This is a genomic window from Haliea sp. E1-2-M8, from assembly GCF_030649675.1.
Taxonomy (GTDB): Bacteria; Pseudomonadota; Gammaproteobacteria; order Pseudomonadales; family Halieaceae; genus Haliea.
Window position 1 is genome coordinate 1 of sequence record NZ_JAUTDR010000011.1, and the last position, 57,139, is coordinate 57,139.

General features: G+C 64.0%; 48 protein-coding genes and 1 rRNA gene (1 of these 49 cut by a window edge). 20 read left to right on the top strand and 29 right to left on the bottom strand.

The window, feature by feature from the left end; all coding sequences use genetic code 11:
• Window positions 1-137: 137 nt before the first annotated feature.
• Together rrf and Q6D67_RS10600 are read left to right on the top strand one after the other, a co-directional pair.
• Window positions 138-253: ribosomal RNA gene (gene rrf / locus Q6D67_RS10595) — 5S ribosomal RNA — on the top strand.
• Window positions 254-444: 191 nt separating this feature from the next.
• On the top strand, window positions 445-2,574 hold the full coding sequence (locus Q6D67_RS10600; RefSeq protein ID WP_304705583.1) for an FAD-dependent oxidoreductase: 2,130 nt from the start codon (window positions 445-447) through the stop codon (window positions 2,572-2,574).
• Between the two features lie 132 nt (window positions 2,575-2,706).
• Here Q6D67_RS10600 and Q6D67_RS10605 read toward each other — a convergent pair whose 3' ends face one another.
• Genes Q6D67_RS10605 through Q6D67_RS10615 form a run of 3 tightly spaced genes read right to left on the bottom strand, consistent with a single transcriptional unit; the run spans window position 2,707 to window position 6,132 of the window.
• Complete coding sequence (locus tag Q6D67_RS10605) at window positions 2,707-4,311, bottom strand: AMP-binding protein (RefSeq protein WP_304705584.1); 1,605 nt, start codon at window positions 4,309-4,311, stop codon at window positions 2,707-2,709.
• A gap of 41 nt (window positions 4,312-4,352) precedes the next feature.
• Window positions 4,353-5,393 carry an acyl-CoA dehydrogenase family protein gene (locus tag Q6D67_RS10610; RefSeq protein WP_304705585.1) on the bottom strand — a complete coding sequence of 347 codons (1,041 nt, stop codon included), beginning with the start codon at window positions 5,391-5,393 and terminating at the stop codon, window positions 4,353-4,355.
• A 52-nt stretch (window positions 5,394-5,445) separates the two neighbouring features.
• Complete coding sequence (locus Q6D67_RS10615) at window positions 5,446-6,132, bottom strand: TetR/AcrR family transcriptional regulator (RefSeq protein ID WP_304705586.1); 687 nt, start codon at window positions 6,130-6,132, stop codon at window positions 5,446-5,448.
• Window positions 6,133-6,231: 99 nt separating this feature from the next.
• Here Q6D67_RS10615 and Q6D67_RS10620 point away from each other — a divergent pair, with 99 nt between their 5' ends.
• The 3 genes from Q6D67_RS10620 (at window position 6,232) to Q6D67_RS10630 (ending at window position 10,894) form a co-directional block, all read left to right on the top strand.
• On the top strand, window positions 6,232-7,404 hold the full coding sequence (locus Q6D67_RS10620) for an acyl-CoA dehydrogenase family protein (RefSeq protein WP_304705587.1): 1,173 nt from the start codon (window positions 6,232-6,234) through the stop codon (window positions 7,402-7,404).
• A 101-nt stretch (window positions 7,405-7,505) separates the two neighbouring features.
• On the top strand, window positions 7,506-8,138 hold the full coding sequence (locus Q6D67_RS10625) for a TetR/AcrR family transcriptional regulator (protein WP_304705588.1): 633 nt from the start codon (window positions 7,506-7,508) through the stop codon (window positions 8,136-8,138).
• Between the two features lie 239 nt (window positions 8,139-8,377).
• Window positions 8,378-10,894 carry a TonB-dependent receptor gene (locus tag Q6D67_RS10630; RefSeq protein WP_304705589.1) on the top strand — a complete coding sequence of 839 codons (2,517 nt, stop codon included), beginning with the start codon at window positions 8,378-8,380 and terminating at the stop codon, window positions 10,892-10,894.
• A gap of 63 nt (window positions 10,895-10,957) precedes the next feature.
• Here Q6D67_RS10630 and Q6D67_RS10635 read toward each other — a convergent pair whose 3' ends face one another.
• From Q6D67_RS10635 to Q6D67_RS10660, 6 genes are all read right to left on the bottom strand, one after another.
• Window positions 10,958-11,530, bottom strand: a complete 573-nt coding sequence (locus Q6D67_RS10635; RefSeq protein WP_304705590.1) for a peroxiredoxin — start codon at window positions 11,528-11,530, stop codon at window positions 10,958-10,960.
• A 137-nt stretch (window positions 11,531-11,667) separates the two neighbouring features.
• Window positions 11,668-13,956 carry an OmcA/MtrC family decaheme c-type cytochrome gene (locus tag Q6D67_RS10640; RefSeq protein WP_304705591.1) on the bottom strand — a complete coding sequence of 763 codons (2,289 nt, stop codon included), beginning with the start codon at window positions 13,954-13,956 and terminating at the stop codon, window positions 11,668-11,670.
• A gap of 20 nt (window positions 13,957-13,976) precedes the next feature.
• A complete protein-coding gene (locus Q6D67_RS10645) occupies window positions 13,977-16,250 on the bottom strand; it encodes an MtrB/PioB family decaheme-associated outer membrane protein (RefSeq protein ID WP_304705592.1) in 2,274 nt (757 codons plus the stop codon).
• The gene (locus Q6D67_RS10650; RefSeq protein WP_304705593.1) at window positions 16,247-17,119 is read right to left on the bottom strand and encodes a DmsE family decaheme c-type cytochrome; all 873 of its coding nucleotides are present in this window, start codon (window positions 17,117-17,119) and stop codon (window positions 16,247-16,249) included. Before Q6D67_RS10650 ends, Q6D67_RS10645 begins: the two co-directional genes overlap by 4 nt.
• 5 nt (window positions 17,120-17,124) lie before the next feature.
• Window positions 17,125-18,681, bottom strand: coding sequence for a cytochrome c3 family protein (locus tag Q6D67_RS10655; protein ID WP_304705594.1), 1,557 nt, complete (start codon window positions 18,679-18,681; stop codon window positions 17,125-17,127).
• Between the two features lie 26 nt (window positions 18,682-18,707).
• A complete protein-coding gene (locus Q6D67_RS10660) occupies window positions 18,708-19,298 on the bottom strand; it encodes a NapC/NirT family cytochrome c (protein WP_304705595.1) in 591 nt (196 codons plus the stop codon).
• A gap of 157 nt (window positions 19,299-19,455) precedes the next feature.
• Between Q6D67_RS10660 and Q6D67_RS10665 the strand changes: the two genes are divergently transcribed.
• Window positions 19,456-20,628 carry a pectin acetylesterase-family hydrolase gene (locus Q6D67_RS10665; protein WP_304705596.1) on the top strand — a complete coding sequence of 391 codons (1,173 nt, stop codon included), beginning with the start codon at window positions 19,456-19,458 and terminating at the stop codon, window positions 20,626-20,628.
• Window positions 20,629-20,675: 47 nt separating this feature from the next.
• Here Q6D67_RS10665 and Q6D67_RS10670 read toward each other — a convergent pair whose 3' ends face one another.
• Window positions 20,676-22,952 carry a hypothetical protein gene (locus tag Q6D67_RS10670; RefSeq protein WP_304705597.1) on the bottom strand — a complete coding sequence of 759 codons (2,277 nt, stop codon included), beginning with the start codon at window positions 22,950-22,952 and terminating at the stop codon, window positions 20,676-20,678.
• A gap of 288 nt (window positions 22,953-23,240) precedes the next feature.
• Window positions 23,241-24,470, bottom strand: coding sequence for an Nramp family divalent metal transporter (locus Q6D67_RS10675; RefSeq protein WP_304705598.1), 1,230 nt, complete (start codon window positions 24,468-24,470; stop codon window positions 23,241-23,243).
• A gap of 86 nt (window positions 24,471-24,556) precedes the next feature.
• On the opposite strand from Q6D67_RS10675, the gene Q6D67_RS10680 reads away from it, so the two are divergent.
• From Q6D67_RS10680 to Q6D67_RS10695, 4 genes are read left to right on the top strand one after another with little or no spacing between them, the layout of a single operon-like run.
• The gene (locus Q6D67_RS10680; protein ID WP_304705599.1) at window positions 24,557-25,408 is read left to right on the top strand and encodes a glycosyltransferase family 2 protein; all 852 of its coding nucleotides are present in this window, start codon (window positions 24,557-24,559) and stop codon (window positions 25,406-25,408) included.
• Between the two features lie 52 nt (window positions 25,409-25,460).
• Complete coding sequence (locus Q6D67_RS10685; protein ID WP_304705600.1) at window positions 25,461-26,207, top strand: hypothetical protein; 747 nt, start codon at window positions 25,461-25,463, stop codon at window positions 26,205-26,207.
• A gap of 4 nt (window positions 26,208-26,211) precedes the next feature.
• A complete protein-coding gene (locus Q6D67_RS10690) occupies window positions 26,212-26,676 on the top strand; it encodes a GNAT family N-acetyltransferase (RefSeq protein WP_304705601.1) in 465 nt (154 codons plus the stop codon).
• 7 nt (window positions 26,677-26,683) lie between these two features.
• Window positions 26,684-27,094 (top strand): hypothetical protein, encoded by a 411-nt coding sequence (locus Q6D67_RS10695; RefSeq protein WP_304705602.1) that lies wholly within the window; start codon window positions 26,684-26,686, stop codon window positions 27,092-27,094.
• A gap of 12 nt (window positions 27,095-27,106) precedes the next feature.
• On the opposite strand, the gene Q6D67_RS10700 is transcribed toward Q6D67_RS10695, so the two are convergent.
• From Q6D67_RS10700 to metG, 7 genes are all read right to left on the bottom strand, one after another.
• Window positions 27,107-27,820, bottom strand: a complete 714-nt coding sequence (locus Q6D67_RS10700; RefSeq protein WP_304705603.1) for an electron transport complex subunit E — start codon at window positions 27,818-27,820, stop codon at window positions 27,107-27,109.
• Window positions 27,817-28,461, bottom strand: coding sequence for an electron transport complex subunit RsxG (gene rsxG / locus Q6D67_RS10705; protein WP_304705604.1), 645 nt, complete (start codon window positions 28,459-28,461; stop codon window positions 27,817-27,819). The genes Q6D67_RS10700 and rsxG overlap by 4 nt, the downstream gene beginning before the upstream one ends.
• Window positions 28,461-29,489 (bottom strand): electron transport complex subunit RsxD, encoded by a 1,029-nt coding sequence (gene rsxD, locus Q6D67_RS10710; RefSeq protein WP_304705605.1) that lies wholly within the window; start codon window positions 29,487-29,489, stop codon window positions 28,461-28,463. The genes rsxG and rsxD overlap by 1 nt, the downstream gene beginning before the upstream one ends.
• Window positions 29,486-31,039, bottom strand: a complete 1,554-nt coding sequence (gene rsxC / locus Q6D67_RS10715; protein ID WP_304705606.1) for an electron transport complex subunit RsxC — start codon at window positions 31,037-31,039, stop codon at window positions 29,486-29,488. Before rsxC ends, rsxD begins: the two co-directional genes overlap by 4 nt.
• Window positions 31,036-31,650, bottom strand: a complete 615-nt coding sequence (gene rsxB, locus Q6D67_RS10720; protein ID WP_304705607.1) for an electron transport complex subunit RsxB — start codon at window positions 31,648-31,650, stop codon at window positions 31,036-31,038. The genes rsxC and rsxB overlap by 4 nt, the downstream gene beginning before the upstream one ends.
• Window positions 31,651-31,654: 4 nt before the next feature.
• Window positions 31,655-32,233: an electron transport complex subunit RsxA gene (gene rsxA, locus Q6D67_RS10725; protein WP_370551947.1), complete on the bottom strand. Its 579-nt coding sequence runs from the start codon at window positions 32,231-32,233 to the stop codon at window positions 31,655-31,657.
• A gap of 112 nt (window positions 32,234-32,345) precedes the next feature.
• Window positions 32,346-33,998, bottom strand: a complete 1,653-nt coding sequence (metG, locus tag Q6D67_RS10730) for a methionine--tRNA ligase (RefSeq protein WP_304705608.1) — start codon at window positions 33,996-33,998, stop codon at window positions 32,346-32,348.
• Window positions 33,999-34,182: 184 nt separating this feature from the next.
• On the opposite strand from metG, the gene apbC reads away from it, so the two are divergent.
• Both apbC and dcd read left to right on the top strand, forming a co-directional pair.
• Window positions 34,183-34,998, top strand: a complete 816-nt coding sequence (apbC, locus tag Q6D67_RS10735) for an iron-sulfur cluster carrier protein ApbC (RefSeq protein ID WP_304705609.1) — start codon at window positions 34,183-34,185, stop codon at window positions 34,996-34,998.
• A gap of 16 nt (window positions 34,999-35,014) precedes the next feature.
• Window positions 35,015-35,581: a dCTP deaminase gene (gene dcd / locus Q6D67_RS10740; protein ID WP_304705610.1), complete on the top strand. Its 567-nt coding sequence runs from the start codon at window positions 35,015-35,017 to the stop codon at window positions 35,579-35,581.
• 7 nt (window positions 35,582-35,588) lie between these two features.
• On the opposite strand, the gene Q6D67_RS10745 is transcribed toward dcd, so the two are convergent.
• Genes Q6D67_RS10745 through purM form a run of 3 tightly spaced genes read right to left on the bottom strand, consistent with a single transcriptional unit; the run spans window position 35,589 to window position 38,006 of the window.
• Entirely contained in the window at window positions 35,589-36,305 is a 717-nt protein-coding gene (locus Q6D67_RS10745) for a DUF3108 domain-containing protein (protein WP_304705611.1), read from the bottom strand.
• Window positions 36,268-36,969, bottom strand: coding sequence for a phosphoribosylglycinamide formyltransferase (gene purN / locus Q6D67_RS10750; RefSeq protein WP_304705612.1), 702 nt, complete (start codon window positions 36,967-36,969; stop codon window positions 36,268-36,270). Before purN ends, Q6D67_RS10745 begins: the two co-directional genes overlap by 38 nt.
• Window positions 36,969-38,006, bottom strand: coding sequence for a phosphoribosylformylglycinamidine cyclo-ligase (gene purM, locus Q6D67_RS10755; protein ID WP_304705613.1), 1,038 nt, complete (start codon window positions 38,004-38,006; stop codon window positions 36,969-36,971). Before purM ends, purN begins: the two co-directional genes overlap by 1 nt.
• 166 nt (window positions 38,007-38,172) lie before the next feature.
• Here purM and Q6D67_RS10760 point away from each other — a divergent pair, with 166 nt between their 5' ends.
• The 4 genes from Q6D67_RS10760 to Q6D67_RS10775 all read left to right on the top strand — a co-directional run bounded on the left by Q6D67_RS10760 (window position 38,173) and on the right by Q6D67_RS10775 (window position 42,189).
• Complete coding sequence (locus tag Q6D67_RS10760) at window positions 38,173-39,234, top strand: DUF2066 domain-containing protein (RefSeq protein ID WP_304705614.1); 1,062 nt, start codon at window positions 38,173-38,175, stop codon at window positions 39,232-39,234.
• The gene (locus Q6D67_RS10765) at window positions 39,222-40,310 is read left to right on the top strand and encodes an AI-2E family transporter (protein ID WP_304705615.1); all 1,089 of its coding nucleotides are present in this window, start codon (window positions 39,222-39,224) and stop codon (window positions 40,308-40,310) included. Before Q6D67_RS10760 ends, Q6D67_RS10765 begins: the two co-directional genes overlap by 13 nt.
• A gap of 4 nt (window positions 40,311-40,314) precedes the next feature.
• Window positions 40,315-41,016, top strand: a complete 702-nt coding sequence (gene hda, locus Q6D67_RS10770; RefSeq protein WP_304705616.1) for a DnaA regulatory inactivator Hda — start codon at window positions 40,315-40,317, stop codon at window positions 41,014-41,016.
• 144 nt (window positions 41,017-41,160) lie between these two features.
• Window positions 41,161-42,189 carry an OmpA family protein gene (locus Q6D67_RS10775; RefSeq protein WP_304705617.1) on the top strand — a complete coding sequence of 343 codons (1,029 nt, stop codon included), beginning with the start codon at window positions 41,161-41,163 and terminating at the stop codon, window positions 42,187-42,189.
• A 26-nt stretch (window positions 42,190-42,215) separates the two neighbouring features.
• Here the strand turns inward: Q6D67_RS10775 and Q6D67_RS10780 are convergent, their stop codons facing one another.
• The 3 genes from Q6D67_RS10780 to Q6D67_RS10790 are packed head-to-tail and all read right to left on the bottom strand — an operon-like array spanning window position 42,216 to window position 44,648.
• Complete coding sequence (locus Q6D67_RS10780; RefSeq protein WP_304705618.1) at window positions 42,216-42,986, bottom strand: amidohydrolase; 771 nt, start codon at window positions 42,984-42,986, stop codon at window positions 42,216-42,218.
• Entirely contained in the window at window positions 42,974-44,116 is a 1,143-nt protein-coding gene (locus tag Q6D67_RS10785; RefSeq protein WP_304705619.1) for a methionine aminotransferase, read from the bottom strand. Before Q6D67_RS10785 ends, Q6D67_RS10780 begins: the two co-directional genes overlap by 13 nt.
• A 55-nt stretch (window positions 44,117-44,171) precedes the next feature.
• Window positions 44,172-44,648, bottom strand: a complete 477-nt coding sequence (locus tag Q6D67_RS10790; protein WP_304705620.1) for an Lrp/AsnC family transcriptional regulator — start codon at window positions 44,646-44,648, stop codon at window positions 44,172-44,174.
• 123 nt (window positions 44,649-44,771) lie between these two features.
• On the opposite strand from Q6D67_RS10790, the gene Q6D67_RS10795 reads away from it, so the two are divergent.
• Window positions 44,772-48,272 (top strand): indolepyruvate ferredoxin oxidoreductase family protein, encoded by a 3,501-nt coding sequence (locus Q6D67_RS10795; RefSeq protein ID WP_304705621.1) that lies wholly within the window; start codon window positions 44,772-44,774, stop codon window positions 48,270-48,272.
• A 36-nt stretch (window positions 48,273-48,308) separates the two neighbouring features.
• On the top strand, window positions 48,309-49,382 hold the full coding sequence (locus tag Q6D67_RS10800; protein WP_304705622.1) for a Glu/Leu/Phe/Val dehydrogenase: 1,074 nt from the start codon (window positions 48,309-48,311) through the stop codon (window positions 49,380-49,382).
• Between the two features lie 11 nt (window positions 49,383-49,393).
• On the opposite strand, the gene Q6D67_RS10805 is transcribed toward Q6D67_RS10800, so the two are convergent.
• From Q6D67_RS10805 to Q6D67_RS10815, 3 genes are all read right to left on the bottom strand, one after another.
• A complete protein-coding gene (locus Q6D67_RS10805) occupies window positions 49,394-50,308 on the bottom strand; it encodes a sensor domain-containing diguanylate cyclase (protein WP_304705623.1) in 915 nt (304 codons plus the stop codon).
• Window positions 50,309-50,431: 123 nt separating this feature from the next.
• Entirely contained in the window at window positions 50,432-51,217 is a 786-nt protein-coding gene (locus Q6D67_RS10810; protein ID WP_304705624.1) for a queuosine precursor transporter, read from the bottom strand.
• Between the two features lies 1 nt (window position 51,218).
• The gene (locus Q6D67_RS10815) at window positions 51,219-51,920 is read right to left on the bottom strand and encodes an SDR family oxidoreductase (protein ID WP_304705625.1); all 702 of its coding nucleotides are present in this window, start codon (window positions 51,918-51,920) and stop codon (window positions 51,219-51,221) included.
• 210 nt (window positions 51,921-52,130) lie between these two features.
• Between Q6D67_RS10815 and Q6D67_RS10820 the strand changes: the two genes are divergently transcribed.
• On the top strand, window positions 52,131-52,613 hold the full coding sequence (locus Q6D67_RS10820; protein ID WP_304705626.1) for a 6-carboxytetrahydropterin synthase: 483 nt from the start codon (window positions 52,131-52,133) through the stop codon (window positions 52,611-52,613).
• Window positions 52,614-52,629: 16 nt separating this feature from the next.
• Here Q6D67_RS10820 and prlC read toward each other — a convergent pair whose 3' ends face one another.
• Complete coding sequence (gene prlC / locus Q6D67_RS10825) at window positions 52,630-54,660, bottom strand: oligopeptidase A (protein WP_304705627.1); 2,031 nt, start codon at window positions 54,658-54,660, stop codon at window positions 52,630-52,632.
• 61 nt (window positions 54,661-54,721) lie between these two features.
• On the opposite strand from prlC, the gene Q6D67_RS10830 reads away from it, so the two are divergent.
• The gene (locus Q6D67_RS10830) at window positions 54,722-56,773 is read left to right on the top strand and encodes a S9 family peptidase (RefSeq protein WP_304705628.1); all 2,052 of its coding nucleotides are present in this window, start codon (window positions 54,722-54,724) and stop codon (window positions 56,771-56,773) included.
• Window positions 56,774-56,789: 16 nt separating this feature from the next.
• Here Q6D67_RS10830 and Q6D67_RS10835 read toward each other — a convergent pair whose 3' ends face one another.
• A protein-coding gene (locus Q6D67_RS10835; RefSeq protein WP_304705629.1) for a DEAD/DEAH box helicase crosses the window boundary here: on the bottom strand, window positions 56,790-57,139 show its end. The gene runs 982 nt beyond the window's last position; 350 of the gene's 1,332 nt are visible here — the last part of the coding sequence; its start codon lies beyond the right edge, outside the window; the stop codon is at window positions 56,790-56,792.

The window sequence follows — 57,139 nt, forward strand, 5'->3', positions numbered from 1 at the left end:
GTTGTGACAAGTCATGGTGAGAAGTAGCAAGACAGTACAACGCGTGAACAGCGGTAGCAGCTTGATTTACCCCCTTATTTGACAAGACGACGGCGGCGCAAAGCGCGCGTAAGACCGGACTCGGTCAAGCCAGTTTGCCTGGCGACCATAGAGCGTTGGAACCACCTGACCCCATCCCGAACTCAGTAGTGAAACGACGTATCGCCGATGGTAGTGTGGGGTCTCCCCATGTGAGAGTAGGTCATCGCCAGGCTTTAATATCCGCGCCCCGATCAGTCATGGTCGGGGCGTTTTACTGTGACGCGAAAGATATCTACCGCACTACCGCTCACGATTACATAGTTAAACTCCGGTAAAGGTTTGTGCTCGATAAACCAAGGGTGTCCGCCACTGGGGCCGTGAACTGAACTACACTCTCCGGTGCTACTTTCCAGGAGCCCCACCATGGCGAATCCACTGACCACGCTTGCCAGCCCCTTCAAGCTGGGCTCAATGCAGCTCAAGAACCGGATGGCAGTCATGGCCATGGGCGTCAACCTTGCGGAGGAAGATGGCAGCTGCGGGGACCGTATTATTGCTTTTCACGAGCGCCAGGCCCAGGGTGGCGCGGGTCTGGTTATCCTGGGCTCCACCGGCGTCAGCTGGCCCGCCGGCGCCAACCAGCCCTGGCAGACGTCGGTCGCTTCTGATGAGATGATTCCCGGGCTGAAACGCATGGCGGAAGCCTGTCATGCGCACGGGGCCAAGGTTGCGGCACAGCTGCACCACGGCGGCCTGGTGTCCACTGAGGACCGTGTTGCGGGTCGGCCGGTAATGGCGCCATCCATTCCCGAGGAAAAAGCGCCGGGCTTCATCAACGCGTTTCTGCCGGATGAGTTGCGGATGATGTACCGCCCGTCTCCGGAAACCATCCTCCACCCCATGACCCACGAAGACATTGCCCTGCTGGTCGAGCACTTCGCCGCCGCAGGCCGGCGGGTGCGGGACGCCGGCCTCGACGGCATCGAGATCCACGGCGGTCACGGCTACATTCTGTCTTCCTTTCTGTCCCCGTTTTTCAACAACCGCGACGATGAATACGGCGGCAGTCTGGAGAATCGTGCCCGCCTGCTGCTCGAAGTCTTTGCTGCAGTACGCGCAGCGGTTGGGGCAGACTTCCCGGTATGGGTGAAAATTGACTCCGGTGAGTTCGGGCAGGCCGAAGGTATCACTCTGGAAGACGCCAGGACTACCGCTCGCATGCTGGAACAGGCGGGTGCCGACGGCATTACCGTCAGTGCCTATCACGACACCTCCAATGGCTCCAACCATTCCGAATCGAATATCCCGCATACCCCGGAACGGCTGGTCGGCAACGCCATCGCGATCCGACAAGCGGTGGGTATTCCAGTGCTGACATCGGGCCGCATTGAACCGGAGGCGGCCGACAAGCATATTGCGGCCGGGCATTTTGATCTGTTTGGCATGGGTCGCAAGATGCTGGCGGATCCCGATCTCCCCAACAAGGTCTGCAATGGCCAGCTGGACCAGATTCGCCCCTGCGTCTATTGCTATTGCTGTGTCAGCCAGATCTATATTCTGAAACCGGTGAAATGCGCGGTGAACCCCGAAACGGCGCACGAACGCCAGCACACGGTGCTTGCCACCGACAAGCCACGCTACTTTGCCGTGGTGGGCGGCGGGCCCGCAGGTATGGAGGTTGCGCGCAGGCTGGATGCGGCTGGACACCGGGTCACCCTGCTGGAAGCCGCTGATCGGCTGGGTGGCACGCTGCAGTTTGCCAGCATTGCCTATGAACCCAATGAGCGCTTGCTCGCCTGGTTGCGCCGGCAGATGGCATCCTCTGCGGTTGAGGTCCGCCTCAGCACGCTGGCGACCCCGGCACTGCTGAAATCGCTGGGTGTGGACGAAGTCATTGTTGCCACCGGCGCCAAGCGCCTGATGCCTGAATTGCCCGGCAGCGACCAGGATTTTGTATTCAGTGGCGATGAGATGCGGGCGCTGGTACTGGGCGAAAATGCACCGTCCCTGCGGCGCAAGACCAACGCGTTTACCCGGGGCATGACCCGTGTCGGCGCGCTGACCGGCGTCAATCGTCATCCCTGGATGTTGCGCCAGGCATCGCGGGCGTGGCTGCCGCTGGGCGAGCGCATCGTGGTGATCGGCGGTGAGCTGGTGGGGCTTGAGCTGGCGGAGTATCTCGCCCACCGGGGGCGTAAGGTAACGGTGGTTGATGAGTCGCCGCGATCCGGGGCCGGGCTTTACCTGGTGCGCCGGATGCGTTTGCTCGATGAGTTGCACGAGCTCAGCGTGACTCTGCAGAACAAGGCTACCGAGATCAGTATCGGTGAGCACGCGGTCAGCTACCGCAATCAGCGGGGCCAGGTTCGCACCCTCGCCGCTGATCACGTGATTGTGGCCAAGGGTGCGACGGGAGATACCGCTCTCGCGGACCAGCTACGTAGCGAGGGCCTCAGTGTCCACACCATCGGTGATTGCAATGGTGTGGGTTATATCGAAGGCGCGATGGAATCGGCGGCGGACCTGGTGGCGGAGATTGGTCGGGCCGCGTAGGTCGGGCCGCGTAGGTCGGGCCGCGTAGGTCGGGCCGCGTAGGTCGGGCCGCGTAGGTCGCGCTGCGTAGGTCGGGCCGCGTAGGTCGCGCTGCGTAGGTCGGGCCGCGCCGGTCGGTCGCCCAAGGCTGAGCTAGCGCTCTGCCTTGAATCCGGCCTCGTTGGCGTCCCAGGTGTGGGGCCCCAGGCCCGCTTCCCGCAATTTGAACTTTTGTACCTTGTTGGTGGGCGTGTAGGGCAGGCTCTCCACGAGTTCGATATAGCGTGGTACGAAGAAATAGGGCGCGTTGTCATTGATGAAGCGCGCCAGTTCCTCCGGTTCCAGGTTCGCGTCGGGCTTCAGGATCACGTTCAGCTTGAGTTCGGTCTCTGAATCCAGAATGTCACTGGGCACGCCGAAGGCCGCGCAATCGGCAATTGCCGGGTGGCGCCGCGCCACCATTTCAACTTCAAAGGTAGAAATGTTGCGGCCCTTCAGGCGCACGGCGTCCTTTTTGCGGTCGGAGAAGAAGTAATAGCCGTCCGCGTTGCGCTTGACCATGTCGCCGGTCTTGTACCAGTCGCCGTCATGGGCGGCTGCAGTCGCCGCCGGGTCGTCAAAGTAGCCGTTGAAGATAACGAACGGCATTTTCGGACGCACCCACAGTTCGCCGGGCTCGCCATCGGCCACATCCTCGCCCTGCTCGTTGACCAGGCGCACGTCGAGGGCGGCAGTGGGCTTGCCGCAGCTGCCGCGGGGCAGTGAGGTCTCATCCGGTGTCACGATGATCAGCTGCATCACCTCACTCTGTCCCAGGCCCTGGGGCAGCAACTCCAGACCAAAGCGTTCGCTGAAAGGTCCGGCCACGTCCGCCGGCATGGGCACGGCCATCAGCTTGCGCAGGCTGTGTTCTGCGTCGTCGGGTTTTGCCGGGGCATTCCACAGGAACATGTGCATGGCGCCGAGGGTAAAGCTCTGGGTGGCGCCATAGTAGTCGACGCGTTCCCAAAAGCTTTTTACCGAGAATGCGCTGTCGATGGCCAGCGGGATTCCCACAATCAGCGCGCGGAGAATCGAGGTCACCCAGGCGGCGGAGTTGTACATGGGCAGAACACTGTAGATCACGTCACCGGGCCCGGTACCAAACAGTGCGTCCCCGGAGGCCACCGCGTTGAACCAGACGTTGTGACTCTGCATCACCCCCTTGGAGCGCCCGGTAGTCCCCGAGGTCCACAATATGGCACAGGTGTCGCCGTAGCTCTGGCCACTCATGTCCGGCTCCGGGGCGCCCGCGTGGTACAGGCTGTTGAAATCCGTGGCCCCGGGGAAGGCAGCAACGTCGCCAAGGATGACGAGTTCGCCGACGTCCAGGTCGTCCCTCACCTCCGCCAGTCGGGCAGCGTGGTCGGCATCTGTCACCACGATATTTGGCCGGCTGCGGTTGATGGTCTCGGATAGCCAGGTGCCTTTGTAGTCTGAGTTTATCGGTGTCCAGATAGCCCCCAGCTTGTTACTGGCCAGAGCCAGGAAAACAACTTCCGGCGCGCTGGTCATGAAAAACGCCACGCGATCCCCACGCCCCAGTCCGAGCGCGGCAAGACCGGCGGCCAGCTCATTTACCTTGCGATTGGCGTCGGCAAAGCTGTAATGCGTTTCCCCGAACATGATGAATGTCGCCTCCGGCTGCTCTGCGGCCTGCATGGCCAGGGCACGGCCCAGGTGGCGGTCTTCAATGTTCTCGAACTGCAATACATTCATGTGTCACTCCAGAATATTGTTATCAATGGTGGCGGCGCTGCTTACAGGGTGATGCCGGACTGGTCGTTGCTGGCCAGGTGTCGGCCCATCGCCGCCAGCTCGTGGGCGGCGCCGCCGAGATCGAACTCCAGTTGCTTTGACCAGAGGAAATAGCGGTGAATTGGATACTGGAGATCCGAGCCGATGCCGCCGTGCAGGTGCTGTGCGGTGTGACTGACCCGGTGCGAAGCTTCCGTCGCCCACCAGCGCGCCGCGCCGGACTGCAGGGTTGCGTCCAGACCCGCTTCCAGGCGCCACATGGCACTGTCGACCACGCCGCGCAGGGCTTCGATATCCATATAGCTGTCTGCAGCGCGATGGGCTACCGCCTGGAACGCCGCCAGGGGTTTGCCAAACTGCTTGCGCTCGCTGGTGTAGGCGGCGGTACGCTTGAGCGCTTCCTCGGCGACTCCCAGCTGCAGGGACGCGGTCATCACCTGTTGCCGTTGGTGCAGCCTGGCAATGGTGTCTGGCCCCCCGAGATCCAGAGCCTTTGCGCTCCGGACCAATACCTGGCAGGTGGGGCGGCCATTGCTGACGCGCTGTGGAATCAACTCCACGTCAGCCTCCGCCGGGGCGAACGCCACCAGGCGCTCCCCGGCCCGTGCCACCAGGTAAAGGGCGCCTTCCGCCCAGGGGACCATGCCGAGCTCACCCTGCAGCGTGTCGCCCTCCAGGCTCAGCCCCGCGCCAAGTGACAGGCTGAGCCAGGCGTCGCCGGCGGCGACCCCGGGCAGGCCTTCGCTGATGCCACCTGCCTCCAGTGCCTGAGCCGCCAGCAGGGTTTCCGGTAGTGGTATCTGTGCCAACACCGCGCCCTGGGCCTGCACCACAAGGCACTGGGCGATAAAGCCCATCGCCGAGCCGCCGTTTTGCTCCGCGAGGCCCAGCCCGGTGAGTCCCGCATCTGCCAGGGTTTGCCAGAGCTTGGTGTTGAAGCTGTCCTGGAACTCGGCCTGGGCGGTATCGTTCACCTGTTCACGAAAGATCTTTTCCGCCAGTTCGGCAATGGCGGCCTGGTCTTCGGTCAGGGAGTAGTCCATCAATGTGTCTCCAGTATGGCTGCCGCCTGGCGGCGTGCAGTCGGCTGTGGGTTCATCGTTTCAGTGACAGGAGTCTGGCGGCATGCTGCAGTTGCCCGCGGGGCGGGTTGCGGGCGAACAGCCCGCGGTAGAACAGCGCTGCCAGCCACTCGGCCAGTTCCGCCTCTGACAGTTGCAGCGCCAGCAGGTCCGGATTGCGCTCAATATAGCATTCCCGCAGCACGTCCTGGCCGATGCCGCTGAGGGCATGGACCATCAACCGCACCTCGTGCGGCTCCAGCTCGCTGCCCGGGAAGACGTAGGGGAAGACGTCCGCCAACAGCTGCAGGCGCCGGTTATAGGAGGCCTGCCAACGCGCACGGAAAGCCGGATCATCAGCGCAGAACTGGTTGATGCAGTTGAGAATGCCCGGGTGTTCGGCGTGGCTGCGCACCGCTACCTGATAGTGTGAGCGCAGGCGGTTAAACCAGTCGCCCTTGCTGACATCCCGTTCTATGTGCTCTGTCGCTTCGAATTTCGCGATATATTCGTCCAGGATTTCTTCCACCAGGGATTTGAGGTCGCTGTAGTAGTGGTGGAACAGGCCCGCCGCGACGCCGGCCTCGGCGGTCACGTCCTTGATTCGCAACTGGTGATAGCCGACCCGCTCCAGCACCGCGACCGCCGCAGCCTTCAGGCGCTCGCGGGCCAGCGCGCCCTTGGGGCGGCGGGCGCTGGCTTTGTCAGTGGCTGCAGGCATGGCGCAGGTTCCTCCTCATCGCTCGGGATTATTATTGAATTTGGATTCAAGATCAATAATAATCCGGACATCGCCAGCGTCCCCAGGAGATCAACCCAGGTGTATATCGACCACACAGCGGAACAACAGGCCTTGCGCAGTGAACTGCGCAGTTACTTCCAGTCCCTGATGACGCCAGAGTTGAAAGAGGCGACCCGCGGCAATGAAGGCGGCGATGCCTACAAGTCGGTTATCCGCCAGATCGGCAAGGACGGCTGGCTGGCACTGGGCTGGCCCCGCGAGTTCGGCGGCCACGGTCGCGGCCCGATGGACCAGATGATCTTCTTTGAGGAGGCGCAGTTGGCCAACGCGCCGCTGCCGTTCGTCACTATCTCCACCGTAGCGCCGGCGATCATGGCCCACGGATCCGAGGCCCACAAGGCGTTTTTCCTGCCGAAAATTGCCGCCGGGGAGCTGCACTTTGCCATTGGTTACACCGAGTCGGACGCGGGTTCCGACCTCGCTGCACTCAAGACCACCGCGGTACGGGAAGGTGACGACTGGGTGATCAACGGCACCAAGGTCTACACGTCCAGTGCCGAAGCGGCCGACTACATCTGGCTGGCCGCCCGCACCGACCCGGCAGCGGCGCGGCCCCACGCCGGTATCAGCATTTTCATGGTCGACGCCCACCAGCCGGGCTTCAGCTTTGCACCTATTCATACCGTGGGCGGTGTGCGCACCAATATGAGCTACTACAACGATGTCCGCTGCCCCGACGACATGATTTGCGGCGAGGTGAACGCCGGCTGGAAACTGATCACCTCCCAGCTCAACCACGAACGGGTGGGTCTGGCGGCAATCGGCATCTACGCCTATGGCCTGTACCAGGACGTCCTGGCCTGGGCGCGGGAGCCGGTGGCCGGTCAGCGCCCGATCGATGACCCCACCGTGCAGCACCTGCTGGCTGAATCCTACGCCCGCCTGGAAGCCATGCGCCTGATGACCTGGCGCATGGCCTGGAGCATGGAGCAGGGCGAGCCCGAAGTAGCCTATGCCTCGGCCATGAAAGCCTTCAGTACCGAAGGGCTGATCGCCGTGTACCGCCTGCTGATGGATGCCGTGGGACCCGCCAGCACCCTGCATCGCAGCAGCCCCGGTGCGGCCCTGCACGGCGAGTTGGAAGAGCAATACCGCAAGTGCCAGATCAACACCTTTGGCGGCGGCGTGGTGGAACTGATGCGGGACCTGGTGGCGGCGTTCGGCCTGAACATGCGCGCCTACAGCCGCTGATTCGGAAGTTGGCTTGATTATTCTGGACAAGATGGTGGAATTCGCTGCGCTTTCGCGGTAGATTAACGGTGTCAGTAAAATAATAGACACCGGTTAAAGTCATGAGAGCAGCGCCACAGTTGGAAGGTCGTCGGGAACGCAAGAAGCGCGAAACCCGCGAGCGGATCTTGCAGGTTGCGCTCCGCGAGTTTACCCGGCAGGGCTATGATGCCGTGACGGTAGAGGCCCTGGCCGAAGCCGCGGATATCTCCAAACCCACCCTGTTCAATTATTTCCCCAGCAAGATGGCCATCCTGCAGGCCCTGGTGCCCGGCGTGGATCAGCGTTTCGCCGCCGCAATTGAACGGTTCCGCGCTGAGGGTGGCACTGCGGAAGAGCAGTTGACCCGCTTTTTTGCCTACGGCGCCGAGATGACGCGCAAGACCCCGATGCTTACCCGGGCCCTGTTGATTCTGGCACTGCGTGCCTATGATGATCCTCTCTACAGTGCCGACCGGCACCGCTGGCCATCGCTGCATGACAGTTTCTGCGCCATGCTGCGCGATGGCGTCGCCCGGGGTGAGGTGCGCACCGATATCAGCGTCGAGCGCATGACCCACTACATCACCGGTATCTATGTCTACGGCCTGTTGAGCTGGCTCGCGGACCCCAAGTTCAGCGTGGATGTGGAACTGGCTGTTGCCGCAGCCTTCCTCGGTTCGGGCGTTTCCGTCACTGCCCAGGCCGGGCGCTAGACCTCTTTCTTCCCTGCCGGCGGCCCGCCGGCAGTATTCTTATTTACACCAGCCCTGCCTATTTTTGGGCCGCTTGCACTGGTCGTGGGAGCTGCGCCGGTGTAAAGTTGGCCCGCTGTATAAAACCTAACCGCAGAATAATTTTTGGGCCTGCTCCAGATCACGGCTCAGCCCATAAAACTCCGGTGTTGCCGGCTGGCAGCGCGGATATAAACGTCACAACCGCATGAGAGGACCCCATGATTAAACTCCCCAGGTTTGCCCCGCGCCCGCTGGCTCTGGCATTGTCGCCGTTCGTTGTTACCATGGGCATGGCGGCTCAGGCCCAGGTCGGTGCGCTGGAAGAGGTGATTGTTACCGCCCAGAAACGCGCCGAGACCACCCAGGAAACACCGATTTCCATCTCCGCGCTGTCCGAAACGGTACTGGAGCAGCGCGGGATCAACAGCACCAGCAGCCTGATTGGTGAAGTTCCCGGTGTCTTTGGCTTCGATGCCCCCGGTTCCCGCGGCGCCACCAGCCTGGCAATTCGCGGCTTTGGCGGCGGCAGCGGCGCCAACCTGTCCACGGATCCTGCCGTGGGCATCTACATGGACGGCGTCTACATCGGCAAAATGAACGGTTCGGGCATGGAAGTGGCCGAGTTGGAGCGGATCGAAGTGCTGCGGGGCCCCCAGGGCACCCTCTACGGTCGCAACTCCACGGCCGGCGCCGTCAACTTTATCTCCCGCCAGCCCACAGGTGAGTTCGGGTTCCGGGTCAAGGGCACGATTGGCAAATATGACGAGCGCGCCCTGCGCCTGAATGCCGACCTGCCGGCGGTTGGCGAAATCGGCGAAGGTCTCGGTCGGCTGTCGGCCAGCCTCGGTTACCAGACCCGCGAGCGCGACCCCCTGTATGACAACACCAGCGGTGGCGAAGGTTTCGACAGCATCGACCGCCAGGCCTGGCGCCTCGCCCTGAAGTGGGAGCTAGCCGATGCTCTTACGCTGGACTATTCCTACGATGAGAGCCGCCTGGACGAAAACGGTGCCCTGCAGCAAGTTGTAGGTTTCACCCCGGTCACCCTGGATGGCGGCACCCGGGTTGAAACCCTGGCCCAGCTGCGCAGCTTTCTGCCTCTGCTGCTGCAAAATCCTGCGGCCGACCCGCGCATTGCCAACCGCCTGACTCCCTCCATGGACCAGACCCTGGCCGTGTATGGCGAGCGCGAAGCATCCGGCCAGGGCCGCCGCAGCAGTGGCGCCGCTGACAACACCCCTGTTTCCGACAACGAAGTCAGTGGCCACGCCCTGACCCTGACCTGGGATGCAGGCGATTTTGGCGCGCTGGGCGACATTACTTTCAAGTCCATCACTGGCTACCGCGAGATGGAGACCTCCGTATTCGGCGATCTTGAAGACATCGACAGCAGCCTGGATGCCAACGGCGTTGGTGCCATGAACGACCTGATCCTGCTGCAACTGGGTTCCGCCTACTTCGCCGCCGGCGGCATGCCGAACCCCACCGCGGACTTCTTCTGGAGTGGTGTGGACTCCGTAGGTGGTTTCCACAGCCGGCAGGACACCGACTCTGCCTACGAGCAGTTCTCCCAGGAATTCAACATCATCGGGGCGACGGATCGCGTCGACTACGTACTGGGCCTGTACTACTTCGACGACGAGGCCAAGTATGACCGGCGCGCGGTTTTCCTGGCTCCCCTGGGTGGCACCAGCCTGCAAAAGTACGACTACACCACTGAGTCGCTCGCAGCCTTTGGTCAGGCGACCTGGCGCCCGCAGGTACTGGATGACCGTTTGTCACTGACTGCCGGCCTGCGCTACACCGAGGAAGACAAGGAAATCTTCTACGATTACCTGAACCGGCCCTTTGGCGCGCCTCCGTCCGGCATTCCCGCGCAAACCGAGTTGCAGGAGAACTTCTACAACGTGAGCGGTAATGTCACGGCTGCCTATCAGCTGACTGACGGCATCAACACCTTTGTTCGTTTCGCGACCGGCTACCGCAGTGGCGGCTTCAACGGCGAGGTATTTGCCAACCCCTTCGAGGAAGAAACCATCGAACAATGGGAAATTGGCATGAAGAGCGACTGGTGGGATAACCGCCTGCGCATCAACGGTTCGCTGTATACCTACGTCTACGACGACCTTCAGGTTTCCCAGATTGAAACCAAGGATGGCACCGCGACCAGCCTGATCGCCAACGCCGGCAAGGCCGATCGCTGGGGCGGTGAGCTGGAGATCCTCGCCGCACCGGCAGAGGATCTGATCGTCGGCCTGAGCTACGCCTATGTCAACGGTCACTATGAGGAGTTCCCGGATCTGTGCGGTACCAATGTGCCCCAGACCTGCATTGACACTACGGATGCCGCCAAGCGCGGTTCCGCACCCAGCAACCAGCTGTCTGCGTCCGCGGATTACGTCTTCGCCCGCACCGGTTTCGGCGATATCCGCGGCTATCTGCAGGCCAGTTGGCAGGACGCGTGGTACGAGTCAGCGCTCTGGACCGGCAGCTACAATGGGGAGCCCTACATCTATGACCATCAGATCATGGATGAGCGGACTCTGGTGAATGCCCGCTTCAGCCTGGAGAACGTGCAAGTCGGCGACGGCCTGCTGACGTTTGCGCTGTGGGGCAATAACCTGACCAACGATGACTATCCCACGTTCGGCATTAACTTCGGCAGCCTGGGCGTCATCACCGAGCAGTACGGTCCGCCACGCACCTATGGCCTGGATGTCACCTACGAGTATTGATCAAAAAAAGGGGGACAGGTCTCTTCGAGACCTGTCCCCCCAACAATATCCCGCAGCCGGCAATCAGCCGACAAAAGCCTTGCTCGGTGCGGCCACGCCCTCAGACTTGGTGCCCTTGAGGTAGGCCAGGATGGTGTCGGCGTCGGACACTTCGAAGGGGTCGGTGGGGCAGACATCGCCGAAGTCAGGCTCTACGAACAGCTTCTCGATTTTGCCGTCGTTGACCAGCATGGAGTAGCGCCAGGAGCGCATGCCGAAGCCCAGGTTGGACTTGTCGACCAGCATACCCATCTTGCGGGTGAACTCGCCATTACCGTCGGGCAGCATCTTCACGTTCTTGGCGCCGACGCTCTTGCCCCACTGGAACATGACAAACGCGTCGTTGACCGACAGGCAGTAGACATCGTCGATGCCCGCGGCCTTGAACTCATCGTACAGCTCCTCATAGCGGGGCAGGTGGTTGGAGGAACAGGTCGGAGTGAACGCTCCGGGCAGGGAGAACAGGACGACCTTCTTGCCGGCGAAGATATCGTCGGAGGCAGTGTCCTGCCAGCGATAGGGGTTTTCCCCGCCGACGGACTCGTCGCGGACGCGGGTCTTGAAGACAGTGTGGGGTACTTGGCCGGTAGCGATCATAATGACTCCTCATGTGTGTTGGCGGTTGGCGGCGGAGCTCGGTTGCACCGCCGGCGTGAATGTATAATAGTGCTTTAAAGAAATTCAGTATATTGGAATAATTAGAATCCTATATTCCATTTTAGTGAATGCTGCCTTCAGAAGCCCGGCAATCTCCGCAACCCGTGTACGCTGGAAACGTCCTGGGAACGCCCCTCGCCGTGGCAAACCGCACACTGTTCCACCACCTCGCCGCTGTCGATGGCCTGCTGGCTGGTGGCAAAGTCGGCGCCGTTGCTGCGCATATGCGCTTTGGCGACCGGGTCGTCGTGGCAGCCGGCGCAAGCGGTGGCCATGGGCGTAGCCACGATGTCGTCGCGAGGGTCCTCGCGATTGTCGCCGGTATCTACCGTCGTTGCCAGCACACCATCGGCCAACGGCAGTTTATAACCGTCATCAGTGTGGCAGGCCAGGCAGTTGTCCAGGCGCCCGGGGTAGTGCACCGCGTCTTCGTCGAAAACATACGTGGTGAACCCGCGGAAACCGACTATCTGCAGTGGATTGTCGCGAATTGAGGGCGCGTGGATGGCGTGGATCATGGACTTGAAGTCAATAGACTCCTCCTGCTTGCCGTCTGTTGGCGGGGATGCCGCGATGCCGCGCACGTCCCGATCCGTATTGCGCGGGTTGTGGCAACTGACGCAGCTGTCGATATTGTCGGCCCGGTTGCCGCCGTGGAGTACCAGTGAACCGTGACAGGCAAGGCACTTGTCCAGCTCTACGGACTGGCGGCGCTCTACGGGCATGCCATCGGCCTCGTCCATGGAAAAGAAGGCGTGGGCATCGCCCACGGGCACGCTGGTAAGGGTACCTTCACCTTCCAGGTCCACGGCTGCGCGCCCCTCCACGATCGCCACTCCACTGCCGCTGGCGGCGATCCCTGGCGGGACATTGCGGTCGGGGATGGGCAAGTCCATGGTAACGGTGTAGCTGCCGTCCCCGCTGGGCACGGCCCCCGCCAGGGCGCTGCTGGATATCGAACTGGCAGCCGGACTGTTGTTCCCCGTGTTGTGATAGTCCCGGGTGTCCCAGGCCAGGCGTATATTGAGAGCGCTGCCGGGTCGCTGCCAGATCGGATCATTGGCGAGATCGTAGTCGTCCCCGGTGAGCGGGTTGCGCAGGCGGAAACTGACCCGGGCCTGCTGTCCCGGGGCGCTGTTCTCCACCCCCAGCACAGTGGCCGCAAACGTCTGTCTGGCCTCGTTGAACAGAATACGGTGACTGTCGGCGATACTGCCGGCGCGGCCCCCGGCGGAGTGGCAGCTGGCGCAGCGGGAGTCGTCTTCCTGGCCCCCGGCGTGGCGGCTGAAGTCAAAGGTGTCGTGGCAGCTGCCGCAGGCGGCAATCGAGGGATACTCCGCCCAGTTGTCTCCCTGGCTGGTCAGGAACACGTCGGCCCGATCAGCGCCGGTTGCGGTGCCGGCATGGCAGTTGCCACAGAGGCGGATGTCCTGCGGATAGTGCAACCCGGAGTAGTCGTGCTTGCTGTCCCGGAAACCGTAGATGGCGTACTCGCCACCGGCCTGCACGCTGGGCAGCTCGGCGCCCATATGGATCTTGTGGATCATAACTTTCATGTCCACGGTGTTGCCACTGTTGGCATCGGTGGAACCGGGGTTGTGACAGGTTACACAGTAGTTTATCTCGACCCGGCCACCGCCGTGAAGCGCCAACTGGTCGTGGCAACTGTTGCAGCTTGCGGTGGTGGCGACCTGGCGTTGGAACAGGCCGTCAGTCGCACCCGTGGCCGGCACGAAGTCGTAGTCCGGGTTGGCCGGCACCTGGCCACCACCGAACTGGATGGCGACGCGATGAGTCAACGCCGGGTCGTAGCCGAGGTCCAGGCCCTCGCTGTCCGCCTGGGTCAGAATCTCCTCCGGCAGGGCGTCAATTGCGGTGGCGAAGCGGTAGCGGTAACTGCCGTCGCCATTGTTGCTGAGTTCACCGCTGGCTTCGGTGGTTGCCTGGAGCCGCGCCTGTGTACCCGGGCCAACCCCGGGTTGCTCAATTCTGTTGATGTAGGATTGCCAGTCGCCGGTGAGGTTGCCTTCGGCGGAGGGAGTGAGCTTGGCAATGATAAAGCGCACATTGTCCAGGGTCAGGTCGGTGATGGCGTTGTTGCTCCCGTCGCTCAACTGAAAGTCGACCAGCGGACGGCCGTCCCCGGGGACTGTCACATTGGTGATGAAGGGAAACAGTTCACGCGCCTCGGCATAGGGCGCCGGATTGGCTTCCGGGATCACGGGTGGGGGCGGGGTGACGCTCCCGCCCGGCGGGGTCGGGCCGGGTTCAACCCCGGGGGCGCGGTCGCCGCCGCCTCCGCCGCCGCAGGCGACCAGCAATGCCAGCAGGCCCGCCAGTACTGTCCTTGCACCAAAGATTTTCATGTCGGGTCTCTCCCGGAGCCTTAGTGCCAGCGATACAGCACTGACAGGCCCACATAATGCACGTTTTCGTTGGGATTGCGCTGGCCGAAGGTCAGCACCTTGTCGATGGTATTGGCCGATACTCCCTGCCAGGCCCAGTCGTCGGACTGGTAGCGGTAGTAGCGGTACTGAACGCGAAAGGACACGGCCTCCTGCCAGTGCCACAGGCCGCTGGCATCAAACTGGTGCAGGCGGGTATCCACGGTCGGCAGGTTGGCGGGGTTCAGATCGGCCGCCGCCACCGGGCTGAAATCCTGCCGCGCCCGGGTGTCGACAAAGCGGTAGTCCAGTTCGAATTCCAGCTCTTCCCGTGGTTGCCACTGCAGTTGACCGCCCAGCACCAGGCTGTCGTCGCGGTTGGCCAGGAACCAGTTGCGCGCAGGGTCGCTGGCCTGCGGCAGCGGGGCCTGGACGGCGAAGGCATTCTTCTCCTGGCCGCCGCGGAAGGCGCGGCTGCCCTGGTCCGCTTCGTAGCGGTCCAGGCCGGCGTGCAGGTTGAACTGCAGGCTGGCGTGGGGCAGGTAGCTGGCGGCGAGTTGCAGGCTCTGCAGCCGGGTCTCGGTAACCCCCAGCACGGACTTGTCGAAATCGTCCTCGCGCCACAGCAGGTTCAGGTTGAAGCTCCAGCGCGGGTCGGGCAGGTAATTCAAGTCCAGCTTTACCTGCTGCTGCTCGCGATTGGCGAGGTAGTACTGGCTCAGCAGTGGATGGTTGCTGTAGCGCTGGCTGTCGGGAGTCGCGTTGATCAGGGCGCTGTCCAGCAGCGCATACCAGGACTGGTCCCACTGGTACGTGTCGGCGCCGCGGTCGGCCCAGGTCAGGCCCAGTTTCGCACCCAGGGATTGCCAGGGCTGCACCCGGTACTCCAGGCTGTAGCGGTCCTCGACGGTGTCCTCGGTGGCGGCGTTGCGACGCTCGATTTCCTCCCAGGCATAGCCCAGGGTCAGCTGTCCGCGCAGGGGCAGCCGGTAGTTGGCTTCCAGCTCCAGGGTCTGGCTCAGCAGATCGTGGCTGCGGTTGTAGACAGTCAACTCGGGGCGGGACTGGTCGCCGCCATCACCGGGAATGTAGCGGTAGCCATCGCGAGGTGCGCTGTAGTCGCGGTCGCGCAGGCGGTAGCTCAGCTGGAAATCCAGCTTGGGATGGGCCTGCCATTGCAGCCTGGCCCGGCTGTGGGTGGTGGCGACCTCACCATCAAAGCTGTCCCGCGGCAGCGGTTGCAACACGCTCAGGGCTGGATTCCCGGAATAGGGCAGCAGGGCCTGGTCCTGTTCCGCGACGGCGTAACTGCCGTCAAAGTGCAGGCGCAGACGCGGCGTGAACAGGTAGTGGCCGCTAAGCCTGGCGCTGGCCTGGCTGTTGTCCGGGGCGAGCGCCAGGGCGCCCTCGCCAGTGGGATAGCGCACCCGGGGGCCAAAGCTGCCGTAGGGATTTTGCCAGCGCAAGGCGGCATCCCGGTTGTCGAAGTCGGACCAGGCCAGGCTGGCCTGCAGGTGCAGGCGGTCACCGCTGTAACCCAGGCTGGCGTCTGCCTCCAGGGTACGGTGGTCGATGGGGGCGGGCAGCAATACGCCATCGCCGGAAGCGGCGTCGATATAAATGGCCCCGCCTGTGTCGCCGGTACCCTCGCGGGTGCTGTAGCGCAAGCTGGAACCCAGCTGCCAGTTGGCGTTGAGCCGGCTATCCAGGGAGAGGTAATAGTTGTTGCGCTCCAACTCCCGGTCGAAGCGCTGCAGCGCACCGGGCAGTGCAGTCCAGCTGGCCGTGGTGAGGCCGCTGACCCAGTCCGCGGGCAGGGTCAGCACCGTATCGCCCTGAAACGGGGTCTTGCCACTGTTGTTGCGCACCTGCTGCTGGTGGTCGAAGCCGGCGCTTAAGCGCAGCTTGCCCGGAACCCCCCAGCGCAGTTCGCCCTCGCGGGTCGCCAGCCCGAGATCCGACAGCGATGCCTGCCAGTAGCTCTCGGCGCCGGCAAAGCGGCGCCAGTCCAGATTGCCCAGCAGCGTCCCGCCCTGTTCCTGCAGGCCGTTGTACTGCCCCGCCATGAAATTGTCCGCGCTGCTGTAGCCCAGCCCCAATTCCAGAGTGCCGCGATAGTCGGTCTGCCAGCGGGTGGCCAGCGGCCTTGTTTCCTCCAGCAGCCCGGCGAAACGGTCCTGGGCACTGGCCGTGGCCGCCGCCAGACAGGTGCATGCCAGCAGCGCCGAGCGCCATGTCGGCTGCCGGAGTCGCGCTGGGCAGGGCCGCCGCTTCATCGCGTCAACCTGGCGCCCGAGGGGTGATTGGAACCGTGGACCTGGCTGTGGCAGTTGAGGCAGTTCTTGCCCAGCACATTCTGGTTGCCGCTACCCCCGGCCAGACCCTCAGCGCCGTAAGGCAGGCTGGGGTGGAAGGCGGCCACATGGCATTGCTGGCACAGGGCGGGGCCGCGGGCGGTGAGCAGACGCTCGTGGATGGCACCGTGCGGGCGGTGGCAGAGGCTGCAATCCTCGGCTGCTGGCGGATGCTCCCAGAGGAATGGCCCGCGCTTTTCCTGGTGGCATTGCAGGCAGCTGTCGTTGACGGAGGCCTGGTGCAGGCTGGCCTCCCCGAGGCTGCCGTGGGGATTGTGGCAGTCGCCGCAGTTGGTTTTACCCTCGGCTATGGGGTGGCGGGAGGGCAGTAGCAGCTCTGCCTGTACCCGTGTGTGGCAGCTGAGGCAGGCCTGCTGTGCCTGGGTGTCCGTCAATGCGGGGTCCTGCTGCCGGTGGCTGTCGTGGCAACTGTCGCAAACCATGCCCTCGCGCTGGTGTTCACTGCCCGCCCAGTGCAAGGCGCCGCCCCCGCTGTGACAGCCGAGGCAGGCACCGGCCCGCTCCGCCGCGGCTGACTCCCGGCGCGGGCCGAAGCTGACTCCGGGCATCGCGGTCGGGTCGAGCGCATGTTCCTCGCTCGCCCCGTGACAGCTGACGCAGCTGCCGGAGCCGCCCCCGCCCAGGCCGCCGTGGACGGTCTGGAAAACGGCGTGTACCGCCACATCCGCTGTGAGGGTATGGCAGCCCAGACACTCGGGAACGCCCTCCTGTTCCGCCGCGGTGGCGATCGATGGCAGACACAGCGCCAGGGTGAGCAACAACCAGCGCATGGCCATCAATCCACCTTGAAATCAGTATTGATGCCGTCGGTGGCAAAGGTCAGGGGCAGGGAGATCCAGTGTTTGCCGCCGGGATTGTCGGCGCCGTGCAGGGCAATGCCCAGGGTCATCTCGCGCCCGGGCGCAAAGGCCAGACCTCCGGGCAAGGGCTTCAGGGGCCGACGCAGGGTGACCTGCCAGCGCCCGTTGTTGAAGCGCGCCGTGCCTTCTACCAGGCTGTCCTGATGCCAGTCGATGCCGGCCAGCAGAACGCCGCTCTCGACCGTGACCGGATCCTGCAGTTTGACCCGCCAGAGCTCGGCGAAATTGCCGGCCTCCCGCAGGGTAGTGAGGGCGGCTTCATCCCGGACCACGGGCGGGCGACCGATCTGGCGCTCCTGCAGCCGTGAAGCCAGCAGGTACTTGTCCAGTTGCTGGCCCCGGTCCCGGGTCATGCCGGGCATGTCACTGTGGCAGGCGGCGAAGCAGCCGGCGCGGGCCAGTTCGTCGTTGCCGTCATCGCCCCACATCACGGCCAGATCCTGCTCCGTGCCCGCGCCGCTCCAGTCGATAGTCAGCACCAGATTGCCGGCATCCGAGCCAACCCTGACGTTGATGTCCCGGGTAGCGGGGGCGAAATCGTCGTTGGCAAGTGCCGCGCCCATTGCCGCCTCGTCGCCACGGTGGCATTGCTGGCAGCTGCTGCCCTGGCGCAGGGGCTGGGAGCCCGGATGCTCGCTCAGCAGCCACTCGCTGTCGGACTGGCCGGGGTAGAACAGGGTCACCTTGCGGCTGCTGCTGGCCTCGGCGATCAGCGGCGCAACGCCCGCCGCGGCCACGTGGGCGATACCCACATGGCAGCCGAGGCAGGTCTTGTCAGTCTGCGCCATGACCTTGTGGTAGCTGGTGGCTTTGGCCGACACCGCGGGGTCAGCGGCCATGTCGACCAGGTTGTGGCAGCTGGCGCAGCCCTCGGAGCGATTGTCCAGCATGACCCCGTGGGGGCTCTTGCTGTCGTGGGGGCTGTGGCAGCTGCTGCAGGCAGGGTTGAAGTGGACTTTTTCGCTGAGACCGTGGATCCCGGATTTCTGCTCCTTGTGGCACAGGGTGCAGACTTCCGCCTGCCCCGGCGGTTGCAACACGCTGTCCCGGATGGTGTGGATATCGTGGCAGGTAACGCAGGCCAGCTCCTGCTGTTGGTGATGGGCGCCCTCCCAGTGGCGGGCGGTATCATCGCCATGGCAGGCAAGGCACTGGCCGTCCTGCCGGGCAACGGTGGTGGTCCAGCGCGGCCCGAAGCTGACCGCTGGCGGCACCTGGGTGGGGGCGCGGCTGTGGGCGGCGCTGGGGCCGTGGCACTCTTCGCAACCGCGCTCCGCCATCGGTGTGCCCTCGTGGTCGCTGGCACCGTGCGCTCCCTGCAGCAGGGGGTGAACCGGCGAGCTGTCGCCAAAGTCGTGGCAGCCAATGCAGGTCTCTGCACCCTTTTCGGCGTAGCCCGGCTCGGCGGCTGCCGCGCTCAGGGTCGCCAGGGCGCCGAACATCAGGGTGAGGAACAGTAGTCGGGCAGGCATGGGGTGAGGTCCTCCTGAGACGGCGTTCATTCGCGGCGCGCCACTGGCTGCCCGGAGTTGTCGGGATGGGCTATGCCTGTGTGGCAGTCAATACAGGTCTTGCCGTTGCTGGCCATGGCCCGGTGGTACTCCTGCGCCTTGGCCGACTGCAACTCAAGCTGCATCCGCTCTACCACGTGGCAGTTGCGGCATTCCTGGGAGTCGTTGGCGCGCAAACGGGCGATTTCCCGCGCTTTCATCGCCGGGGCATGGGCGGCATATTTTTCCGGGGTATCTATCAGCCCCATGAGACTCCACCACACCTCTCGGGAAGCCTCGATCTTGCGTGCCACCTTGGGAATGAATTCCTTGGGCTGGTGGCAGTCCGCGCAGGTGGCGTGGTTTCCGGTGGCATTGCTGTAATGGCTGGTTTTCTGCAACTGGGGCCAGGGGTTGTCGCGCATCTCGTGGCAGCTTAGGCAAAACTCCTCGGTGCTGGTGGCTTCCATGCCGTAATCCAGCGCTGCCCAGCCCACCAGCCCGATGGCCATGCCACCGACCAGCAGGGCCAGTACGGAATAGCGCTGTGTCGGCTGGCGCAGTGCCTGCCACCAGCCTCTCAAGCGTCCTTTCGCCATGTCCGCCCCTTGCCAATTCTTTGTTGTTCTTCCCAATTACCTTAGAGCAGAGGTTGGCGTCAGGCAAGGGAAGCACTTGTGCGAGATCAAGGGAGCGGGGAATATACGCTCTGCAGCTGACTATCGGGTTACTGCTGACCTATCTGGAGAATAAGGAATGACAAAATCCCGGACCCATAAACCTCTGGCGCCTCTGCGCCTCAGCCGCCGACCCCTGGCAATTGCCCTTGGTGGCCTTCTCCCAATCCTGACCGCCTGTACCGATGGTTCCGATAGCGGGCCGCTGGCTCCGGTTACGCCGCCACCAGAAGTGGTGGAGCCGGAGGCCGTCCCCTTTCAGGAACTGCTGGACCAGGGTATTGCGCGCTATCTCGGCGAGTACACGCCGATGCTGTCAGAGCAGGATGGCGATGTGGTCAATCACACATTCGGCGCCGGCGACGGCCCGCTGTGCCTGACCGGTGGCGAATACACCATGGCCACCCGCGATACCGGCTCCGAGGATCTGGTGATCTTTCTGCAGGGCGGTGGCGCCTGCTGGTCTGACCTGTGCCTCGCGACCGAGGCAGCGGCTCCCGGGATTCCACCCCTGGGCGTGCTCGACCCGGCCCGCGACGGCAACCCACTGGCTGGCATGAGCATGGCCTACCTGCCCTACTGCGACGGCTCCCTGCACGCCGGGGATCAGGACGTCGATACCGACGATGATGGCCAGACGGACCGCTTCCATCGCGGTCTGCACAACCTGTCCGCGTCCCTGGATGTGGCGGTGACCACCTTCCCCTCGCCGCGGCGCATCGTGCTGACCGGGGTCAGTGCCGGAGCGTTCGGTACAACCTATGCGCTGCCATTGGTGCGCCAGCTCTACCCCGACGTCCCCATTGATCTGATCAATGATTCGGGCATCGGCCTCGGCCGTATCGATGAGCCCGAATTCATCACCCAGCTCCTGACCGAGTGGAACGCCGCGGCCTTTTACCCGGAAAGCTGTGATACCTGCATCGGCGACGATGGCCATACCACCGACTACCACAAGTACCAGCTTGCGGAAGACGACAACCTCCGCCTGGGAATGATGAGCTACACCCGGGACACAGTCATCGCAGTGACCTTCGTGCAGGTGGGCGGCGAGGCCTTCGAAGCTGCGTTGCAGGAGGAACTGGATGACCTCGAGGCCGCGTATCCCGAGCGGGTGAAAACCTTCGTCGCTGCTGGCCCCGCCCATACCTTCCTGATTGGCGACCTGACGCAGACCGCCGGCGGCGTTACCGTGGCGGACTGGGTGACTTCAATGCTGGAAGGAGAGGGGTGGGAGACTACGCGGGATTAAGCGGGGAGATTGAGGCCAGCAACATGCTGGCCTCAACTGCTGTAGCGTCAGTCACAGCCCTCGGGCCGTGGTGAGAAATCACACTCGTCGGCAGGTGGCGATGAGCGGCAGGCAAATGTCTTGGCGAAAGGCGCGCCGCCTGTCGGAGTGAGGGTAACGTTGATGTTGCCGTCGCCACCCTCGCCGTCAGTTTCCAGCCGGAATCCAAAGGCACCCGGAGCGGCGCTGGCGGGGACGGTCACAGCACCTTCTGGGACCGCAACGGTACACTCACCCGTGGCTGACACGGAAATGCTTGAACCCGCAGGTGGCCGATTGTTGAATATATCCGATACATAAACGGTGAAGACATCCGACTCGTTGGTTCCGTCAACTACTCCACGCGTGCGGTTGTTTACCAGAATCATTTCCCAGTCGGGATCGGCGGACAGGATCAACACGGTCTGCGCACGAACGTTCACCAGCTCGCGGCTGCACCAGACACCGTCACCTTCCAGCGGGCACAAAAGGCCGTTGTAAACCGCGGGTCCTTCGTTGGTGAAGGAATTGGTGTCGTTGAAATTGAAGCGGCCGTCACTGTTAAAATCGACAAATGTCTCCTCGAAACCGGAGATGCAGGCGAGGCTGTTGCGGCTGTCGTCGCAATCCGTCACCGGATTGAAGCGGCCGTCTTCGTTGTGGTCGATGAAAGCCTCGGTGAGGTTCGCAAACAGGTTCCGCTCATCCCGGTCCATGATGCCGTTGCCATTGCGGTCGATGAAGGACTCCTCACCAACTGCGTAGACCAGCACCCTGGAGCGGCCGCCACGCACGGGGCCGAGGTCATCGGGGCAGGGGAAGCCACCGTTTCTGCCGTTCGGTCTGCCGTTGTGGCTGGGGCAGCTGCCATAGGTTTCCGGGTCGTTTATTCTGACGATGCGGTCTGCGCCCTCAAAGGTCGGGGTTCTGGGCTCGCTGCTGGTCCAGGTTACGCTGCAGGCGCCCGATGTTGTCGAGCAGGAAGGCTCGATCGAGCCGTATTCGGTGGTGAATATGGCCGCGGTGCCATCCGGCACGGGATTGTTGAACTTGTCTGCCATTCTGACAGTCAGTGTCTTGCGCACGCCGTCAACGGTAAAGCCCTGCGCGACAACGAAGCCGCCTTGGACCGACAGGCTGATGGAGTCCTGGTCGGGCAGACCAGTGCTTACGACCAACACACTGGATACGGTTGAGAGTGTCCTGCCATCGACCACGATGCTCGCGGCCACGCGAACCGGCGTGGGGATGTTGCCAGAGGATACGGTAACCCGGACCTCGCCGCTGGCATCGCTGACTGCGGATGACGGCGACAGCTGCAGCCCGCCGATATCCGTGGTGAGCGCGAAGTTTACCCGTACCCCGCCCAGAGGATTGTCTCTGTCGTCGACTACCTGGAAAACCACGGTTGAAGATTCCTGGCGGCCGGCACCACCGCCGGCAGCACCGCCCGTACCCTTGAGGACGATGGTCTCGGGTGTTGCGCTGACGAAGCGGAGGCTCCGGGCCACAGGCTCGGCAACGCTTATCACGCCAATAGCCTCGCCGGAACCGCCTTCCAGGGTGGCTGTCAGGCTGTCCTCTCCGGTGCAACCCACAGCCGTATAGGTGACGTTGATCTGGCCGGTGGTGGTGGTTATGGGGCTTCCCGGATCCAGCGTCGCCCTGTCGGTGACCAGGCATTCGCTGCTGATACGGATGCTTTCCTCGGAGTCCACGCGCAGGCCGTCTTCATCCACTATCGCGACCAGCAATTGCGCGGAGCCGTCCGCAACCAGATCCGACGCCGGCTCAATGCCAATCTCACCGGGAAAGAAGGTACCGTCCTGGAAGTAGCCCAGACGCAGGGCGGCGGGTACGATCTGGAAGCTTATCGTCTCCGTGACCGTGCCAGCGGGTGCATCCGCAGTCACGGTGACGGTGCCTGCGCCAAGAGTGCCATCCGTGTCCAGTTGCAGGGTCGCCACGCCCTCGCTATTGGTCAGCCCGGTGCCGGTATCCGGTGAAAAGACGCCCAGGGTGGTCGTTGCGGTTACCACCGCATCAGCGATCGGCGTGCCGCTGGCGCGGGTACGGTTGACCTTTACCTGCAGGGTTGCGGGGGTAGTTGAGGTTACGGTGCTGGTGGGGTCACCGTTCGCATCCAGCAGCGCCAGCGACAGAAACCAGGTGACATCGTCGTCACCTGGTTCCGGCAGGAAGCCACCGCCACCACCGCCGCCACCACCGCCGCAGGCGAACAGGGTCAATGACAGGGCTAGCGCGACTGCGAGCCGGCTGGTGAGAGTGGCAAACCGAGTATTCATTGTCTTCCCCTTGTGCCCGCTATAGTGGAGAACGTCTTATTCTGCGACCGGACAGATTCCGGGCGAACGCCTTCCGAACAGATCAATCCGCGTACAGGTTAGCACGGTTATAAAAGCAAAACTGTATAAATAACATGATGATAGACAGTTTTTGTGATTTTCTGCACAAACAATGGAGGGTTCTTTCCCCGACCGTCGAAGCGGTCTCTGTTCTCGTTCCTTCAATATTCCAAGAGCGGCCCGCTTTGGCAAGCACTTTCCCGGTAAAAAGGCCGGAAGCCAATTCGCTCAGAGCCAGCCCGCCACCCCCAGCAGCTTGACCACACCCAGGCCGACGGCCACGGCCACCACGATTGCGCCGAGGAGGTTGGCACCGACGCCATTGGTGTGTTGTCCCAACAGTGTGCGGCTGTTCATCACCAGCAGCAGAAACACCGCGACCACTGGCAGCAACAGGCCGTTGGCCATCTGCGCAAACAGGATCGCAGTCAGCGGCCTGGTACCCAGGGCGGCGAACAGCGTGCCGGTCAGGAGGACCGTCACCCAGACCAGGCGGAAGCCGGGCGCGGACAGGTTATTGCGCCAGCCCAGGGCACCGCAGACGGCGTAGGCGGCGGCCAGCGGTGCGGTAATCGCACTGGTGAAGCCGCCCGCAAACAGGCCGGCTGCAAAAACGTACCTGGCCGCCGGGCCCAGCAGGGGTTCCAGTTGCCGGGCCAGGGAACCCCCCTCGAATGCCAGACCGGTGCTGAAGAAAGCCGCCGCGGCGGTGCTCATGATTGCCAGGGTGATAAGGCCGCCGAGGCCAATAGAGAGCCCGCTGTCCAGCCGCGACTCGCGGATAGCCTGGTCGACCGGTATATCGGCCGACCACTTTTCCCGCACTGCATTCGCGTGCAGGAACAGGTTGTAGGGCACCACGGTGGTGCCCACCAGGGCGATCACTACCATGACCGAGCCCTCGGGCAGGGTGGGGCGCAGAAGGCCGAGCAGCAGGTCCTTCGCGGCGGGGGCGACCATTGCCGCGGTCAGCAGGAACACGATACTCATGGTGAGGACCAGCAGGATCAGCGTGCCCTCCAGCAGGCGGTAGCGGCCGCTGGCCAGCAGCAGGGCGGCGCTGCCCCCGATAACGACAGCCCAGAAACCGTCTCCGGGGTTGATGATGTTGTTGAGAGCCAGCGCCGCTCCCGCGATGTTGCCCGCTTCATAGGCCGCGTTGCCAAAGCCCACCGCAGCCACAATCAGCAGCACCGCGAACTTGCCGAACAGTGGGCTGCGAAAGTGGGCACGCATCGCCTCGGCCAGACCCTCGCGGGTGACCAGGCCGAGCCGCGCGCTCATTTCCTGCAGAACCAGGGTGGCCGCGACGGAGAACAGCAGCGCCCACAGCAGGGCAAAGCCGAAATGAGCGCCGGCGCTGCTGGCGGTGGTGATGGTGCCCGGCCCGATGAAGGCAGCGGTCACCAGAAGGCCCGGACCAAAGCGGGAGCGGCGCGGGGAGCCGGCAGTGTTCATGGGTTAGGCCATCGCTGCGAGTGAGCAGCGATAGTAGCAGCCCAGCGCTAGGTTGTGACCCGTGGCTGCTGCTACCATGCCGCTCAATGAGCGCCTCGCCCGCCCCTTTGCCCGCCCTCTGTGTGTCTGTGGTCCTGTATCACAGCGATCTGCTGCGCCTGGAAGAAACCCTCGGCACCCTGCTGCGGGCGGTCCGGGATGCACGCAGTGCGGGGCAGCTCGGCGCGGTAACCCTGGCGCTGATCGACAACTCTGTTTGCGGCGATTATCACCGTTCCCTGCAGCAGCACCTGGGCCGCCAGTCCTGGGCAGAATCCGCGGTCAGCCTTGAGGTTCTGGAGATGCCGGTGAATGCCGGCTATGGCGCGGGCCACAATGAGGCTCTGCAGCACCATGCGGCGGACATTCACCTGATCCTCAATCCGGATGTGGCGACGGCGTCGGACGCCCTGCGACAGGGCCTCGAGTACCTGCGCAACCAGCCGCAGGTGGCGCTGGTGTGCCCGCGAGGGGAGGCCGGCGACGGCAGCCCGGCCTACCTCAGCAAGCGGCTGCCCACGGTCCTGGTGCTGGTGCTGCGGGCCTTTGCCCCGGCCCGGGTGCAGCGGCTGTTTGCTGCCCGCCTGGCGCGCTATGAAATGCATGACCTCCACGCTGCCTGCCAGCCCGCGGCAGTGCCCCTGGCCAGCGGGTGTTTCATGCTGGTCCGCGGTAGCGCGCTGCAGGCAGTGGGGGGCTTCGATGAGCGTTATTTCCTGTACTTCGAGGATTTTGATTTATCCCTGCGCCTGGCAGGGCAGGGTGCTGTCGAATACCTCCCCGGCATGCTGGTGCGCCACTACGGCGGGGGTAGCGCAGGCAAAGGCTGGCGTCATCGCTGGTGGTTCCTGCGCTCCGGGGTGCGCTTCTTCAACGACCATGGCTGGCGCTGGTTCTAGTACCCTCGTGGAAAGCTGGTAGACTTGGCGCTGCACCGGCTTTGGACCTGTAATGTCGACCCTTCGCGAACTCCACAAACTTGCCTGCCTGGACTCCCTTGGCCTGCAGCTGCTGGTGGCCAGAAAGCCGCTGCCCGGCGCGGCTCCCAGCGCACCCCGGGCGGTGGTGGCGCGCCGGACGGCGGTAGAGCGAGCCGCGGTCCCTGCCGAACGCGCGCAGCCGCCAGCCAGTTCACCCACTGCGATTTCACCCGCCGCTGTTGTATCCGGCAGTGCAGGCGCAGCCGACTCTCCGGTTCCCCGGCCGGAGGCCAGCCGCGAGGCGCCCGCGCCAGCCCCGGCCAATCGCGCCCAGGCGGCGGCCCGGGCTCCAGACCCGGGCATTCCCAGGTTTCACCTGGCCGCGGTGGTAGCCGGAGGCTGCCTGTGGCTGGAACCCCTGGCCGGGCCGGAGCTGGAGCAGGAGCCGCTCAAGCTGATTCGCGCCATGGCCTTTGCCCTGCAGCGCAAGCAGGAGAGCCCGCAGGTGACACGCTTTGATTGGCCCCTGCACAGCAATCGCCAGCTGGACCTGAGCGCCGCCGCCGCCGCAGCCGCGCTCACCGGTTTTGTCGTGCGCCAGGTACAGGACCGCCAGTGTCGCGCGCTGGTGTTGCTGGGCCAGGCGGCGGGGGAGCATCTGTTGCAGCCGGAGCTGGACGGGGTGCCCATCGTGCTTCTGCCTGCAACCGGGGAACTGTTGGCGTCGCCGCAGCGCAAGCGCGAGGCCTGGCAGGCGCTCGCCGCGCTGGGCAACTAGTGACATGACACCGGCCGCGCCCGCTATCAGGCCCGGGCTGCTCGCCGATGCTTACCGGATGGCGCGTCTGGATGCGGCGTCGTCACCGTGGCCCTGGAGCGAAGCGCAGTACCTGCGCTGCTGTACGCCCGTGGCGGACAACCGCGAGCGTGCCCTGCTGCTGGAGACAGACAATGAACTGCAGGGCCTGGTGGTTTTCGCCCGGGAGCTTGACGACGGCAGCATCTACAATATCGTGGTCGCCTCCAGCGCGCGTCGCCGTGGCTATGGCGTGTTGTTGCTGGAGGCCGCGATCGAGGCCCTGGTGACAACCGGCGCCCGGCGCTGCCTGCTGGAGGTGCGCAAGTCGAACACCGGCGCCCGCCGCCTGTACGCGTCCTGCGGCTTTCATGTCGACGGTACGCGGCGCAATTATTATCCTCTGCCGCCGGGCCGGGAGGACGCCATTCTGATGTCGCTGGATTTGTGAGGAAGCTATGAACGTGCTGGAAACCGAGTGGTGGTCGATGGCGCTGGCAAGCGAGTGGTGGGCCGAAGCCGAAGAGGATGGCACGATCCTGGTCGGCGACGAGGACGATGTTGGCTGCCTCGAGATCACCACCCTGCACAAGGAGCAGGGCGCCTTTGATGCCCCGGAGCTGCTGCGCATCGCCGAAGAAGAATCGGCTGCCCCCCAGCGTTGGCAGAAGGCAACTTGCGGGGATTTCAGCGGCTGGCAGGCGGCGTTCGTGGAGGAAGATGCGGCTGTACGGGAGTGGTACCTGGCCGCGGGGCCGCTGCTGCTGTTCGTCAGCTACAGCTGTGACGCGGACAACAAGGGCATGGACGATGCGGCGGTGGACGCCCTGCTTGATACCCTGGTGACGGCGGAGGCGAACGCTTCCTGAAGGGCCGCCAGCTCAGCTGATGGTGCCCGTTACCCGGACCCGCTTGGCGCCCTTGACCGGCTTGCTCCTGAGTGCATCCTGGCGGCGCTTGAGCTGGCGATCCAACAGATTCTTCCCTGCAATCAGCAGCCCGGTGAAGATAAACGCTCCCGGGGGCAGGATGGCGAGCAGGAAAGGCTGGTAGTCGGCCACCAGCACCAGTTCCCAGCTGGCGGCAGAGGGGCCGAACAGCAGCTCCATGTTGGCAAACAGCGCGCCGGTACCCAGTAGCTCGCGCAGTCCACCCAGCAGCACCAGTACCACCCCGAACCCCAAACCCATCAGCAGGCCGTCATAGAGCGCGGGCCCGATCGGGTGCTTGCTGGCAAAAGCGTCGGCGCGGCCGAGGATGGTGCAGTTGGTGGTGATCAGGGGCAGGAATATCCCCAGGATCAGGTACAGTTCGAAGGCGAATGCCTGCATCAGCAGTTCGGCGCAAGTGACGGCGGAGGCGATGATCATTACGAATACGGGCAGCCGTATGGCGTCGGAAACCACATTGCGGATCAGCGACACCGCGGTATTGGAGCAGACCAGCACCAGGGTGGTGGCCGCCGCCAGGCCGAGGGCATTGACCACACTGCCGGTTACCGCCAGCAGGGGGCACAGGCCCAGCAGCTGCACCAGCGCCGGGTTGTTTTTCCACAGGCCGTTGAGGGTCAGTTCAGCGTAACTGGGCGTACTCATGAGGTCTCTCCCGCGGGTGCCTGGGTAGCAAACAGGCTGGCGCGCTCACTCTCGACATACTGCAGTGCCCGCAGGATGGCCGCAACCACGGCCCGCGGGGTAATGGTGGCGCCGGTGAACTGGTCGAACGCGCCACCGTCCTTGCGCACCGCCCAGCGTGCGGGCGGGGGATCGCCGAGGGAGCGACCGTCAAAGTCCAGGATCCAGTCCGATTTCTTCAGCTCTACCTTGTCGCCCAGCCCGGGTGTTTCACGATGGCTGAGCACCCGCACGCCGGCGATGCTGCCATCGGCATTTACCCCGACGATGAGCTCAATGTCGCCACTGTAACCGTCGCGGGCAACCACCGGCACGATCACGGCCACCGGCTGCCCGTCCTGGCGTGCGACATACATTGGCCGGTCTTCGCGCAGGCCCAGGCCGTGACTGCCCGCCGGCAGCAGATGGGTGTCGTCCAGCATGCTGTTGTCGTGGCGCTCCCGGGGAATGATCTCCAGCAGTGCCCGCTCCTCGGCCTTGCGCCGCTCCGCTGCGATCGTGTCCTTGGTCAGCAGCCAGGTGCCGGCTATAAGGAAAGCCGTCAGCAGGGCGAAGCCAGCCAGCAGGGCACTGTTGCGGGTGATGGAGCCGAGGACGCGCATCAGGCCTGGCCCCCTGTCTTGCGGTGGCCATAGGTGCGGGGCTGGGTGTAGTGGTCGATGAACGGTGCCGCGAAGTTGGCAATCAACACCGCAAAGGCGACCGCGTCGGGGTAGTTGCCCCAGACCCGGATCAGGTAGACCAGGACGCCGATCAGGGCGCCGAACACCAGCCGCCCGCGTACCGAGACGGCCGAGGACACCGGGTCGGTGATGATGAAGAAGGCACCGAACATGGTGGCGCCGCTCAACAGGTGGAACAGGGGCGAGCCGCCGCTGGCGGAGCTGCCGCCGTCGTGAAACACTGCGGCCATCAGGGTCAGAGCGGCGAGCATGGCCACCGGTGCGTGCCAGGTAAAGATGCGCCGGTACAGCAACCAGGCGCCGCCGGCGAGAAAGGCCAGGTTGGCCCACTCCCAGCCGATCCCTGCCCAGCGCCCGAACTGGGCCGTCTGCTGCCAAAGGTCCTCCAGCAGCAGGCTCTCGTTCTGCCGCAGCACATCCAGCGGCGTGGCCATGGTCACCGCGTCGAAGCTTGCGGGCTGGAAGCAGGCCTGCAGGGCCCGCCACAGGCCGGGCACTTCCGCCAGGCCGCGGGGCGGTGCCCAGGCTGTCATCTGCAGGGGGAAGGAAATCAGCAGCACCACGTAGCCGACCATGGCGGGATTGAAGGGGTTGTAGCCCAGCCCGCCGTAGAGATGCTTGGCCATCAGTACCGCCGAGGCCACGCCGATGGCGATCAACCACCAGGGGGCGTAGGGCGGCAGGGCGATACCCAGCAGCACCGAGGTGACCAGAACGCTGTAATCCTTCAGGTAAAACCCCGGGGATTGGCCGCGCAGTGCCAGCGCCAGCGTCTCGCAGGCGACCCCCACCAGGCAGGCCCAGAGTACGTTGACCAGGGTACCGAAACCGAAGAACCAGGTGAGCACCGCGATGCCGGGCAGGGTGGCCAGCAGCACCTGGCGCATCACCGCGCCGGTACTGATGCTGGCGTGGGCGTGGGGCGAGCTGATCCTGATCAGCGTCATGAGTTGGCCTCGGTTTCAGAGGTGCCCGCAGCGGCAGCTTTCTTCGCCTTGGCGCGCTCAATGGCGGCCTGGATGGGGTCCTCGCCGCCCTCGGCCGCCGTCTGTTCGGCCCGCTTCTCCGCCGCCTGCTTGCGCGCCGCGCGTTTCGCCTCCCGCTCTTCCTCTTCGCGCGCGATCCGCGCCTGGCGGGCTTCAAAACGCAGCCGTGCCTGTTCGGCTTTCTCGTGGTCGCGGCGCTGCTGCAGGATATCTGCCTTGGAGGCGCGATAGTATTGCACCAGCGGGATGGTGCTGGGGCAAACCCAGGAGCAGGCGCCGCATTCAATGCAGTCAAACAGGTTGTGCTGTTCCAGTTTCTCGACTTCCTTGCCCCGGGCAAACCAGTACAATTGTTGCGGCAGCAGGCTGGCGGGGCAGGCTTCGGCACAGAGACCACAGCGGATGCAGGGCTGGGCCGGCGGCGGGGCCGGCAGCTCGGTGACACTGGGCGCCAGCAAACAGTTGCTGGTTTTAACCACCGGCACCTGCGGGCTGGCGAGGGTAAAGCCCATCATCGGGCCGCCCATGACCAGACGCTCGCAGCGCTCGGGCTGGAAGCCGGCGAGGTCCAGCAGGTGCTGCATGGGCGTGCCCAGCAGGACCTCGAAATTCTGGGGTCCGGTGACGGCCTCCCCGGTCACCGTGGTGATGCGGGAGATCAGCGGTTGACCGTGCAGAATGGCATCCCCGACCGCCACTGCGGTGCCGACATTCTGGCACACGATGCCAATATCCACCGGCAGGCCTCCGCTGGGCACCTGCTTGCCGGTCAGGATTTCGATCAGCTGCTTTTCCCCGCCGGACGGGTATTTGGTGGGGAAGGTTACCACTTCCACTGCGGTACCTGTTGCCGCCTTCTCCAGCGCAAGGATAGCCTCGGGTTTGTTGTCCTCTACCCCCAGCAGCACTTCATCCGGGTGCAGGATATGGCACAGGATGACGATACCTTCGATGATCTGCACCGCCCGCTCCTGCATCAGGATGTCGTCGGCGGTAATGTAGGGTTCGCACTCGGTGCCATTGACGACCAGGGTCCTGATCGTCGCCCCGGGCTTGCCGGCCAGTTTGACCGCCGCCGGGAAGCCGGCCCCGCCCATGCCGGCGATACCGGCGGCACGGATCAGCTCCAGCAGCTCCGTCGCCTCGCAGTCGCGGAAATCCGCGACGCCCCGGTGCGCGATCCATTCGTCGCGGCCGTCGCAGTCGATGACAATACAGGGTGCGCTCAAGCCCGAGGGATGGGGGATGGGGCGGTCTTCAATGGCGGCTACGATGCCGGAACTGGGTGCGTGCAGCGGTACGCTGACGTGGCCGCTGGCCTCGGCGATCATCTGGCCCTTGAGCACGCGCTCGCCAACCTGTACCAGGGGTCGCGACGGTGCGCCGATATGCTGGGACAGGGGCAGGACCAGCTGCGGCGGGACGCCGGCGTTGCGAATCGGGCTGCGCAGGGACTGATGCTTGTTCTCGGCGGGGTGAATGCCGCCGTGGAAATCGAACACCCGCCTCATGCGGCACGCTCGGCGGCTTCAGTGTCAGTGGCGATGATGTCGAGGTTGCGACTGGCCGGCTCCGGCAGGCGCCAGTGCCAGGCCTGCAGGCCCTCCGTAAGCGGCAGCATGTCGATACAGTCCACCGGGCAGGGCTCCACGCAAAGGTCGCAGCCGGTGCACTCGCTGGCGATGACGGTATGCATCTGCTTGGCGGCACCGAGTATGGCGTCCACCGGGCAGGCCTGGATGCACTTGGTGCAGCCTATGCACTCGTCTTCGCGAATGAAGGCGACGGTCCTGACCTTTTCCTCACCGTGTTCGGCGTCCAGTGGCGGTGCTTCCACATCCAGCAGATCCGCCAGCGCCTGGATGCCCGCCTCGCCACCCGGGGGGCATTTGTTGATGGCCTCCCCGTTGGCGATGGCCTCGGCATAGGGGCGGCAGCCCGGGTAGCCGCACTGGCCGCACTGGGTCTGGGGCAGGATGGCGTTGATCTGGTCGACAACGGGGTTGCCCTCGGTGCGAAAGCGCACGGCGGCAAAGCCCAGCAGGGCGCCAAAAGGCGCGCCCAGGCCCACCAGCGCGACCAGGGCAGCAAGCAGCGGGTACTGTGTAATCAATTCCACCATCGGCCTAGACCAGCCCCGCGAAGCCCATGAAGGCCAGGGACATCAGGCCGGCGGTTATCATGCCGATGGCTGGACCGCGGAACGGCTCCGGCACGTCGGCGACGGCGAGGCGTTCGCGCATGGCCGCGAACAGGACCAGTACCAGGGAGAAGCCGAGGGCGGCGCCGAAGCCGTAAAACAGTGCCTGCAGGAAGCTGTGGTCGCGATTGATATTGAGCAGGGCCACGCCGAGTACCGCGCAGTTGGTGGTGATCAACGGCAGGTAGACACCGAGTACCCGGTACAGCAGCGGGCTGCTCTTGCGCACCACCATCTCGGTAAACTGCACCACCACGGCAATCACCAGGATGAAGGAAATGGTGCGCAGGTATTCCAGGCCCAGCGGCTCCAGCAGCAGGTAGTAGGTGAGGTGGCTGCAGGCTGACGCCAGGGTGAGAACGAAGGTCGTGGCCATGGACATGCCCATGGCGGTTTCCAGCTTGTTGGACACGCCCATGAACGGGCACAGCCCGAGGAACTGCACCAGGACGAAGTTGTTGACCAGGATGGCCCCGATCAACAGGATGGAATAGTCGGCCAGCACGGAGTCATCGCCAGGAAGTCAGCCAGTGTGTCGCAATGGTAAGTAGTTATCCCGCGGGAAACAATCGCCCGTTGGGGATAAGCCTATAATCGTTAGTCACCCCGGGGCCGGCTCAGGCCGTCTCGGCACTGGCGCTGAGCAGCGCCTCCACCGCGGCCGGGTCGACCCGGGTCAGCAGAGGCTGGAACGGCGCCAGTTCGTGGCCGAGCAGCGGGCCGTCAAGGGCGGTCCAGTCCAGGGAGCATTGTAGAAACGCCTCGGAGCGTTCCGCCATGCCCGGCAGCACCGGTTTCAGATAGGTCATCAGCACCCGGAACAGGTTGACCCCCATGCTGCAGACCGCGTGAACTTCCTGCTCGCGCCCGGTTTCCCTGGCCAGGACCCAGGGTTTCTTCTCGTCGATGTACTGGTTGGCCCGATCCGCCAGGGCGACGATGGCGCGCACGGCCTTGCTGAATTCGCGCTGTTCGTAGGCTGTGGCAATGGCCTCGCCCTCGTCGAGAAACGCTTGCAGCAGCGCCGGTTCCGCACAGCTCTCGGCGGTGGTGTTGGCGAAGCCCTTGCGCAGGAAGCCGGCACAGCGGCTGGCGATATTGACGATCTTGCCTACCACGTCGGCGTTGACCCGCTGCACGAAATCTTCCAGGTTGAGGTCGATATCGTCGACTGCGCCACTCAGCTTCGCGGCAAAGTAGTAGCGCAGGTATTCCGCATCCAGGTGCTCCAGGTAGGTGCCGGCGTTGATAAAGGTGCCGCGGCTCTTGGACATCTTGGTGCCGTTCACGGTCAGGAAGCCGTGGACGTAGATGGCGGTGGGCGTGCGCAGGCCCGCCGAGTGCAACATGGCCGGCCAGAACAGGCCGTGGAAGTTGATGATGTCCTTGCCGATGAAGTGGTACAGCTCGGCGTCCGCGTCCGCCTGCCAGTAGCTGTCAAAGTCGCGCCCGCTGCGTTCGCAGAGGTTCTGGAAGCTGGCGATGTAGCCGATGGGGGCGTCCAGCCAGACGTAGAAATACTTGCCCGGCTCGTCGGGAATCTCGAAGCCGAAGTAGGGTGCGTCGCGGCTGATGTCCCATTCCTGCAGGCCGGCGTCAGTCCACTCCCGCAGCTTGTTGGCAATCTGCGGCTGCAGGGTGCCTGAATCTATCCAGTCTTGCAGCATGTCTGCCAGGGCCGGCAGGGTGAAAAAGAAGTGGATGGATTCCCTGGGCACGGGGCGAGCGCCGGAAATGGCCGAGACCGGGTCGATAAGGTCCGCGGGGGTGTAGGTCGCCCCGCAGGCCTCGCAGTTGTCCCCGTACTGGTCCGGTGTCTTGCAGCTGGGGCAGGTGCCCTTGATGAAACGGTCCGCGAGGAACAGTTGCTTCTCCGGGTCGAAGGCCTGGACGATGGCGCGGCTGGCGATGTGGCCATTGGCCTTCAGGCGCCGGTAGATTTCCTCGCTCCAGTAGCGGTTCTCGTCGGTGTGGGTGCTGTAGTAGTTGTCAAAGCCGATGTAGAACCCGGCGGCGTCGCGCTCGTGCTCGGCCTTGATCCGGGCAATCTGCTCTTCCGGGGTAATGCCCTGCTTCTCCGCGGTCAGCATGATGGCGGTGCCGTGGGCGTCGTCGGCGCAGACGTACAGGCAATCGTGCCCCCGCGATTTCTGGAAGCGGACCCAGATATCGGTCTGCACCATTTCCAGCAGGTGCCCCAGGTGCAGGGAGCCGTTGGCATAGGGGAGGGCGCTGGTCACCAGTATCTTGCGCGCGCTGCTGTCGGGCATCGGCTTGAACTTTCCATGCGAGAAAAAAGGGGCGTTACTATAGCGGTTTTGCGGCCCGGTTTCACTTACCTGATAATGGTTCGCCAGTGATTGTCGATGCCGCGGAGACTCCCTATACTGGCGTCCGCGGGGCCCGTCACGAGCGCTCGCCCCACTTCACCCACAGTCAGACCCCCGGCCCGCCATGAACAAGATCAAGCACATTATCGCCGTCGCCTCCGGCAAGGGTGGCGTTGGTAAATCCACCACCGCCGTCAACCTGGCCCTTGCCCTGCAGGTGCTCGGCGCCCGGGTCGGATTGCTGGATGCGGACATCTATGGCCCCAGCCAGCAACGTATGCTGGGTATCGCCGAGGGCACCAAGCCCGAGCAGCAGGATGGCCAGTGGTTGTTGCCGGTAATGGCCCACGGCCTGAAAACCATGTCCATGGCCTACCTCACCAGCGAGCGCACACCGATGGTCTGGCGCGGCCCGATGGCGGGCGGCGCCCTGGTGCAGATGCTGGAGCAGACGCTTTGGGGTGAACTGGATTACCTGGTGATCGACATGCCCCCGGGCACTGGCGACATCCAGTTGACCCTGTCGCAGAAGGCAACCGTGGCGGGCGCAGTGATTGTTACCACGCCCCAGGATATTGCCCTGCTGGATGCCCAGAAGGGCATCGAAATGTTCCGCAAGGTCGATGTGCCGATCCTGGGTATTGTCGAGAACATGGCGGTACATATCTGCAGCCAGTGCGGCCATGCCGAGCATATATTCGGCACTGCCGGCGGTGAGCGGGTGGCGCGGGACTATGGCGTGCCGCTGCTGGCCAGCCTGCCCCTGACCCTGTCGATTCGCGAACAGACCGATGCCGGCACACCGACGGTCATGGCGGCGCCGAACTCCCCGGAGAGCGCCCTCTACCTGGATGCAGCGCGGGCGATACAGGCCGCCCTGGAAGGCCGCGATGCGGGCGACGTCCAGCCCTTCCCCAGCATCAGTATTTCCGACGACTGAACGGAGCGTCCCTCAGGTGAGTATCAAGGCAGACAAGTGGATTCGCCGCATGGCGGCAGAGCACGGCATGATTGAGCCCTTTGAACCGGGCCAGGTGCGCACGGACGGGGAGCGCCGGTTGATCTCCTACGGCACCTCCAGTTACGGCTATGACGTCCGCTGCTCGGAGCATTTCAAGGTTTTCACCAACATCAATTCAGCGACGGTGGATCCCAAGGCGTTTGACGAAAACAGCTTTGTGGATGTGCAGGGTGCGGTTTGCGTGATTCCGCCGAATTCCTTTGCCCTGGCCAGTACCGTGGAGTACTTCCGTATTCCTCGCAACGTCTTGACCATCTGTCTGGGAAAATCCACCTACGCGCGCTGCGGTATTATAGTCAACGTGACGCCGCTGGAGCCGGAGTGGGAGGGGCATGTCACCCTGGAGTTCTCCAATACGACCACCCTGCCGGCGAAGATCTATGCCAATGAAGGCGTGGCGCAGATGCTGTTTTTTGAGTCCGATGAAGTCTGTGAAACCAGCTACCGCGACCGTGGCGGCAAGTACCAGGGACAGCGCGGCGTCACCCTGCCCAGGGCCTGAGCCGGCGTTAATGGCGTGCGCTTGAAGCGACCACCTGGGTGCCGCCGATGCGGGCATCCGAGAGCAACACCTCAACCGGCTTGTCGTCCTCGATGTGGACAGTCTTGACCATCAGGTAATCCCATTCGGGAGCAAACCAGATGTCGGATTCGCGGTCCGGGTCGTCGTGCAGGCGCTCGAAATGCAGTGCATTTACCGGTCCCAGCGGTGTTTCCAGGATTTCGTCGCTGACATACACCAGCTCGTAATTCTTGACCCGCTTGCCGTCGGCGATGCGCACGCTGATGTTCTGGCGCGGATCGTCCCTGCTCATCAGGTGCAGCCGCAGCTGTTCCTGCTGGCTCATGCGGTCGAGAGTGCCCTCTGTGTAGGGCAGCTCGTACCATTCTTCCTTGTACAGGCTGCGCACCGTATCCGCTCCCGGGGTGAAGTGGACCTCGCGGCGGCGATTGATCAGCCCGGTGCCCTGGTAGATGTAGGAACGGGGTTGGACCTGGGCATCTTCCACTGCAAACACGGCGACCTCGTGGAAACCCACCACCAGCAACGTGCCGCCATTGGTCAGCGTGTAACCGCCCTCGCCGTCGGTCTTCAGTTCGCGCTCAAGGGTCACGGTCATGCCGCGCGCGGTGGTGGTGTACTCGGCTTTATAGGGCTGCAGGGTCGGCGCACATGGTGCGGTTTCTTCAGCAAGGACGCTGCTGGTTGCTGCGGTCAGCAGCATCGTGGCGTACAGCATCCTGCGGCCGATACGGGACGCCACTCGGGGGAATCTTTTGTCCATCGAGAAATGCTCCTTGTTGGTTCAACGTCAGACGTCCCTGCAGGTACCAGAGTGCCGCCAGCGGGTAGATTTCATGTTCCAGGGCAACGACCCGCCGGGCGAGGCTGTCGGCTGTGTCACCGGGTAGAATAGGTACCCTGGCCTGCAGTACCGGGGGGCCACCATCCAGTTCCGGGGTAACGAAGTGGACGGTGCTGCCGGCCTCGCTGTCGCCGGCATCCAGTGCCCGCTGGTGTGTATGTAACCCGGGGTAGTTGGGCAACAATGAGGGATGAATGTTCAACAATCTACCGGCAAAAGGTGTGATAAATACCGGGGTCAGGATCCGCATGAAGCCGGCGAGCATGACCAGGTCCGGTTGCGCCTGCTGCAGGCGCCGCACCAGGGCGGCGTCAAAAGCCTCCCTGTCGGGGTAGTCGCCGTGGGCGATACAGGCGGTCGCAATACCCGCCCGGCGGGCATTGTCGAGGCCCTCCGCATCGGCACGGTTGCTGAGCACCAGGCAGACCTGGGCCGGTAGCTCACCGCGCTCGCAGGCCTGCAGCAAGGTACCCATGTTGGAGCCGCGCCCGGAGATCAGGATCGCTATCCGGCTCACCGACATCAGGCCAGCTCCACTCCGTGCTCGCCGGCGGTAACGTGGCCCAGGCGCCAGGCCAGCAGGCCGCTGTCGGCGAGGGCCTGCAGCGCGGGCGCTGCCGTTTCCTCCGCCACACACAGGACCATGCCTACGCCGCAGTTGAAGGTGCGATACATCTCGGGCGTGGCGACATTGCCCTGGGCCTGCAGCCACTGGAAGATCTCCGGCCACTGCCAGCTGCCGGTATCGACGACCGCGCGGCATCCTGCCGGCAATACCCGAGGCAGGTTCTCGGGCAGCCCGCCGCCGGTGATATGGCTCAGGGCCTTCACTTCCAGTTGCTGAAACAGCGCCAGCAACGGTTTCACGTAGATGATGGTCGGGGTGAGCAGGGTCTGCCCCAGCGTGCTGTCGGCAAAGGGTTGCTGCAGATCGGCACCGCTGACCTCGATGATCTTGCGAATCAGGGAGTAGCCGTTGGAATGGGGGCCGCTGCTGCCGATGGCGAGCAGGCAATCGCCCGGGGCGACCTTGCTGCCGTCAATGATCCCGGACTTTTCCACCACGCCCACGCAAAACCCCGCCAGGTCGTAATCCTCGCCCGCGTACATGCCCGGCATCTCCGCGGTCTCGCCGCCGACCAGGGCGCAGCCCGCCAGCTCGCAGCCGCGGCCAATGCCGCTGATCACCGCAGCTGCGGTGTCCACATCCAGGGCACCGGTCGCATAGTAATCGAGGAAGAACAGCGGCTCGGCGCCGGCGACAACCAGGTCGTTGACGCACATCGCGACCAGGTCGATACCGATGCTGTCGTGGATGCCCATGTCCATTGCCAGACGCAGCTTGGTTCCCACGCCGTCGGTACCGGATACCAATACCGGTTGCCGGTAGCCCGCCGGCAGCTCGCACAGGGCCCCGAACCCGCCCAGACCGCCCAGAACCTCGGGCCGGGTGGTGCGCCGGGAAACCTGCTTGATACGGTCCACCAGCGCGTTGCCGGCGTCAATGTTCACGCCTGCGTCCTTGTAGCTTAGGGGGGTGCCCCCGTCTTGTGTGCTCATGGTTGTCCGGGTCCGGGTCAGGTGCAGGCGGCTGCAGTTTCAGGGGGGCGTAGTCTAGCCCTAAACGCTGCCTGATTCACGCCGACGGCATTTTTCACGATGTAGTTCTACCGCCCCAGGCGCTGCCTGCTACAATGCCCGCTCAATTTCTGCTCAGGAGGCGGCTTTGACAAGGACCCTGTGGGCTCTGGTGTGTCTGGCGCTGCTATTGGCGCGGGGCGCGGTAGGCGCCGAGTTGGTGCGCGACCTGTACGTCGCCGACGTTCCGGTCGCCGATCGCAGTAGCGGCGAGCTGGCACGGGCGTCTGCGGAGGGCCTGGCCCAGGTACTGGTCAAGGTATCCGGCAGCGTTGAGGTGCTCGCGCTGGCACCCGTCGAGCAGGCACTGCGCGGGGCCCGCAGTCGGGTTCGGCAGTATTCCTATATCCGGATTGACACAGTGGCAGGGGGCACCGGGTCCGCCCCGGGCCTGGCCGCCCGGGTGGAGTTTGATCCCGCCCAGGTGCGGGAGTTGCTGACCACCGCCGGCGCACCGATCTGGACGGCCACCAGGCCCGTGGTCCTGGTCTGGCTGGTTGCCGAGGATGAGACTGGCCGCAGATTCGTCGGCCCCGGCAGCGATCCGGAGCTGGTGGCGGGCCTGGTCGATGGCTTCCGGCGCCGCGGTGTGCCGCTGCGCTTTCCCCTGTTCGATCTGGCCGATACCGCGGCGCTGGACCCGGACGAGGCCTGGAGCCTGCCCGCCACGCTGCTGCTGGCAGCCTCGGAGCGCTACCGCGCCACAGAAGTGCTGGCGGGGCGCATCGCGGTACTGAGTTCCGGCGAGATTGCCGGTGACTGGGTGTACCTGTCGGGCACCGGCCGTCAGGACCGCAGCGTGGTCCGCTCCAGCGCCCCTGAATTCCTCCGCGAGGGTGTGGTGATGGTCGCTGAAGACATGGCGTCGCGCTATGCGCTGGCGGCCTCCGGCATGGACGGCAGCGCGCTGGCAATGACCGTTTCCGGCATTGCCAGCTACGCCGATTACGCCGCGGTCCTGTCCTGGCTGGAAAGCCTGGAACCGATTTCCCGCGCCCACGTCAGCGCCGTTACCGGCGACTCGCTCAGCCTGGTGCTGACAGCGGAAGCCGACGCGGCGCAGCTTGCCGGGATCATCGAACTCAACCCGCGCCTGCGACCGGGCAGCGGATCGACCACTGGCGGCCTGAGCTACCGATGGCAGAACTAGACCCCTCCGGCTCCAGCCCTGTGCCGATGCAGCGCTGGCCCATGGCCCTGGCAGGCCTGGCGCTTGTCGCGGGGGCTTTTTACCTGCTCCACCCGATCTTGCTGCCCTTTGTGCTGGGCGCCCTGATCGCCTACCTGGGTGATCCGCTGGTCGATCGCCTGGAGCGCCGCGGTCTCGGTCGTACCCTGGGGGTAGTCGTCGTATTCGTGTTCTTTACCGCGCTGATGGTGCTGGCCACGTTGGTGGCCATCCCCCTGATCGTGCAGCAGCTGGATGCGCTTCTGCAGAAAATACCACAGTTCTATCAATGGGTTACCGAGGTTCTGGTGCCCTGGTTGCGAAGCCGCCTGAGCGTTCCCGCGGCCCACCTGCCGGAGATTGACTGGTCGGGGCAGCTGGCGGAGCACTGGCAGTCCCTGGGCAAGGTTACCGCCACCACGGTCAAGAATATCACCGGCTCCGGCGCCGGCTTCCTGCTGGGACTGTTCAACCTGGCACTGGTGCCGGTCGTGGCCTTTTACCTGATGCGCGACTGGGACATCCTGATTGGAAAGTCCCTGAATATGGTACCGGTCGCGTGGCACAACCGCGTGACCACCATGGTGCGCGAAGCCGATGAAGTGCTCAGCGCCTTCCTGCGCGGCCAGTTTCTGGTGATGTGTTCACTGGGCCTGATCTACAGTGCCGGCCTGTGGCTGGTGGGGATACAGTTTGCGCTCGTGCTGGGGGTGATTGCAGGGCTCGCGAGTATCGTGCCCTATCTCGGCTTTGTGGTTGGCATTGTGATTTCCTGCGCGGTTGCCTACGCCCAGTACCAGGAATGGACAATGCTGCTTTGGGTAGCGCTGGTGTTTGGAATAGGGCAGGTCCTGGAAAGCGTGCTCCTCACCCCGGTGCTGGTGGGGGATCGTATCGGCCTGCACCCGGTGGCAGTGATTTTTGCGCTCATGGCCGGAGGCCAGCTGGCGGGGTTTGTGGGGGTGCTGCTGGCTCTGCCGGTATCGGCGGTGATCATGGTGTTTGTGCGCCACGCCGTCGCCCACTACCGGGCCAGCCATTTATACGGCGGGGAGTAGCCGGGTGACAGCAGGCCCCGCCCGGCAGCTCGCCCTGAACATGCAGCTGCGCGATGATGCCACCCTGGCCAGTTTCCTGCCTGCGCCAGCGCTGGAGCCGTTGCTGGCTGCGGTGCGGGCGCAGGCGGCTCCGGCGGGCGAGCTGCTGCTGTTTCTCCACGGTAGCGCCGGGAGCGGCAGGTCCCACCTGCTGCAGGCGGCCTGCCATTTGCTGCCCGCGGCGAGTTGCTATCTGCCTTTGGCGGAGCTGGCAACGTTGCCGGGAGAGCAGTTGTTGCAGGGCCTGGAAAGCAGGCAACTGGTCTGCCTTGACGACATCGATGCCGTGGTTGGCGTTGAGGCCTGGGAGCTGGCCCTGTTTCATTTCTGTAACCGGGCCCGGGCGGCCGGGTGTCGGTTGCTGCTGAGTGCCAGCGCCAGCCCGCGACAATTGCCGGTGGTACTGCCGGACCTGCAGTCCCGCCTTGGCTGGGGGCCGGTGTTTCAGCTGCCAACCCCTGATGATGAGCGCAAACAGGCAATACTGCGGTATCGGGCCCGCTGCCGGGGTCTGGACATGCCGGCGGAGGTAAGCCGCTTCCTGGTCAGCCGGGCGCCGCGGAGCCTGGCGGACCTGATGGCGCTGCTGGAAACCCTCGATTCAAGGTCCCTGGCCGAGCAGCGTGCGCTCACAGTACCCTTCGTAAAGCTCGTGCTGGGGTTTTGAGCGCCGCCCCGAAGTCATCCGCAAGGCTAAAAACACCGTAATTAATGCGCTACCATGACACTGGATATGCGGGCAAACCACTGTATCCTTGCCGATATTAGGGGCCTGATGCGCCTAGCCAGTTCAAACACAGGAGTTATTGCAATGAAACAACGGATTCTCGCAGGCGTTGCTGCCGCTGCCGCAGCGGCGTCGCTGATCTCAACGCCCGCCTCTTCCGAGGTGCCCCTGACGATCAACGCAGGTATCGCGCACTGGTATTTCGACGGCGATCGTCGCCTCGAGGACACCGATACACCCTGGTTGGGCCTTGAATATGCCTTCACCGACAACTGGGCCGCGGAAATCCTGTACGCGGAAGACGACTCACGGTACAGCGACGGCACCCGGACGGATGTCGCCACCTGGCAGTTGGGCATGCTCTACTACGGCGGCAGTTACATCGGCGAAACCATGCGTGTGAGGCCCTACCTGGCCTTTGGCATGGGTGAGATCGACATCGACGCCGGCGCCTTTGATACTGTGGAAACCACGGCCAATGCCGGTGCCGGTATGCGCTGGATGCTGACCCCGCGTTTTGGCGCCCGTCTGGAAGCCCGGATGCTGCATAGCCTGGACGAGAACGAGAATGACTTCCTGTTCAGCGCCGGCCTGAATTACTACTTCGGAGACGTGTCTGCACCCGTAGTGGCCGCAGCAGAACCGGCCGCGCCGGTGGATTCAGACGGTGACGGCGTCACCGATGACCGCGACAAGTGCCCCGGCACCGCGCCCGGTACCCGCGTTGATGCCGACGGCTGTCCGCTGCCGGTAGCCCAGGTAGCCTCGATCAAGCTGAAGGTCAACTTCGACTTCGATTCCACTGTGGTCAAGGAGCATTACTTCGCTGACATCGGCGAGCTGGCGACTTTCCTCAAGCGTTTCGATGATCTGCAGGTAGACGTTGAAGGGCATACCGACAGCGTTGGTCCGGAGAACTACAACCAGCAGCTGTCCCAGCGTCGTGCCCAGGCAGTGATTGATCTGCTGGTCAACCAGCATGGCATTGCGGCGAATCGTCTGGAAGCGGTCGGCTACGGCGAAGCCCGCCCGGTCGCCTCTAACGACACTGACGCCGGCCGCGCCGAAAACCGCCGCGTAATGGCAACTCTGGAAGTGGAATACAAGGAGTAATCCTTGCTGGATCGGGCGACCTCTGGCTAGCGTAGCTGGAAGTCGTCCGCGTCCAGGTGGCAAGGGAACCGTTCGCGATAGGCCACCAGATCGGCACCGCTCAGCACCACGCTGCCGGTGCCGTTTTTGTTTTCCAGGTCTGCCAGCATTTGACCCTCCGCGTCCAGGGCCATGCTGTCACCTGAATAGTCCAACCCCTTGGCGTCCTGCCCGATTCGATTCACACCTGCAACGCAAGCCAGATTCTCGATCGCCCTCGCCGGCAGCAGTGCCCGCCAGTGCAGCCGCCGTGCTGCTGGCCAGTTGGCCACGAACAGCATCAGGTCGTAGTCCTGCCGATTGCGGCTGAACACCGGAAAGCGCAGGTCATAGCAAACCTGCAGATTGATGCGCCAGCCACGCCAGGCCACGATGACCCGCTCCTGCCCCGCGGCGTAGCGTTTCTGCTCCCCGGCCATGCGAAACAGATGCCGCTTGTCGTAGTGGCTCACGCCTTCCGGGGTAGCGAACAGCATCCGGTTGTAGACCGCGTCGCCGACCCGCACCGCGATGCTGCCGGTGACGGCACAATCTCGCTGCCGGGCCTGGTCCAGCAGCCATTGCTCGGTGGCGCCGCCAGGCTCCTCGGCGTTGCCGAGGGCGTTCATGGAAAACCCGGTGGTGAACATTTCCGGCAGCACCACAAGGTCGCTGCGCCCAGTAATTTCCGCCATCCGGGCTGCAAGGTGCTGGCGGTTGTCGGCGGGGGCCTCCCAGGCGAGCTCGCACTGCACCAGGCTTACGGTCAAATCTTGCATAAACGCTCCGCTGCGCGCAGCAGCTGCTCGTCCTGCTTGGCAAAGCAGAACCGCAGCAGCCGCTGCGGGGGTGGTTGTTGATAGAACACCGAGACCGGTATCGAGGCGACGCCTGGCTCCCGGGTCCACTGCTCACACAGTAGCGTATCGGCGCTGGCGCTGACGGCGCTGTAGTCCAGCAGCTGAAAGTAGCTGCCGGCGCTGGGCTGGAACGTGAAACGGGAGTCCGCCAGCGCCGCGCAGAACAGATCGCGCTTGTGCTGGTAGCTTGCCGCCAGGCCCAGAGGGTAGTCGGGCTCGCGCGTCATGAAGTCAGCCAGCGCCTGCTGCACCGGCGTCACTGCCACAAAGCAGACGAACTGATGCACCTTGCGCAGTTCCGCGGTGAGCGCCGGCGGGGCTACGCAGTAGCCCGTTTTCCAGCCAGTGACGCCGAAGGTCTTGCCAAAGGAGAAAACCGCGAAGCAGCGCGAGCGCAGGGCTTCGAACTGCAGGGCGCTGTGATGCTGACGGCCGTCGTAGACCAGATACTCGTAGACCTCATCGCTCACTACGAACAGGCCGTGACGGGTGACCAGGCTCTCCAGTTGCAGCAGGTCCTCCCGGCTCATGACGGCACCGGTGGGGTTGTGCGGGGAATTGATCACCAGCAGGCGGGTTCTGGCACTGATGGCCTGCTCAATCCGCTCCCAGTCCGGGGCAAAGGCGGGCGTGTGCAGGGGGACGTGAACGGGAACCCCTCCGGCCAGGGTTACCGCGGGTCGGTAGCTGTCATAACAGGGGTCCAGCAGAATCACCTCGTCCCCGGGGCGCACGCAGGCGGTAATCGCGCAGTAGATAGCCTCCGTGGCGCCCGGGACTACGGTGACCTCGGTGTCCGGATCGCAACGCACCCCCCGATGTCGGGCGAGCTGGCCGGCAATCGCCTCTCGCAGCGCTGGCAGCCCCGCCATTGGCGCGTACTGGTTGTGTCCCTCCAGGGCGTGGTGGGCAAGTGCCGTGCGCAGGGCAAGCGGCGCCGGAAAGTCCGGAAAGCCCTGGGACAGGTTCAGCGCCTGCTGTTCCGCAGCGAGAGCTGACATACGGGTGAATATGGTGGTACCGACATCCGGTAACTTGCTTTGCAGCATGGCGTTTGCGTCCTGGTACCCTGCCTCCTCAATATCGACACATTCTGAGGTTATCTTACAGTTGTGTGTCCAGCGGCAATTCGGTGCTGTTCTTGATTTCAGTGACCGCCATATGTGAATGCAGTTCACGGATCGCCGGGCTGGCAGTCAGCGTGTTGCGCACAAAATCCTCATAGTGGCGAATGTCCCGGGTCACGATCTTGAGCATGTAATCCCAGATGCCGGTCATTGTATAGCACTCCATCACCTCCGGATGGCGCACGATTTCCTGTTCAAAGCTCATCAGGTTCTGGCGCCCGGTGGAGGTGAGGTTGATGGTCGCGAAAACCACCACCTCCATACCCAGGCGGGTCCGATCGAGGAGGGCAACCCGACGCTGAATCAGCCCCTCTTCCTCCATGCGGTTGATGCGGCGCCAGCAGGGTGACTGGGACAGGTTGATACGTTCGGCGATAGTGGCGGTGCTGATGGTGGCGTCCCGCTGCAGCATTTTCAGAATCTCTACGTCTTGTTTGCCAACAATATTGGACATTAAACCCTCCTGCCTCTGTTTGGGCGCATATATTATGCGCATTAGAGCGGAAAACGCCGGCAAATCAAATAACTCTTCCTATACTTTTACGCGACAATTCCGCTTCTCGGAGGAGCTGCAACTATGGGTACAGATAACAGCAAGGCCATCCGCAAGGTGTCCCTGGACGACAAGTACGCCCTGGATACGGCCCGCGCCTACATGACGGGTATCGAGGCACTGGTGCGCCTGCCGATGCTGCAGCACCAGCGCGACCAGCGCGCCGGGCTCAACACAGCCGCCTTCATTTCCGGCTATCGCGGTTCGCCTCTGGGCGGGGTCGACCAGGCCCTGTGGAAGGCCAAACCCTGGCTGGCGCAACACAACGTGCATTTCCAGCCCGGTCTGAACGAGGACCTGGCGGCGACCGCAGTCTGGGGCAGCCAGCAGACCAACCTCTTCGGCGGCGCCAAATACGACGGCGTCTTCGGCATGTGGTACGGCAAGGGCCCCGGTGTCGACCGCAGCATGGATGTGTTCAAGCACGCCAACGCCTTCGGCACCTCCCGCTATGGCGGCGTGCTGGCGGTCGCGGGCGATGACCATGCCTGCAAGTCATCCACCCTGCCGCACCAGTCCGAGCATATGTTCATCGGTGCATCGGTGCCGGTGCTGAGCCCCTGCAACGTACAGGAAGTGTTGGACCTGGGTATTTTCGGCTGGGAATTGTCGCGCTACAGCGGTTGCTGGGTCGCGCTGAAGGCTATCACCGAAAACATGGATTCCGCGATTTCCGCGGATATCGACCCCAACCGCATCGAGATTGTGATCCCGGAGGAATTCCAGCTGCCGCCTGACGGGGTGCACGCACGCTGGCCGGACAAGCCGCTGGAGCAGGAGCTGAGGCTCAACAAATACAAGATCTATGCAGCCCGGGAGTTCGCCCGGGTCAACGGCCTCAATCGTATCGTGGTGGATTGCCCCAATCCGCGTTTTGGCATTATCACCACCGGCAAGGCCTACCTGGACGTGATGCAGGCGCTGGAGGACATGGGCATCGACGATGCCGTGGCCGCGGAGATTGGCCTGCGCGTCTACAAGGTGGGCATGCCCTGGCCGCTGGAGCCGCGCACCACCCACGACTTTGCCGAGGGGCTGGAGGAGATTCTGGTGGTGGAGGAGAAGCGCTCCATCATCGAGGACCAGCTTACCGGCCAGCTCTACAACTACCCGGTGGCAGCGCGCCCGCGCGTGTTTGGCGAGTTCGACGAGGAGGGTCGTGACCTGTTGCCCAATCTCGCCGAGCTGACCCCGGCCATGGTGGCGCTGGCGATTGCCAGCCGGATCCGGCGCTTTTACCAGTCCGAAACCATGGACCGCCGCGTTCGCTGGATCGAGCAGAAGGAAGCTTCCCTGGCACAGCCGCGCGACATTATTGAGCGGGTGCCGCATTTCTGCTCTGGCTGCCCGCACAACACCTCCACCAAGGTGCCTGAAGGCAGCCACGCCTTTGGCGGGATCGGCTGCCATTACATGGCCACCTGGATGCCGGATCGCGACACCCACACCTTCACCCAGATGGGCGGGGAGGGTGCGACCTGGATTGGCCAGGCGCCATTTACCACCACCAAACATGTGTTCCAGAACCTGGGTGACGGCACCTACTTCCACTCGGGGCTGCTGGCGATTCGCGCGGCGGTCGCCTCCGGGGTGAGTATCACCTACAAGATCCTGTACAACGATGCGGTCGCCATGACCGGTGGCCAGCCGCTTGACGGCACCCTTACAGTCAGCGACCTGATCAAGCAGGTAGCCGCGGAGCGCGTCCACCGTATCGCCCTGGTCAGTGACCATCCGGAGGCCTGGCGCGGCCAGTTCCACGGCGTCACCGGCTACAGTCTGCATCACCGCGACGAGCTGGACGCCCTGCAGCGCGAGCTGCGCGAATACGACGGTACTTCGGTAATCGTCTATGTTCAGACCTGTGCCGCGGAGAAGCGGCGCCGACGCAAGAAAGGCAGCCTGGAAGACCCGGCCAAGCGCCTGTTCATCAATGACGCGGTCTGCGAAGGCTGCGGCGACTGCAGCATCAAGTCCAATTGCCTCTCGGTGATCCCCAAGGAGACCGAGCTGGGGCGCAAGCGCCAGATCGACCAGAGCTCCTGCAACAAGGATTACAGCTGCGCCAAAGGTTTTTGCCCCAGCTTCGTGTCCGTGATCGGCGGCACGTTGCGCAAGCCGGATGGCGCCGCCGGCAATGTCGATACCCTGTTCGACCCGCTGCCGGAGCCTGTGCTGCCCAGTCTGGACAAGCCCTGGAACACGGTGGTGACCGGCGTCGGTGGCACCGGCGTGCTGACGATTACCGCCCTGGTGGCAATGGCCGCGCACATTGAAGGCAAGGGCTGCGCGACCATGAACCAGACCGGTCTGGCGCAGAAATTCGGCGCGGTGGTGAGCCATGTGCGGGTCAGTGCCAGCCAGGATGACATCAAGGCCGTGCGTATTCCCGCCGGCGAGGCCGACCTGCTGCTGGGCTGCGATCTGGTGGTGACCTCCACCTACGAGGCTCTCGGCAAGGTCGCCCAGGGCCGGACCCACGCCGTGGTCAATGACGCGGAAGTGCCCACCTCGGCGTTTATCCTTGATCCGGATGCACGCTTCCCCACCGCGGCGATGAAGGCCAAGGTCAGCGATGAGGCGGGCGAATCCGCAACCTTCTTTATCGATTCCACCCGCATAGCAACCCAGTTGCTGGGTGACTCCATCGGCTCCAATCTGTTCCTGCTTGGCTATGCCTGGCAGCAGGGCCTGGTGCCGGTATCGGCGACGGCGCTGGCTGAGGCCATCGAACTCAATGGCGTGGCGGTCGGGTTCAACAAAGAGGCGTTTCTCTGGGGACGCCGCTGCGCCCACCAGCCGGAGCGGGTGCTGGCACTGGTCGAAGAGGTGGCGCCGCAAGTCCCGGTGCGCCTGCAGAGCTTCGAGGATATTGTCAAAGACCGCAGCGCCCGGCTGACGGACTACCAGAACGCGGACTACGCCGACCAGTACCGCCGGCAGGTCGAGCGCGTACGTGCTGCCGATCCGCGTGCGGTAGAGGCGGACAGTATCAGCGTCGCGGTCGCCCGCAACCTGTTCAAGCTGATGGCAATCAAGGATGAGTACGAGGTCGCCCGTCTCTACAGTGACGGCGAGTTCCTGCGCAAGCTGGATCGGCAGTTCGAAGGCGACTACGAGCTGCGCTTCCATCTGGCCCCACCCCTGTTCAGCAAGCGCGATCCCAATACCGGCCACCTGATCAAGCAGGAATTCGGCCCCTGGATGCTGCGCGCGTTCGGCGTGCTGGCTCGACTGCGTTTCCTGCGTGGCAGCGCCCTGGATATTTTTGGGCGCACCGCGGAACGGCGCCAGGAACGGGCTGACCTTAAGGAGTACCTGGCGCTGCTTGAGCAACTGCCGCCCGCGCTGAACGACGACAACTACGTTGCCGCCCTGGAGCTGGCGCGGCTGCCCGCGAAACTGCGCGGCTTCGGCCACGTCAAGGACCGCAACCGCGAGCTGTTGGCGTTGCGCCGGGAGGAGTTGCTGCGTGAGCTCCACGGCGCGGCGGCGACCCCGGTCACGATTGTCAACGCGGCCTGAACCACCCCTGCCAATAACGATCCAGAGGATATTTCCATGAGCGTTTTTTCTGCCCCCGCATTCGATCAGCACGAGCTGGTCACATTTGGCGCCGACAAAGGGACCGGCCTGCGGGCGATTATCGCGGTGCACGATACAACGCTGGGGCCCGCTGTCGGCGGTTGTCGCATGTTCCCCTATGCCAGTGAAGAGGAGGCGCTGCACGATGTACTGCGTCTGTCCCGGGGCATGACCTACAAGTCCGCCCTCGCGGGCTTGCCGCTGGGTGGCGGCAAGTCAGTGATCATCGGCGACTCGCGCCGCGACAAGACACCGGCGCTGATGCGGGCCATGGGCGAATTCATTCATTCCCAGGGCGGGCGCTACGTGGCGGCGGAGGATTCCGGCACCGCGGTGGCCGATATCCGGCTGATGGCGGAGCGCACGCCCCATGTCAGCGGCATGAACGACAACGAGTTCGGCGGCGATCCGTCGCCCAGCACCGCCTATGGCGTCTTTCTCGGTATTCGTACCGCGGTGCGTCACCGGCTCGGTGCGGACAGCTGCGCGGGCCTGCGGGTTGCGATTCAGGGGCTGGGGCACGTGGGCTATTACCTGGCGCGCCATTTGCGCAACGACGGTGCCACGGTTTATGGCGCGGATCTCAACGAGGCCAACCTGCGGCGTGCGGTTGACGAGCTGGGTGTGATGCCGGTCGCGGCAGGTGAGATCCTGACGCTGGAAGTGGATATCCTCTCACCCTGCGCGATGGGGGCGGTGCTGGACGGGCGCAGCATCGCCGCATTGCGCGCCGGTATCGTTGCCGGCGCCGCCAACAATCAGCTGGCGACCGCCGATGACAGCGCCCGCCTGCAGGATCACGGCATCCTCTATTGTCCGGATTTCCTGATCAACGCCGGTGGCATCATCGATGTGCACCACCAGCGAATCGGTTCAGCGGATGAGGTCAAGCGCAGCCATGTCGAGCGCATAGAGCAGACCCTGGCCGAGGTCCTGCTGCGGGCAGACAGCACCCAACGGCCCACCCATGAGATTGCCGAAGATCTCGCCCGGGAATGCCTTCGGCCCGCATCCGGATTGAACGTGGCTGCCCTGCGCGTCGCGGGCTGATGATTGGCGCGCTACAGGTAGGCAACCACCCTGTTGCGCCCCAGCCCCTTGGCCTGGTAGAGCGCCTCGTCAGCGCGCTGCAGCAGGGCCTCCACCTCTAGGTCATTGCTCCGGCAGGTACTGATACCGGCGCTGATGGACAGGGTGCAGGGCGTTCCCGCAGATGCGGTGAGATCGAGCTGCTCAATGCGGTCGCGCAGTCTTTCCGCGAGAGGGATGGCCTCGCTGCCGCAAGTGTGCGGCAGGACGATGACGAATTCTTCTCCGCCGAAGCGACAGAGCATGTCATGTTCGCGCAGCCCGGCAGCACAGTGTTCGGCTACGCAGCGCAGTACCTGATCACCAATGAGGTGGCCGAAACGGTCGTTGAAGGTTTTGAAGTGATCCACATCCAGGAGGATCAGTGAGAACGGGTGCTTGTAGCGGTGAAATTCCGACAGCTGGCCACGGAGAAGTTCCATAAGCTTGTGCCGGTTGTAGGTGCCGGTCAGTTGATCGAGTTCTGCCTGTTTTTCAAGCTTCAGGCGCAGCCGACGGCTCTCGGTGATATTGCGGGCGACCCAGATTACCGTCCGTTCGCCGTCGAGCAGAGTTGCTAGGGGCCGAATGCTGCCCTCAAACCAGAGCTCCTCCCTTGGTCCTGGCTCGCCTTCGAGTCCCTTGACCTCACTGTCGCCGAGGCTGTAGAGGATGATACGGGGGCGCTGATCCTGCAGCGCCTGGCGAATTTCGTCCAGAAACCAGTCGGCCTTGTTCGCGGGCATGACATCGTGCAACGTCAAATCCAGCAACAGGGCTCCGCTGTGGTAGTAGCGGGTGTCGGTCCCCCCGATTGTCATCGCATAGCGGCCGGATTCGGTCAGCACAAATACCCGGTCGGGCAGGGCCGTGAGGATCTCAAGCAGCAGTTCATTACTGTATTTCAAGGCGGGATTCCCGGCTGACAGCGGCCTCCAATAGCCCGATGGCCGGGGCGACTACAAGCGATTCCTCAAGCTGAAAGGATAGCCCTATCTCCCTGCGGCATCCAGTACCGGCTGCCGTGGGACTCAAGCCGCGGCGGAGTCGGTGTTGCCTCCCGGCACGGCGTAATCCTCGGGGCCGAGCTGCAGATAGCGGCGCAGGTAGTGCACCAACAGGTAGAAGGGACCGGTATCGAGCAGGGCTACTGTCGCCTTGAACAGGTAATTGCTGCCGATCAGCACCAGCAGTCCCTGGAAGGCGATGTCGCCGCGGAGGAATGCGGCACCGAAGGTTACGGTGATGACCATCACCGAGTCGACCATCTGGCTCATCAAGGTGCTGAAATTGTTGCGCACCCACAGGTACTTGCCCCGGGTGACCCGTTTCCAGAAATGGAACAGCTGGACATCGCAGTACTGGGCCGCGATGTAGGCCAGCATGGAGGCAAACACAGCGCCCGAGGTGGTGGCATAGATCAGCTGGTAGAGCCCGATGCTGTCGCGCACGATCTCGCCACTGGGCAGCATGACCGGCTCTGCCAGCTGCAGGATCTGCCACGGTGGCATTGCGCCGGGACCGACTGAAGGCAGCGCGTCACCGAGAAACAGCACGAACAGGATGAAGAAATTCAGACCCAGGCCGACGCTGACCAGGAAGTTGGCTCGGGCCCGGCCGTAGAGTTCGCAGACCAGGTCAGTGCAGAGAAACGTCAGGGGGTAGGGGAGCACGCCGACTGCCAGCGCCATCGGGCCGACCTGGATGAACCGGGTAATCCCGATCACGTTCAGCAGGGTCATGGCACAGAGGAAGGTGCCGGCAAGAACCAGGAATACCCGCTCCCGGCGCTCCCAGACCACCTGCAGGGAGGCCAATTCAGGCTTCCTTCTGGCCCAGGTTGGCGTGCAGTACCGCGCCGTTGATTACCGGATTGGCGTGCGCCCAGACAATCAGCTCGGCAATTTCGCGTGGCTCGATCAGGCGCCCGAAGGCATTCATGCCGCCGATCGCCGCCACCACATCCGGGTTGTTGCCGATGTGTGTGCGCAGCATTTCCGTATCGGTGAAGCCCGGGCAGATCAGGGCGGTGTGGATGCCGCTGCCCATGAGATCCTGGCAGCTGGCGCGCATCATGCCGAGCTGCGCGTGTTTGCTGATCACGTAGCTGAAGGAGCCCGCCACCGCCTTTTCCGACAGAGTGGAGCCGATATACAGCAGGCTGGATCCTCTGGGCAGCGCAGGTAACAGCGCCTGGTTGAGGCTGTTGACCGCAACCACGTTTGTTTCCAGCACCTGCCGCAGGTCGTCGCTGTCGCAGTTGATCACCGCGTCCTTGCGCATCTGGCTGGCGTTGTGCAGCAGGCAGACGCTGCTGCTGTCGGCGATCACCGGTGCCAGTTCGCGGCAGGCCGCGGCAATGGAGTCGGCCATTGTCAGGTCGCAGGCGATGTTGTGTACGCCCTGGTCCGGGCAGGGGCGGCGCGACAGATTGTAGACACGATACCCCATGTCCAGAAAGCGTTGCGCGGTGGCGCGGCCGATGCCGACGCTGGCGCCGGTGATAATTGCGGTGTGCATGGAACCCCCATTGTCTTGCTGCAGCAGAGTGACGGTAGCGCCGAACCGGTTTGGCTCCAGGTTCTACGCGCCTGATGCTGTTTCAGTTTGCACCGGCTGGCTGCAGGAGGCCGTGCCGGACCGTCGGCTATTGTGCCGCAGCGGTCCGCTCTTGCCTATTGTGCGTACACTCGGGACAATCATTTTCCCGCAACTGGCTGGATGCACTCTATGGAGCGCCTCACTACGCTTTACATCGACAAGGAGAGCCACAAGTTTTCCGCCGCTCACTTCACCATATTTTCCGCCACTGAGCGGGAGCGCCTGCACGGGCACAATTACTCGGTTTCCGCGAAGATCGTCGCGCCCATGGGCGACAACGGGTTTGCAGCGGATTACAACGTCTACAAGCGCCGCCTCAAGTCCCTCTGCGATGCGCTAGACGAATATTTGTTACTGGCGGCGGATTCTCCGTTCCAGAGCATTGAGGAGGATGGAGACTACTATCGGGTTTATTTCGCCAGCGAGGAAATGCTGTTTCTGAAAAGCGACACGCGGGTGTTGCCTTTGCGCAATGCCACGGTCGAGGAATTCTCCAGTTATCTGCTGCAGCAGTTGTTGCTGCTCTCAGCAAACGACGACCTGCGGGAAATCGAGCTCTGCGTGGCCTCCGGCCCGGGCCAGCGGGGCTGCGCCTCCTGGCGCAAGCCCTGAGTCAGCGCTTTCTGCCTCAGGCGGTAATCCCGCTGTGGTGCAGCAGTGGTTCGATGTCTGGCTCGCGGCCGCGGAAGGAAACGAACAGGTCCATGGCATCCTGGGAACCGCCCGCCTCGAGAATATGGCGGCGGAACTCCATCCCGGTGTGTGGGTTGAAAATCCCTTCCTCCTCAAAGCGCGAAAAAGCGTCCGCTGACAGCACCTCCGCCCACTTGTAGCTGTAGTAGCCTGCAGCGTAGCCGCCGCCGAAAATATGCCCGAAGCTGTTCTGGAAGCGGTTCTCGGGGATGGCGGGAATCACTGCCACTTCGGCGCGCACATCATTGAGCAGGCCCTCCACGGTGACTTCCGGCTGGCCCCAGAGCTGGTGCAGGCGGAAATCGAACAGGGCGAATTCCAGTTGCCGCACCATCTGCATGCCGGACTGGAAATTCTTTGCCGCCAGCATTCTTTCCAGCAAAGCCTCCGGCAGCGGCTCCCCGGTTGTCATGTGCCCGGAAATGAAGCTCAGCGCCTCCGGCTGGTGGCACCAGTTTTCCAGGAACTGGCTGGGCAGCTCTACCGCATCCCAGGCCACACCGTTGATGCCGGAAACCGCAGCCACCTGCTGCTGTGTCAGCATGTGGTGCAGGCCGTGGCCAAACTCGTGGAACAGGGTGGTCATCTCGTTCGCGGTGAGGAGGGCAGGCTGGTCGCCTACCGGTGCAGTAAAATTGCAGACCAGATAGGCCACCGGCAGCTGTAGTTTGCCATCATCCAGCCGGCGCACCCGGCAGCTGTCCATCCAGGCGCCGCCCTGCTTGTGCGCGCGGGCGTACAGGTCCAGGTAGAAGCGGGCCAGGGCCACACCGTCCTGGCGGATCTCGAACAGGCGCGCATCGGGGTGGTAACTGTCGAAGCCGGAGAGTTCCTCGACCTGCAGCCCGTACAAGCGCTGCACCACCTCGAACAGGCCCGCCAGTACCCGGTTCACCGGCAGGTAGGGACGGATTTCCTCCTGCGATACCTGGAAGGTGGCCTGGCGCTGCTTTTCGCTGTAGTAGGCCACATCCCAGGGTTTGAGCTCATCCAGGCCGTGTTCCGCCGCGGCGAACTCACACAGTTCCCGCCACTCCTGCTGTGCCTGGGGCCGGGAGCGGGCGGCCAGCTGGGTCAGGAACTCGATGACGTGGCTGGGAGACTCCGCCATCTTGGTGGCAAGGGACAGCTCCGCGTAGCTGGCGAAGTCCAGCAGGCCAGCCAGTTCCTGGCGCAGGCCGAGGATTTCGGTGATCAGGTCGGAGTTGTCGAAGCGGCCGGCGTCGGGGCCGAGCTCCGAGGCGCGGGTCACATTGGCCATATACACTTCCTGCCGCAGGTCCCGGTCATTGCAGTAGGTCAGCACGGGGTACACAGAGGGGTACTCAAGTGTCAGCAGGCAGCCATCCAGCCCTTTTTGTTCCGCCGCCTGGCGCGCACTGGCCAGCGCGGTGTCTGGCAGGCCCGCCAGCTGCTCGGCGGTGACCGGTTTGCTCCAGGCATTGGTGGCGTCGAGTACATTGTCGCTAAACCGGCTGCCGAGCTCAGACAGGCGCTGCTGGAGTTCACCGTAGCGCTGCTTTTGCGCTGCCGGCAAGGCCACGCCCGCCAGCCTGAAGTCCCGCAGGGCGTTGTTCACAGTCTGCTGCCTGTCCTGCGGCAGATCGGTGAAATCACCGCGCTCGGCCAGGTCGCGATAGGCCTCAAACAGAGCCGTGTGCTGCCCCATCCAGGTGGTGTACTCGGACAGCAGCGGCAGGCAGGCATTGTAGGCTTCGCGCAGAGCTTCACTGTTGAGCACGCCGTTGAGATGGCCTACGGGCGACCAGCATTGCGCCAGCTCGTCCTCCATGTCCTCGATCGGCTGGATCAGCGACTCCCAGCTGTGTGGCCCCGGCGCAGCCAGCAGCTCCCCGACCCGGCGCTTGTTGCGCTCGAGCAGCGAGGTGACGGCGGGTAGCACGTGCTCCGGGCGAATGGCCGAAAAGGGTGGCAGGGTGTTCTTTTCCAGCAGCGGGTTGTTCATAATGGTTGGCTGTGTTGCGGTAGATGCCGCGTAGTTTAACGGATTTTGGCGGGGAGACGGAATGATTGCTCAACTGGGAAAACTGGTCGCCACCGGCACTGCCGTTGCACTGACGCTGGCGGCACCCGCGCAGGCGCGAACGCCCTTTGCAGCTGAGGATGTCTTCCAGCTGGCCTGGGCAAGTTCACCGCTGGTCGAGAGCTCGGGCGACCGGGTGCTGTACCTGCGTCACAGCATGGACATCATGCGCGACCAGCCCCGCAGCAACCTGTGGCGGGTCAATATTGACGGCAGCGACCACCGGCCTGTAACCACGGGGCCCGACAGTATCAGCTCGCCAGCGCTGGCACCGGATGGCACCCGCGTGGCCTATGTGCGCAGTGACGATACCGGCCCCCAGTTGTATGTCAGTTGGCTGGATTCAGCACAGACCGCGCAGCTGACCCGGGTGCCGCACGCCCCCTCCAACCTGGCCTGGTCACCGGACGGAGAATGGCTGGCATTCAGAATGCTGGTGCCTGCGGAACCGCCGACTATTGGCACGCTGCCGAAGGCACCGGCAGGCGCGCAGTGGGCGGCTGCGCCCGAGGTAGTTGAGCGGATGATTTACCGTGCCGACGGGTCCGGCGCCAAGCCGCACGGTTACCAGCATGTGTTCGTGCTGCCCGCCGACGGGGGTAGCCCGCGCCAACTGACCAGGGGTGACTTTCATCACAGTGGCACTATTGCCTGGAGCGCGGACAGTGCTGCCCTGTATATTTCCGCCAATCGCAACCCCGACTGGGAAATCGATACGCAGAACACGGACCTGTACCGGGTGGAGCTTGCTTCCGGGGCTGTCACTGCGCTCACGGACCGGCGCGGTCCCGACACCCAGGTAACGGTGTCCCCCGACGGCAAGCGCCTGGCCTGGGTCGGCTGGGACGACCGCGGGCTCGGCTATCACCGGCACCGTCTGTATGTGATGGATGCCGACGGGGGCGACCGCCGGGAGCTGCTGCCGGATCTGGACCGCAATATCCAGCATCCGAGCTGGTCCGCCGATGGCAAGCGCCTGCTGTTCTATTACGACGACCGCGGCGACACCTTGCTGGCGGCGACTGACCTGGCCGGGCGGATGCAGGTGCTGGCGCGGGGGCTCGGCGGCAAGCACCTCGGGCGCCCCTATGCTGGCGCGGATTACGCCGCCGGCGGACAGCACTATGTCTACACCGCTGGCACTGCGGGCTCACCGGCCGAGCTGGTGGCGGGGCGTTTCGGCAGCGACCGCCGGCAGCCATTGACGGCGCTCAATGAAAGCCTGTTGGCGCACCGGGACCTGGGTGAGGTGCGGGAACTAACCTTCAACTCGTCTCACGACGGTCGCGAAATCCAGGCCTGGGTGGTATTGCCACCGGACTTCGACCCGGCGCGCAAGTATCCGCTGATCCTGGAGATCCACGGTGGCCCCTTTGCCAACTACGGGCCGCGCTTTGCCGCTGAGCTGCAGCTGTTTGCAGCCGCGGGCTACGTGGTGCTGTACAGCAACCCTCGCGGTAGCACCAGCTACGGTGAGGAGTTTGCCAACCTGATCCACCACAACTATCCCGGTGAGGATTACGATGACCTGATGTCCGGGGTGGAAGCGCTGTTGGAACAGGGTTATGTCGATCCGAAGCAGCTGTTCGTCACCGGCGGCAGCGGCGGCGGCACCCTGACCGCCTGGATTGTCGGCAAGAGTGATCGCTTCCGGGCGGCGGTGGTCGCCAAGCCGGTCATCAACTGGACCAGCTTTGTACTCACGGCGGATATGCCGAGTTATTTTGCCCACTACTGGTTTGGGGAAATGCCCTGGGAGAACCCCGAGGCCTACTGGCGCCGTTCACCCCTGTCCCTGGTGGGCAATGTGACTACGCCCACCATGCTCCTGACCGGAGAGGACGACCTGCGCACGCCGATGGCGGAAACCGAACAGTATTACCAGGCACTGAAGTTGCGGGGCGTGGACACCGCCATGGTCCGGGTGCCGGGTGCGTCGCACCTGATCGCCCAGCGCCCCAGCCAGCTGGTGGCGAAGGTGGCGGCGATCCTGGGCTGGTTCGAGCGTTACCGGGAGCCGCCCGCGGCGAGCTGAGCGCGCTCGAAGGCTCTCAGCCCTCGGGTTCGCGCCGCTTCTTCAGCGGCGCGAACCCGTCGTTGGCCGGTTTCGGGGTGGCCTTGCCCCGGGGCTTGCCCTTGGCCTTCCGGTCCCGCAAGCGGTCCTTTTTCTTCTCCTCGGTTACCTTGCCGGTCTTCTTTTTGTGGCCGGCAGCCTTGCCCGAGGATTTCATTTTCTTCGGGCCCGAGTAACGCGCCTTCAATCCCGGCAGGGCGCGGGCCTCCATTTCCAGGTTCAGGTAGCGTTGGATGCTGATCATCAGGTTCCAGTCCGCCGCCGTTACCAGGGAAATCGCCAGGCCCTGGCTGCCGGCCCGGCCGGTGCGTCCCGTCCGGTGCAGGT

Coding starts and splice junctions, on each gene's coding strand:
- Q6D67_RS10600 (WP_304705583.1), top strand. CDS start 445: ATGGCGAATCCACTGACCACGCTTGCCAGCCCCTTCAAGCTGGGCTCA.
- Q6D67_RS10605 (WP_304705584.1), bottom strand. CDS start 4,311: ATGAATGTATTGCAGTTCGAGAACATTGAAGACCGCCACCTGGGCCGT.
- Q6D67_RS10610 (WP_304705585.1), bottom strand. CDS start 5,393: ATGGACTACTCCCTGACCGAAGACCAGGCCGCCATTGCCGAACTGGCG.
- Q6D67_RS10615 (WP_304705586.1), bottom strand. CDS start 6,132: ATGCCTGCAGCCACTGACAAAGCCAGCGCCCGCCGCCCCAAGGGCGCG.
- Q6D67_RS10625 (WP_304705588.1), top strand. CDS start 7,506: ATGAGAGCAGCGCCACAGTTGGAAGGTCGTCGGGAACGCAAGAAGCGC.
- Q6D67_RS10630 (WP_304705589.1), top strand. CDS start 8,378: ATGATTAAACTCCCCAGGTTTGCCCCGCGCCCGCTGGCTCTGGCATTG.
- Q6D67_RS10635 (WP_304705590.1), bottom strand. CDS start 11,530: ATGATCGCTACCGGCCAAGTACCCCACACTGTCTTCAAGACCCGCGTC.
- Q6D67_RS10640 (WP_304705591.1), bottom strand. CDS start 13,956: ATGAAAATCTTTGGTGCAAGGACAGTACTGGCGGGCCTGCTGGCATTG.
- Q6D67_RS10645 (WP_304705592.1), bottom strand. CDS start 16,250: ATGAAGCGGCGGCCCTGCCCAGCGCGACTCCGGCAGCCGACATGGCGC.
- Q6D67_RS10650 (WP_304705593.1), bottom strand. CDS start 17,119: ATGCGCTGGTTGTTGCTCACCCTGGCGCTGTGTCTGCCATCGATCGCC.
- Q6D67_RS10655 (WP_304705594.1), bottom strand. CDS start 18,681: ATGCCTGCCCGACTACTGTTCCTCACCCTGATGTTCGGCGCCCTGGCG.
- Q6D67_RS10660 (WP_304705595.1), bottom strand. CDS start 19,298: ATGGCGAAAGGACGCTTGAGAGGCTGGTGGCAGGCACTGCGCCAGCCG.
- Q6D67_RS10665 (WP_304705596.1), top strand. CDS start 19,456: ATGACAAAATCCCGGACCCATAAACCTCTGGCGCCTCTGCGCCTCAGC.
- Q6D67_RS10670 (WP_304705597.1), bottom strand. CDS start 22,952: ATGAATACTCGGTTTGCCACTCTCACCAGCCGGCTCGCAGTCGCGCTA.
- Q6D67_RS10675 (WP_304705598.1), bottom strand. CDS start 24,470: ATGAACACTGCCGGCTCCCCGCGCCGCTCCCGCTTTGGTCCGGGCCTT.
- Q6D67_RS10680 (WP_304705599.1), top strand. CDS start 24,557: ATGAGCGCCTCGCCCGCCCCTTTGCCCGCCCTCTGTGTGTCTGTGGTC.
- Q6D67_RS10685 (WP_304705600.1), top strand. CDS start 25,461: ATGTCGACCCTTCGCGAACTCCACAAACTTGCCTGCCTGGACTCCCTT.
- Q6D67_RS10690 (WP_304705601.1), top strand. CDS start 26,212: ATGACACCGGCCGCGCCCGCTATCAGGCCCGGGCTGCTCGCCGATGCT.
- Q6D67_RS10695 (WP_304705602.1), top strand. CDS start 26,684: ATGAACGTGCTGGAAACCGAGTGGTGGTCGATGGCGCTGGCAAGCGAG.
- Q6D67_RS10700 (WP_304705603.1), bottom strand. CDS start 27,820: ATGAGTACGCCCAGTTACGCTGAACTGACCCTCAACGGCCTGTGGAAA.
- rsxG (WP_304705604.1), bottom strand. CDS start 28,461: ATGCGCGTCCTCGGCTCCATCACCCGCAACAGTGCCCTGCTGGCTGGC.
- rsxD (WP_304705605.1), bottom strand. CDS start 29,489: ATGACGCTGATCAGGATCAGCTCGCCCCACGCCCACGCCAGCATCAGT.
- rsxC (WP_304705606.1), bottom strand. CDS start 31,039: ATGAGGCGGGTGTTCGATTTCCACGGCGGCATTCACCCCGCCGAGAAC.
- rsxB (WP_304705607.1), bottom strand. CDS start 31,650: ATGGTGGAATTGATTACACAGTACCCGCTGCTTGCTGCCCTGGTCGCG.
- metG (WP_304705608.1), bottom strand. CDS start 33,998: ATGCCCGACAGCAGCGCGCGCAAGATACTGGTGACCAGCGCCCTCCCC.
- apbC (WP_304705609.1), top strand. CDS start 34,183: ATGAACAAGATCAAGCACATTATCGCCGTCGCCTCCGGCAAGGGTGGC.
- Q6D67_RS10745 (WP_304705611.1), bottom strand. CDS start 36,305: ATGCTGCTGACCGCAGCAACCAGCAGCGTCCTTGCTGAAGAAACCGCA.
- purN (WP_304705612.1), bottom strand. CDS start 36,969: ATGTCGGTGAGCCGGATAGCGATCCTGATCTCCGGGCGCGGCTCCAAC.
- purM (WP_304705613.1), bottom strand. CDS start 38,006: ATGAGCACACAAGACGGGGGCACCCCCCTAAGCTACAAGGACGCAGGC.
- Q6D67_RS10765 (WP_304705615.1), top strand. CDS start 39,222: ATGGCAGAACTAGACCCCTCCGGCTCCAGCCCTGTGCCGATGCAGCGC.
- Q6D67_RS10775 (WP_304705617.1), top strand. CDS start 41,161: ATGAAACAACGGATTCTCGCAGGCGTTGCTGCCGCTGCCGCAGCGGCG.
- Q6D67_RS10780 (WP_304705618.1), bottom strand. CDS start 42,986: ATGCAAGATTTGACCGTAAGCCTGGTGCAGTGCGAGCTCGCCTGGGAG.
- Q6D67_RS10785 (WP_304705619.1), bottom strand. CDS start 44,116: ATGCTGCAAAGCAAGTTACCGGATGTCGGTACCACCATATTCACCCGT.
- Q6D67_RS10790 (WP_304705620.1), bottom strand. CDS start 44,648: ATGTCCAATATTGTTGGCAAACAAGACGTAGAGATTCTGAAAATGCTG.
- Q6D67_RS10795 (WP_304705621.1), top strand. CDS start 44,772: ATGGGTACAGATAACAGCAAGGCCATCCGCAAGGTGTCCCTGGACGAC.
- Q6D67_RS10800 (WP_304705622.1), top strand. CDS start 48,309: ATGAGCGTTTTTTCTGCCCCCGCATTCGATCAGCACGAGCTGGTCACA.
- Q6D67_RS10815 (WP_304705625.1), bottom strand. CDS start 51,920: ATGCACACCGCAATTATCACCGGCGCCAGCGTCGGCATCGGCCGCGCC.
- Q6D67_RS10820 (WP_304705626.1), top strand. CDS start 52,131: ATGGAGCGCCTCACTACGCTTTACATCGACAAGGAGAGCCACAAGTTT.
- prlC (WP_304705627.1), bottom strand. CDS start 54,660: ATGAACAACCCGCTGCTGGAAAAGAACACCCTGCCACCCTTTTCGGCC.
- Q6D67_RS10830 (WP_304705628.1), top strand. CDS start 54,722: ATGATTGCTCAACTGGGAAAACTGGTCGCCACCGGCACTGCCGTTGCA.